At 69.9% G+C, this 57,144-nt stretch carries 49 protein-coding genes (2 of these 49 running past the window's edge); 32 read left to right on the top strand and 17 right to left on the bottom strand.

What is annotated here, in order from left to right; all coding sequences use genetic code 11:
• The 3 genes from atzF to sseA all read right to left on the bottom strand — a co-directional run.
• A protein-coding gene (gene atzF / locus ASF41_RS19935) for an allophanate hydrolase (RefSeq protein WP_056496338.1) crosses the window boundary here: on the bottom strand, positions 1–1,454 show its 5' portion. Its footprint begins 352 nt before the window's first position; the window shows 1,454 of its 1,806 coding nt (coding positions 1–1,454); its start codon is at positions 1,452–1,454; its stop codon lies off the left edge, out of view.
• 266 nt (positions 1,455–1,720) lie between these two features.
• Positions 1,721–2,575 carry an urease accessory protein UreD gene (locus ASF41_RS19930; protein ID WP_156647991.1) on the bottom strand — a complete coding sequence of 285 codons (855 nt, stop codon included), beginning with the start codon at positions 2,573–2,575 and terminating at the stop codon, positions 1,721–1,723.
• 9 nt (positions 2,576–2,584) lie between these two features.
• Positions 2,585–3,433 carry a 3-mercaptopyruvate sulfurtransferase gene (sseA, locus tag ASF41_RS19925; protein WP_056496335.1) on the bottom strand — a complete coding sequence of 283 codons (849 nt, stop codon included), beginning with the start codon at positions 3,431–3,433 and terminating at the stop codon, positions 2,585–2,587.
• 198 nt (positions 3,434–3,631) lie between these two features.
• Between sseA and ASF41_RS19920 the strand changes: the two genes are divergently transcribed.
• From ASF41_RS19920 to ASF41_RS19900, 5 genes are all read left to right on the top strand, one after another.
• Positions 3,632–3,913, top strand: a complete 282-nt coding sequence (locus ASF41_RS19920; RefSeq protein WP_056354089.1) for a hypothetical protein — start codon at positions 3,632–3,634, stop codon at positions 3,911–3,913.
• Between the two features lie 136 nt (positions 3,914–4,049).
• Positions 4,050–4,304 (top strand): hypothetical protein, encoded by a 255-nt coding sequence (locus tag ASF41_RS19915; protein WP_244476353.1) that lies wholly within the window; start codon positions 4,050–4,052, stop codon positions 4,302–4,304.
• 15 nt (positions 4,305–4,319) lie between these two features.
• Positions 4,320–4,673 carry a hypothetical protein gene (locus ASF41_RS19910; RefSeq protein ID WP_056211246.1) on the top strand — a complete coding sequence of 118 codons (354 nt, stop codon included), beginning with the start codon at positions 4,320–4,322 and terminating at the stop codon, positions 4,671–4,673.
• A gap of 39 nt (positions 4,674–4,712) precedes the next feature.
• Positions 4,713–5,102 carry a tautomerase family protein gene (locus ASF41_RS19905; protein ID WP_056496332.1) on the top strand — a complete coding sequence of 130 codons (390 nt, stop codon included), beginning with the start codon at positions 4,713–4,715 and terminating at the stop codon, positions 5,100–5,102.
• A 219-nt stretch (positions 5,103–5,321) separates the two neighbouring features.
• Positions 5,322–6,095 (top strand): prephenate dehydrogenase, encoded by a 774-nt coding sequence (locus ASF41_RS19900; RefSeq protein ID WP_056496449.1) that lies wholly within the window; start codon positions 5,322–5,324, stop codon positions 6,093–6,095.
• A gap of 16 nt (positions 6,096–6,111) precedes the next feature.
• On the opposite strand, the gene ASF41_RS19895 is transcribed toward ASF41_RS19900, so the two are convergent.
• Positions 6,112–7,335, bottom strand: coding sequence for a GNAT family N-acetyltransferase (locus tag ASF41_RS19895; RefSeq protein ID WP_082504695.1), 1,224 nt, complete (start codon positions 7,333–7,335; stop codon positions 6,112–6,114).
• Positions 7,332–8,750 carry a lipopolysaccharide biosynthesis protein gene (locus ASF41_RS19890; RefSeq protein WP_056496329.1) on the bottom strand — a complete coding sequence of 473 codons (1,419 nt, stop codon included), beginning with the start codon at positions 8,748–8,750 and terminating at the stop codon, positions 7,332–7,334. Before ASF41_RS19890 ends, ASF41_RS19895 begins: the two co-directional genes overlap by 4 nt.
• A 401-nt stretch (positions 8,751–9,151) precedes the next feature.
• Between ASF41_RS19890 and ASF41_RS19885 the strand changes: the two genes are divergently transcribed.
• From ASF41_RS19885 to ASF41_RS19865, 5 genes are all read left to right on the top strand, one after another.
• Complete coding sequence (locus ASF41_RS19885; protein ID WP_056211254.1) at positions 9,152–10,639, top strand: DEAD/DEAH box helicase; 1,488 nt, start codon at positions 9,152–9,154, stop codon at positions 10,637–10,639.
• Positions 10,640–10,784: 145 nt separating this feature from the next.
• Entirely contained in the window at positions 10,785–10,970 is a 186-nt protein-coding gene (locus tag ASF41_RS19880) for a DUF1508 domain-containing protein (RefSeq protein ID WP_056211256.1), read from the top strand.
• Positions 10,971–11,120: 150 nt separating this feature from the next.
• The gene (locus ASF41_RS19875) at positions 11,121–11,417 is read left to right on the top strand and encodes a hypothetical protein (RefSeq protein ID WP_056211258.1); all 297 of its coding nucleotides are present in this window, start codon (positions 11,121–11,123) and stop codon (positions 11,415–11,417) included.
• Positions 11,418–11,605: 188 nt separating this feature from the next.
• The gene (locus tag ASF41_RS26485; RefSeq protein ID WP_280136479.1) at positions 11,606–11,734 is read left to right on the top strand and encodes a hypothetical protein; all 129 of its coding nucleotides are present in this window, start codon (positions 11,606–11,608) and stop codon (positions 11,732–11,734) included.
• A 79-nt stretch (positions 11,735–11,813) separates the two neighbouring features.
• On the top strand, positions 11,814–12,209 hold the full coding sequence (locus ASF41_RS19865) for an acyl-CoA thioesterase (RefSeq protein ID WP_056211462.1): 396 nt from the start codon (positions 11,814–11,816) through the stop codon (positions 12,207–12,209).
• A gap of 31 nt (positions 12,210–12,240) precedes the next feature.
• Here ASF41_RS19865 and ASF41_RS19860 read toward each other — a convergent pair whose 3' ends face one another.
• Positions 12,241–13,389: a putative zinc-binding metallopeptidase gene (locus tag ASF41_RS19860; RefSeq protein WP_056272530.1), complete on the bottom strand. Its 1,149-nt coding sequence runs from the start codon at positions 13,387–13,389 to the stop codon at positions 12,241–12,243.
• A 407-nt stretch (positions 13,390–13,796) separates the two neighbouring features.
• Between ASF41_RS19860 and ASF41_RS19855 the strand changes: the two genes are divergently transcribed.
• From ASF41_RS19855 to ASF41_RS19845, 3 genes are read left to right on the top strand one after another with little or no spacing between them, the layout of a single operon-like run.
• Positions 13,797–17,081 carry a DUF2126 domain-containing protein gene (locus tag ASF41_RS19855; protein WP_056496323.1) on the top strand — a complete coding sequence of 1,095 codons (3,285 nt, stop codon included), beginning with the start codon at positions 13,797–13,799 and terminating at the stop codon, positions 17,079–17,081.
• Complete coding sequence (locus ASF41_RS19850; RefSeq protein WP_056496320.1) at positions 17,078–19,597, top strand: circularly permuted type 2 ATP-grasp protein; 2,520 nt, start codon at positions 17,078–17,080, stop codon at positions 19,595–19,597. The genes ASF41_RS19855 and ASF41_RS19850 overlap by 4 nt, the downstream gene beginning before the upstream one ends.
• Positions 19,594–20,511, top strand: coding sequence for a transglutaminase family protein (locus ASF41_RS19845; protein WP_056496317.1), 918 nt, complete (start codon positions 19,594–19,596; stop codon positions 20,509–20,511). Before ASF41_RS19850 ends, ASF41_RS19845 begins: the two co-directional genes overlap by 4 nt.
• A 27-nt stretch (positions 20,512–20,538) precedes the next feature.
• On the opposite strand, the gene mntR is transcribed toward ASF41_RS19845, so the two are convergent.
• Both mntR and ASF41_RS19835 read right to left on the bottom strand, forming a co-directional pair.
• The gene (mntR, locus tag ASF41_RS19840) at positions 20,539–20,991 is read right to left on the bottom strand and encodes a manganese-binding transcriptional regulator MntR (RefSeq protein ID WP_056211271.1); all 453 of its coding nucleotides are present in this window, start codon (positions 20,989–20,991) and stop codon (positions 20,539–20,541) included.
• A 106-nt stretch (positions 20,992–21,097) separates the two neighbouring features.
• On the bottom strand, positions 21,098–21,985 hold the full coding sequence (locus ASF41_RS19835; protein WP_200917646.1) for a LysR substrate-binding domain-containing protein: 888 nt from the start codon (positions 21,983–21,985) through the stop codon (positions 21,098–21,100).
• Between the two features lie 81 nt (positions 21,986–22,066).
• Between ASF41_RS19835 and ASF41_RS19830 the strand changes: the two genes are divergently transcribed.
• The 9 genes from ASF41_RS19830 to ASF41_RS19790 all read left to right on the top strand — a co-directional run bounded on the left by ASF41_RS19830 (position 22,067) and on the right by ASF41_RS19790 (position 30,478).
• Complete coding sequence (locus tag ASF41_RS19830) at positions 22,067–22,378, top strand: septum formation initiator family protein (protein ID WP_055953008.1); 312 nt, start codon at positions 22,067–22,069, stop codon at positions 22,376–22,378.
• A gap of 142 nt (positions 22,379–22,520) precedes the next feature.
• Positions 22,521–23,615: a pyruvate dehydrogenase (acetyl-transferring) E1 component subunit alpha gene (pdhA, locus tag ASF41_RS19825; protein ID WP_056496314.1), complete on the top strand. Its 1,095-nt coding sequence runs from the start codon at positions 22,521–22,523 to the stop codon at positions 23,613–23,615.
• Between the two features lie 100 nt (positions 23,616–23,715).
• Entirely contained in the window at positions 23,716–25,158 is a 1,443-nt protein-coding gene (locus ASF41_RS19820; RefSeq protein WP_056496447.1) for a pyruvate dehydrogenase complex E1 component subunit beta, read from the top strand.
• A gap of 58 nt (positions 25,159–25,216) precedes the next feature.
• A complete protein-coding gene (locus ASF41_RS19815) occupies positions 25,217–25,498 on the top strand; it encodes a DUF5076 domain-containing protein (protein ID WP_056211469.1) in 282 nt (93 codons plus the stop codon).
• A gap of 45 nt (positions 25,499–25,543) precedes the next feature.
• Positions 25,544–26,974, top strand: a complete 1,431-nt coding sequence (locus ASF41_RS19810; RefSeq protein ID WP_056496311.1) for a pyruvate dehydrogenase complex dihydrolipoamide acetyltransferase — start codon at positions 25,544–25,546, stop codon at positions 26,972–26,974.
• A gap of 86 nt (positions 26,975–27,060) precedes the next feature.
• On the top strand, positions 27,061–28,500 hold the full coding sequence (lpdA, locus tag ASF41_RS19805) for a dihydrolipoyl dehydrogenase (protein ID WP_056496308.1): 1,440 nt from the start codon (positions 27,061–27,063) through the stop codon (positions 28,498–28,500).
• A 113-nt stretch (positions 28,501–28,613) separates the two neighbouring features.
• A complete protein-coding gene (locus ASF41_RS19800) occupies positions 28,614–28,922 on the top strand; it encodes a GlsB/YeaQ/YmgE family stress response membrane protein (protein WP_244479725.1) in 309 nt (102 codons plus the stop codon).
• 130 nt (positions 28,923–29,052) lie between these two features.
• Entirely contained in the window at positions 29,053–30,015 is a 963-nt protein-coding gene (lipA, locus tag ASF41_RS19795; RefSeq protein ID WP_056496305.1) for a lipoyl synthase, read from the top strand.
• 7 nt (positions 30,016–30,022) lie between these two features.
• Positions 30,023–30,478, top strand: a complete 456-nt coding sequence (locus ASF41_RS19790) for a type II toxin-antitoxin system RatA family toxin (RefSeq protein ID WP_056496302.1) — start codon at positions 30,023–30,025, stop codon at positions 30,476–30,478.
• 13 nt (positions 30,479–30,491) lie between these two features.
• Here ASF41_RS19790 and ASF41_RS19785 read toward each other — a convergent pair whose 3' ends face one another.
• The 3 genes from ASF41_RS19785 to ASF41_RS19775 all read right to left on the bottom strand — a co-directional run bounded on the left by ASF41_RS19785 (position 30,492) and on the right by ASF41_RS19775 (position 34,349).
• Entirely contained in the window at positions 30,492–32,282 is a 1,791-nt protein-coding gene (locus tag ASF41_RS19785) for an ABC transporter ATP-binding protein (protein WP_056496297.1), read from the bottom strand.
• A 271-nt stretch (positions 32,283–32,553) separates the two neighbouring features.
• Positions 32,554–33,057 carry a CinA family protein gene (locus ASF41_RS19780; RefSeq protein WP_056211285.1) on the bottom strand — a complete coding sequence of 168 codons (504 nt, stop codon included), beginning with the start codon at positions 33,055–33,057 and terminating at the stop codon, positions 32,554–32,556.
• Positions 33,054–34,349: a bifunctional 2-C-methyl-D-erythritol 4-phosphate cytidylyltransferase/2-C-methyl-D-erythritol 2,4-cyclodiphosphate synthase gene (locus ASF41_RS19775; protein WP_056496295.1), complete on the bottom strand. Its 1,296-nt coding sequence runs from the start codon at positions 34,347–34,349 to the stop codon at positions 33,054–33,056. The genes ASF41_RS19780 and ASF41_RS19775 overlap by 4 nt, the downstream gene beginning before the upstream one ends.
• A gap of 182 nt (positions 34,350–34,531) precedes the next feature.
• On the opposite strand from ASF41_RS19775, the gene dusB reads away from it, so the two are divergent.
• From dusB to ASF41_RS19755, 4 genes are read left to right on the top strand one after another with little or no spacing between them, the layout of a single operon-like run.
• Positions 34,532–35,584, top strand: coding sequence for a tRNA dihydrouridine synthase DusB (gene dusB / locus ASF41_RS19770; RefSeq protein ID WP_056496293.1), 1,053 nt, complete (start codon positions 34,532–34,534; stop codon positions 35,582–35,584).
• 35 nt (positions 35,585–35,619) lie between these two features.
• Positions 35,620–36,735 (top strand): nitrogen regulation protein NR(II), encoded by a 1,116-nt coding sequence (locus tag ASF41_RS19765; RefSeq protein WP_056211472.1) that lies wholly within the window; start codon positions 35,620–35,622, stop codon positions 36,733–36,735.
• A 9-nt stretch (positions 36,736–36,744) separates the two neighbouring features.
• The gene (gene ntrC, locus ASF41_RS19760) at positions 36,745–38,208 is read left to right on the top strand and encodes a nitrogen regulation protein NR(I) (protein WP_056354145.1); all 1,464 of its coding nucleotides are present in this window, start codon (positions 36,745–36,747) and stop codon (positions 38,206–38,208) included.
• Positions 38,205–38,813 carry a DUF6886 family protein gene (locus ASF41_RS19755; RefSeq protein WP_244479724.1) on the top strand — a complete coding sequence of 203 codons (609 nt, stop codon included), beginning with the start codon at positions 38,205–38,207 and terminating at the stop codon, positions 38,811–38,813. Before ntrC ends, ASF41_RS19755 begins: the two co-directional genes overlap by 4 nt.
• Positions 38,814–38,885: 72 nt before the next feature.
• On the opposite strand, the gene oxlT is transcribed toward ASF41_RS19755, so the two are convergent.
• Positions 38,886–40,160: an oxalate/formate MFS antiporter gene (gene oxlT, locus ASF41_RS19750; protein ID WP_056496290.1), complete on the bottom strand. Its 1,275-nt coding sequence runs from the start codon at positions 40,158–40,160 to the stop codon at positions 38,886–38,888.
• 99 nt (positions 40,161–40,259) lie between these two features.
• Positions 40,260–41,858, bottom strand: a complete 1,599-nt coding sequence (locus ASF41_RS19745) for a gamma-glutamyltransferase family protein (RefSeq protein ID WP_056496281.1) — start codon at positions 41,856–41,858, stop codon at positions 40,260–40,262.
• Between the two features lie 299 nt (positions 41,859–42,157).
• Here ASF41_RS19745 and ASF41_RS19740 point away from each other — a divergent pair, with 299 nt between their 5' ends.
• From ASF41_RS19740 to hflX, 4 genes are all read left to right on the top strand, one after another.
• On the top strand, positions 42,158–44,431 hold the full coding sequence (locus tag ASF41_RS19740; RefSeq protein ID WP_156653402.1) for a PAS domain-containing sensor histidine kinase: 2,274 nt from the start codon (positions 42,158–42,160) through the stop codon (positions 44,429–44,431).
• On the top strand, positions 44,428–45,798 hold the full coding sequence (locus ASF41_RS19735) for a sigma-54 dependent transcriptional regulator (RefSeq protein ID WP_056211300.1): 1,371 nt from the start codon (positions 44,428–44,430) through the stop codon (positions 45,796–45,798). The genes ASF41_RS19740 and ASF41_RS19735 overlap by 4 nt, the downstream gene beginning before the upstream one ends.
• 154 nt (positions 45,799–45,952) lie before the next feature.
• Complete coding sequence (gene hfq / locus ASF41_RS19730; RefSeq protein ID WP_009866358.1) at positions 45,953–46,207, top strand: RNA chaperone Hfq; 255 nt, start codon at positions 45,953–45,955, stop codon at positions 46,205–46,207.
• Between the two features lie 113 nt (positions 46,208–46,320).
• Positions 46,321–47,736, top strand: coding sequence for a GTPase HflX (hflX, locus tag ASF41_RS19725; RefSeq protein ID WP_056496275.1), 1,416 nt, complete (start codon positions 46,321–46,323; stop codon positions 47,734–47,736).
• A gap of 94 nt (positions 47,737–47,830) precedes the next feature.
• Here the strand turns inward: hflX and ASF41_RS19720 are convergent, their stop codons facing one another.
• The 3 genes from ASF41_RS19720 to uvrA all read right to left on the bottom strand — a co-directional run bounded on the left by ASF41_RS19720 (position 47,831) and on the right by uvrA (position 53,100).
• Positions 47,831–48,409 carry a fasciclin domain-containing protein gene (locus tag ASF41_RS19720; RefSeq protein WP_056354159.1) on the bottom strand — a complete coding sequence of 193 codons (579 nt, stop codon included), beginning with the start codon at positions 48,407–48,409 and terminating at the stop codon, positions 47,831–47,833.
• 244 nt (positions 48,410–48,653) lie between these two features.
• Positions 48,654–49,613 carry a transporter gene (locus ASF41_RS19715; RefSeq protein ID WP_056211306.1) on the bottom strand — a complete coding sequence of 320 codons (960 nt, stop codon included), beginning with the start codon at positions 49,611–49,613 and terminating at the stop codon, positions 48,654–48,656.
• A gap of 511 nt (positions 49,614–50,124) precedes the next feature.
• The gene (uvrA, locus tag ASF41_RS19710; RefSeq protein ID WP_056272472.1) at positions 50,125–53,100 is read right to left on the bottom strand and encodes an excinuclease ABC subunit UvrA; all 2,976 of its coding nucleotides are present in this window, start codon (positions 53,098–53,100) and stop codon (positions 50,125–50,127) included.
• Positions 53,101–53,585: 485 nt separating this feature from the next.
• Here uvrA and ASF41_RS19705 point away from each other — a divergent pair, with 485 nt between their 5' ends.
• Positions 53,586–55,640, top strand: coding sequence for a methyl-accepting chemotaxis protein (locus tag ASF41_RS19705; protein WP_056496272.1), 2,055 nt, complete (start codon positions 53,586–53,588; stop codon positions 55,638–55,640).
• 6 nt (positions 55,641–55,646) lie between these two features.
• Here ASF41_RS19705 and ASF41_RS19700 read toward each other — a convergent pair whose 3' ends face one another.
• Positions 55,647–56,288 carry a hypothetical protein gene (locus ASF41_RS19700; RefSeq protein WP_244479723.1) on the bottom strand — a complete coding sequence of 214 codons (642 nt, stop codon included), beginning with the start codon at positions 56,286–56,288 and terminating at the stop codon, positions 55,647–55,649.
• Positions 56,289–56,470: 182 nt separating this feature from the next.
• On the opposite strand from ASF41_RS19700, the gene ASF41_RS19695 reads away from it, so the two are divergent.
• Positions 56,471–57,144, top strand: partial view of an SNF2-related protein gene (locus tag ASF41_RS19695; protein ID WP_056496270.1) — the beginning only. Its footprint extends 751 nt past the window's final position; 674 of the gene's 1,425 nt are visible here — the first part of the coding sequence; the start codon lies at positions 56,471–56,473; its stop codon lies beyond the right edge, outside the window.

Genomic DNA, 57,144 nt, shown 5'->3' with positions numbered 1-57,144 from the left:
AGCCCTGTGAGGTGCGCACCGACCACGACCAGGGGGATCTGCCCGGAGGGCGAGGCAGGAACGCGGCCTTCTTCGGGGAGGGAGCGGGCACGCTCGACGCCCATGCCGCCGGCGAGGTCGCGATGCAGGGCATCGGCCCAGGGCGCCAGGGCCTCGTCGCTGAAGCCGGGGCCCACCAGCGTCACGCCCGCCGGCAGGCCGTCCCGGCGGAACCCGGCCGGCACCGCGATGGCGGCCATCCCAAGCAGGTTGGCGAAATTGGTGTAGCGGCCGAGATGGCTGTTCCGGACGATGGGCTCCGCCGCCATCTCGGCCACCGTGTAGATCGTTGGCGCGGTCGGCAGCAACAGCACGTCGAGCCCGGCGAGGATCGCATCGGTCCGGCGCTTCAGGGCCTCGAACGCGTACCGACCCCGGAAGGCGTCGACGGCGCTGTAGGTGAGGGCCGAGTCGAGGATGGCGCGCACGCTCGGATCCATCGCGGCGGCATGGTCGGCATGGAAGGCTTCGACCGCCGCCAGCCGCTCGGCGACCCAGGGGCCGTCATACAGGAGGGAGGCGATCTCCCGGAATGGCGCGTAGTCGAACGGCACGGCGACGGCACCGAGGCGCTCCAGCCGGGCGATGGCGTCGTCGTAGAGGGCCGCCGTCTCGGCATCGCCGTAGAACTCGCGCTCGGCCGGGGCGAGCACGCCAAAGCGCAGGCCCGTCGCCGGGAGGGGATGCGGGACCACCGGGCGCGAATACGGGTCGGCCGGGTCGAACCCCTCGGCGATCCGGCGCACGGCGAGGCCGTCCCCGACGGTGCTCGCGAACACCGTGATGCAGTCGAGGCTGCGGCAGGCCGGAACGAGGCCGGTGGTGCTCAGCGCCCCCGGCGTCGGCTTGATGCCGACGAGATTGTTGAAGGCCGCCGGCACGCGGCCGGAGCCGGCGGTGTCGGTGCCGAGACTGAAGCAGGCGAGCCCGGCCGCCACGGCCACGGCCGAACCGGAACTCGATCCGCCTGAAACGAAGTCGGCGTTGAACACGCTGCGCGGGGCACCGTAGGGCGAGCGCGTGCCGTTGAGGCCGGTGGCGAACTGGTCGAGGTTGGTCTTGCCCGTTACCAGGGCGCCGGCGGCCTTCAACCGCGCCACCACCGCGGCATCGCGCTCGGGCGTGGTGGCGAAGGCCGGGCAGGCGGCGGTGGTGGGCAGGCCCGCCACGTCGATGTTGTCCTTGACGGCGAAGGGCAGACCCCAGAGCGGCAGGGAATTCGGCTCCGGGTGCGCCTGCATCAGGGCGCGGGCCGCCGCGACGAGGTCGGCGCGCGACACCGGGGTGATGAAGATGGCCGGGTCGGGCGAGGCCGCCATCCGCTCGGCGACGGTCTCGGCGAGGCCGACGGGGTCGAGGCTGCCTGAGGCGAAGGCCGCGCGCAGGCTCGCAATGTCCAGGATCGTAGGCAGCATGGATTCAGGTCTCCTGGGTCACCGCGACGAGATCACCGCGACAAGGCCGCCGCCGCGCCGGGTCGGGCCGGCGTGGATTCTCCGGCACGGGGTCCGCCGCCGGAGCGCCCCGACGCCCACGGACATTGCCCGGCCTCGTCGCGGACACTGCATCCTTCGTGCCGACCGGGCCGGCCTCGCCGACCGGATTCTCGGGACGGCAACCAGCGCCGGTGCCCGCACGCGTGCACCGGCCTGCCGAAATGGCGGTCGGCCCATCCGAATGCTCAGCTCTGCCAGACGCGGGGGAGGGGCCGTCCCCGATAGGCGGTGAGGAGGCGCTGGGCCACGGCCCGCAGGGCGTCCGGATCGCGGCCGAGAAGGCGGACGACGAGGTGTCCGTTCCAGGCGCTGGCCGCCGCGGCGACGCCGTCCACGCCGGTCGCGTCGAGCAGGGCGCGGGTCTCGTCCAGGCGGCCCTCCGCCACGGGCGAGACGTCGAGGAGCGTCGCCATCGCCCGGGCGCCGTTGCCGATCGCCGTTCGGGCGAGCTGGTCCGAGAGGGCGCCGTCGAGGCGGAGGGTGTCGGCGTAGACGAGGCGTCCGTCGCGGCAGATGCGCCAGGTGTCGGAGAGGTGGCCTCGCGTCATCGGCTCGTTGCGGGCGGTCCGCCCGAAGGTGATGGCCTCGAAGGCGAGGAGGTGGGCGCCCGGCGCCAGATCCGCCTCGAAGCGCCGCGCCAGGGCGGCTTGGTCGAACAGAATCGTTTCCTGCGGCAGATGCGCGAGGCGCCCTCCGGCTCCCACCGTCACCACGGTGGCGATCCGGCTCATCGGCCCGTCCGAACGGTAGACCTTCTCGGCCGCCGTGGTGGTCAGGGTGAGGTCGCCCCCCGCACCGACATCGGCGGTGACGCGAAACGTGTCGCCGCAGGCGATACCGCCGGCGGTGTTGAGGAGCACCGCCTCGCACGGGCCCTTCGGCCGGCGCGGCAGACGCAGGCGCAAGGGTCCGCCCTCGCCGATGTCGAGGATGCGGGTGTCGTGCCCGTCCGCGCAGGCCACGCGCAGGTGGATGCGGCCCTGCGAGCGCTGGCGCTCCGGCGCGGCGCCGCGAACCGCCGGAGGGTCGGGGTTCAGCAAGGCGGCGGGTCAGGCCGGGCCGGTGGCGACCGGACGCTCGGGATCCGAGCCCCATTCCGACCAGGAGCCGTCGTAGAGGGCGCGGGGCGGCCGGCCCAGGGTCTCCAGCGCCAGCCCGACGATGGCGGCGGTGACGCCCGACCCGCAGGTGGTGATCACGGGCTTGCCGACATCGACGCCGTTCTCTGCGAAGACCGCGCGCAGGGCTGCCTCCTCCTTCAGGCGACCTTCGCTCTGGAGTGCGGCATAGTGGACGTTGCGGGCGCCCGGCATGTGGCCGGGGCGGACGCCGGGGCGGGGTTCCGCCTCCTCGCCGCGGAAGCGCGAGCCCGAGCGGGCGTCGACCACCTGGGCGCTGCCCGATTCGAGGGCCCGGGCAATGTCCGAGGCATCCGCCACGGCGCCGTGGTCGAGGCGGGCGGTGAAGTGGCGCCGGGCGCGCGGCCGGCCCTCGCCGTCCTCGAGGAGGTAGCCCGCCGCCACCCAGGCCGGAAGGCCGCCCTCCAGGATCTCCACGTCGCGGACCCCGTAGGCCTTCAGCATCCAGCGCACCCGCGGCGCCGAGAACAGGCCCATCCCGTCATAGACGACGATGTGGGCGCCATCGCCGACGCCCAGCGCCCGCATGCGGGAGGCGAAGACCTCCGGGCGCGGCAGCATGTGGGGCAGCGGCGAGGTCTCGTCGCTCATGGTGTCGATGTCGAAGCGGATCGCACCGGGGATATGACCGGCGAGATACTCGGCCCGGGCATCGCGCCCCTGGGCCGGGAGGTACCAGGACCCGTCGAGGATTACGATGTCGGGCGCGCCGAGACGGGCGTGGAGCCAGTCGGCCGTGACGAAGGGCGTCGTCGGCATGGTGTTCTCTGTTCTGTGGGCCGGAACGCGTCCGGCCGGACTCGCCAGGAGGGTTGTCGGGAGTGGCCACCAAACCACATCCGGCCGGCAGTTGCACCCGTCACCGGCCGCTTTGCGATCTGAACCCGTTGTTGCCGCCCCGCGTTGAACCGGCAAGACGCTCCAGATCAATTCCTCATCTCCCGGAAAACAGCCACCATGCGCACGCCGACCTTCCTCCTCGCCGCCGCCCTCGGCCTCGCCCTCGCGGGCGCCGCACAGGCGCAATCCTCGGTGACCGGCCCCGGCCAGAACACGATCAACGGTTCCGGAACCGGCATGGGCGGCGGCACCTCCAATGCCCCCGCGACCACCGGGACGGCACCGGGCGCCGGCGCCGTGCGCAACCCGAGCGCCGCCCCGCTGCCGAGCGCCGGGCGTGCCGTCACGCCGGGCACTGCAGCGCCGAGCACCCCGCCCTCCGGGCCCGCGTCCCGCTGAGGCCTCCACCACCATCCGGACCGAGGGCCGGGCCGCGAGGCCCGGCCTTTTTCGTCGCAGCTGGCCCGGCCATGGTGCCAAGGCACGGCCGCTGCGGTTATGGATGGTCGGGCCGTGCCAGCGTGATGGAGCCGCCGTGAACCCGCGCGAGACCTACCACATCGAAGTCCTCGCCGCGGAGGACGAGGCCGGCGCGCGCGGCGATGATCCCGTGAGCCAGCGCATTTCCGTGCGCACCTACACGGTCGAGGCCGCGAAGGAGCGGGCCCTGACCCTGTTCGCCCGGGCCCGGGCGCCCCAGCGCAGCGGCGCGCCCGCCGAAGCCGTGCGGGTCATCGACGGCGCCGGCACGGAGGTGTTCCGCTGGAGCCGGTTCGACGAACCGGCCTGACGGAGTGGTCCCGCCATGCGCGCTCTCATCCTGCCCGGCCTCGTCCTGCTGTTCGCGGCCCTCTTCGTGCGCAGCTACACGGTGCCCCCGGCCCCCGACCGGCGCGGCGGGACGAGCGTGTCGCTCGCCTGGCCGAACCGGCCGCTCTTCGGCAGCCCGCGGGCCGATTGTCTCGGCCTCCCGGCGGGCGACTCCGTCATCGCCTGCCTGATCGGATCGGTGTCGCGGGCGCGGGCGGACGGCATTCCGCTGATGCAGGTCGGCTTCTGCGGGACGTGTTACACCTTGTCCCAGCGCGCCGCCGCCCTCGGGCGCGACGAGGCCGCCGTGCAGGCGCGCCTCGGCGAGATCGCCCGCTTCGGCTGGTGAGACCACGTTCATGAGGCGCAGGGCCGCCGGGAGACCGCCATGCCCCTCATCCGCATCGACCTGAACCGCACGGCACCGCTGGATCGTGCCCGCATCGTCGGCGACGTGGTCTATGCCGCCCTGCGCGCGGTGGCGAGCGTGTTCGAGAACGACAAGTTCCAGATCGTCACCCGCCACGGGGCCGGGGAGATCGTGGCGCCCGAGGCCGGCTATCTCGGCGTGACCTACACGGACGACCTCGTCATCATCCAGATCACCTGGAATGCCGGGCGCTCCGTCGCGGTCAAGCGCGCCCTGTACCGGCAGATCGCCGACGGTATCGCCGCGCGGACCGGGATCCGCCGCACGGACGTCTTCATCAACCTCGTCGAGGTGGCGAAGGAGAACTGGTCCTTCGGCAACGGCGAGATGCAGTACGCGTCGGCCTGAAGGCCCACCCGCAGGGAGGCGGCGGCGGCATTGACGCGACACCCGGCGCGCCCTTAGACAGGCGCCACGATGACGACCGTCCTTCGCCCCCTCGCGTATCCGGCGCCGCACCCTTAGCGGCGCGGGGCTCGTCATGTCTCAACCGCTGCGTCGTCGGCGGTTGATCTCCATCCAGGACCACACGTCGACGGCCCGGCTTCCACCGAGGTCACGTCCGTGCTGTCCCATTCCCCCGAGAATCCCCGTCCCCGCCTCGGCCTGATCGGCTTCGGTGCCTTCGGCCGCCTCGTGGCGCGCCACCTTGCACCGTTCTTCGTCATTCACGCGTACGACCCCGCGATGCCGGCCGAGCCAGGGTCCGATGTGTCCCCAGGCGCCCTGCGCGTTGCAGCGGATTGCCCGGTGGTGATCCTGGCGGCTCCGGTTCCGGCGATCACGGGCATCGTGGCCGCGATCGGTCCGCATCTCCGCCCGGGCGCCCTCGTCCTCGATGTCGGTTCGGTGAAGGCCGTGGCCGCGACGGCGATGCGGGACGGGCTGCCGGGGCACGTCGCCATCGTCGCCACCCATCCGCTGTTCGGGCCGCAGAGCGCCCGCGACGGCCTCCGGGGCCTGAAGATTGCGCTCTGCGAGGTGCGGGGCGGTCGGACCCGGCAGGTCGCCGCCTTCCTGCGCCGGCATCTCGGCCTCGACGTCATCCTGACGACGCCGGAGGCGCATGACCGGGACGCGGCGGTCGTCCAGGGCCTGACCCACCTCATCGCGAAGGTGATGGTGCGGATGGAGCCGCTGCCGACCCGCATGACCACCCGGAGCTTCGACCTCCTGATGCAGGCGGTGGCGATGGTGCGCCACGATGCGCCGGAGGTCTTCGACGCCATCGAGCGGGCCAACCCCTATGCCGGCGCGGTCCGCCGGAGCTTCGTCGCCGAGGCGGCCCGGCTCGCCCACGACCTGTCGGACGCGCCGGAGCCGGCGGTCTGGGCGGCCTGAGGCGGGCGGGGTACCGTCAAGCCTCGGGATCGGGGCCCCGGGCCGCGGCAGTGCTGGAGAGGCGGTCCCGCAGGCGGTCGCGCCAGGCCTTCAGGCGGAGATTGGCCCCGGCCCGCCAGCCCTCCAGGCGGACGGCGAGGGGAAACAACCGGTCGCCGCCCGGTGCCTCGACCAGGATGTGGGCAAGGGCCAGCCGCTCGCTCCAGAAGGTCTCGGGGAGGGGATAGTCCGGCGGGGCGCAGGAATCCGCCGTGCTCAGCGTCGGATCGACCAGGATGGCCTGGGTCAGGCGGTGGAAGGCCAGGGCACCGGGCGAGTGCCGGGCGACGGCGGGATCGTAGGAGATCTTCAGGCTCCAGAGCCGGCCGCGCGTCGTGAAGCTGACCACGGCGGCCAGGGTGCGGCCGTCCCGGCGCAGGCGGTCGATCCGGATCGCCCCGCGGGCGCCGAGGCGGGCGACGAAGGCGCGCATCATCCGGGTCTGGACCGCGTCGCCCGCGATGGCGGTACCGCGCGCGCCCTTCCAGCCGGCGCCTTCCAGGGCGATGTAGTCGTCAATGGCCGCCGGCAGCGCGGCCGGATCGCGGATCGTCTCGAAGGTGACCGGGCCGTCCGCGTTCAGGCGGTCCCAGGCTTGGCGCAGCTTGCGCTGCTTGCGGGACGAGAGGTGCCCGAGATAGGCGGCGCGCGCCCCGGCGTCCCGGCCGGTCAGGTCGAGGAAAGCGCGCTCGTGCGCCCAGAAGCGGGCGTGGCGAAGGCGGTTGCGTCCGAGCCGGTCCGAGAGCAGGTCCGCGAAAGGGCCGGAGGTCGGGACATGGGTCAACATCAGGCGCGGGCCGATGAGGCTGCGCAGGCCGAAGAGCAGTCCGTCGAGGGCGCGACCCGGGTCGGCGCCGTCGAGGAGCGGGGTGCCGAAGATGCCGAAATCATGCATCCAGCCCATCGCGAGGAGCAGCGGCAGCCCCCAGCGCCAGCGTTTCACCCGCAGGGGCCAGACCGCGACGAGCCGCAGGCCGGGCTCCTCCGGGGCGCGGTCGCCGACCAGGGCGACCTGCACCCCGCTGCCGAAGGCGCCGGCGGCGGGCAGGGCGTAGTCGGGATCGTAGAACAGGTTGTCGACGAGTGGCCGGCGGCCGAGGTCGTGCCAGGCCGCGATCCAGGGCGCGTCGGCCGCCAGGGGGCGCAGGGCGACCACGAGGCCGTCGGGGGTCGCGACCTGGCGCTGGGCGGAGCGGCTCATGAGGCGGCGCGACCGAAGCGGCGCGCCGCAAGGTCGGCGACTCCCAGGATGTTGAACGCCCACGCGGTCCCGGCCGAGACGGCGGCGAGGCAGGCGAGGCGCAGGCCGAGGGCGAGGCCCGGATCCAGGGGGAGGCGGCCGAGCCCGGCAATCGCCGCGGCGCAGGCCAGGGCCAGGCCGCAGATCGCCGCGAGGTCGCGCAGGGGCACCGGCATGCGGAAGCGCTCGCGGGAGCCGAGGATGAAGACAAGACAAGCCAGGGCCTGCCCCGTCGCCATGGCGATGGCCGCCCCCTCGACGCCGTAGCGCGGGATGAGCAGGGCCGAAAGGCCACCGATCGCCACGAGCAGCGTCAGCGATGCGACCGCATCGAGCTGGCTCTTCTGGGTGAAGTAGATGACCTGCCCGAAATAATACGACCGGAACATCTGCAAAATGCTGGCCGCCACCAGGAGGGGCGCCACCCGCAGGGCGGTATCGCGGTAATCGGGGCCGAGCAGGAGGGTGACGAGGAGGCCGTCGAAGGCCAGGAAGAACACCGCGCCGAAGGCGGCGATCAGGGTGAGGAGGCGGATGGCATCCTCCAGCACCGGACGGGCCGCGGCGATGCCGCCGTCGCGGGCATCTCGCTTGGCGATCGAGATCAGCGCGAGGGCCACGCTGTCGCCGAAGACGACGAAGCTCTGGCGCAGGAAGTCGGCGAAGGCGCCGTAGGCCCCGAGCTCCGAGACGCCGATGCTGGCCCCGATCACGAGGCGGTCGGCAGTCTGCGCCAGGGCGGCGGCCCCGAACGAGAGCACCAGGGGCCAGCCATAGGCGAGGAGGCGCCGCGCCTCCGCCCAGCTCCCGCCGCCCCGCAGCAGGCCGCGGATGACATAGAGGGTGGGCAGGGCCGCGACGATGTTGGCGCCGGCGGTGGCCAGCAGCAGCGGGATCGCGCCGCCACCGAGGAGGAGGGCGCTGCTGCCGAGGGCCAGGACCAGCACGGCGCGCAGCACCACAGACGCGGCGACCGCGCCGACCTCCAGCCGCGTCCGCGCGATCTCGGCGGCGCCCTCGAAGGCCATCATGCCGAAGACGGCGGCGAAGATCGCGAGCGCGGCGTGCGGCTCGAGCAGTCCGAGCCCGGCGGCGCACGCCGCGATCAGGGCGGCGAGCGCCGCCATCGCGCCGAGGAGTCGGACCACGGTGCCGACCTGCAAGATCGCACGCTCCTCGGCGTAGAGGGCGAAGAACGAGAATTTCGGCCACTGGCAGGTGGCGCTGTACAGCACCAGCGCCCAGGACAGGATAAGCAGGTAGAGTCCGAACACGTCCGTGGGCGCGAGCCGGGTGAATACCGCGAGGGCGCCCATGTTCAGGGCTGCGGCGACACCCCGCGAGCCGACATAGGTGAGGGTGTGGCGCGCGATCATCCGACCCCGTGAAGTGCCGGGCGGTCCGGCTGGTGGGACGAGGTAACACGCCAGTGTTGCCGCCGCGTCAATCCGTTCGTCCGCCATTCGCCCTCGACGTTGGCGATGGACGCGAACGGCCTGTGTCGTCGTCAACGTGGCCATTGACTTCGCACCCGCGAAGGATCATATCGCAAGTGCAGCGTCAGCGGCCGTCATGGTTCCGCTTGAGAGGGCTGCGTGACGGATTGCCGGATCGCATCTGCGGGCCCCGCGCGACCTGAGCCCCTCTCTTCAACGTGCATGCACCCGGACTGCCCCGGCACGCGGGCGGCTCCAGCTCAACGGACCGACCACATTTTTCGACGATTTCCCTCGCCACGAGGGCGTCCGGCACGGTCCCGCTGCCTGAAAGTGACTCCTTGACCCAATTCACCGATTTCGGCCTCGCCCAGCCCGTGCTGCGCGCCCTGGAAGAGGCCGGCTACAAGAGCCCGACTCCGATCCAGGCCCAGGCCATCGCCCCCGCCATGCAGGGCCGCGACCTCTGCGGCATCGCCCAGACGGGCACCGGCAAGACGGCGGCCTTCGCGCTGCCGATCCTGCACCGCCTCGCCGAGACCCCGCGCAAGGCGATCCGTCGCGGCTGCCGCGTGCTGGTGCTCTCGCCCACCCGCGAGCTCGCCAACCAGATCGCGGAGAACTTCTCCGATTACGGAAAATATCTCTCGTTCACCAACACCGTGGTGTTCGGCGGCGTCACCATCTCCCGTCAGGAGAAGGCGCTGGCCAACGGCGTCGACATCCTGGTCGCGACCCCCGGTCGCCTGATGGACCTCATCGAGCGTCGCTCGCTGACCCTCGAGGCCGTCGAAATCCTCGTCCTCGACGAGGCCGACCAGATGCTGGACCTCGGCTTCATCCACGCCCTCAAGCGCATCGTGAAGATGCTGCCGAAGGAGCGCCAGAGCCTCTTCTTCTCGGCGACCATGCCGAAGAACATCGCCAGCCTCGCCGACCAGTACCTACGCGATCCGGTCCAGGTGGCGGTGACTCCGGTCGCCACCACCGCCGAGCGCGTCACCCAGGAGGTCATCTTCGCCCATACCGGCGCGAAGCAGGCCCTGCTGAACCACATCCTGCGCGATCCGGCGATCGAGCGCGTCCTCGTCTTCACCCGGACCAAGCACGGCGCCGACCGCGTCGTCCGCGGCCTGGAGAAGGTCGGGATCAACGCCTCGGCGATCCACGGCAACAAGTCGCAGCCGCAGCGCGAGCGGGCGCTGGCCGCCTTCAAGGACGGTTCCTGCCGGGTGCTCGTCGCCACCGACATCGCCGCCCGCGGCATCGACGTCGAGGCGGTGAGCCACGTCATCAACTACGACCTCCCGAACGTGCCGGAGAGCTACGTCCACCGCATCGGCCGCACCGCGCGCGCCGGGGCGAACGGGCTCGCGATCTCGTTCTGCAACGACGAGGAGAAGGCCTACCTGCGGGACATCGAGCGCACCACGCGCCAGAAGATCCCCGTCGGCGCCTTCCCCGAGGGCTTCACCCCGCCGTCTCGCCAGGAGGCGGCGGACAACGCCCAGGCCGAGGAGCGCCGTCCGGCGCCGAACGGCCAGCGTCCCGGCCAGCGCCAGGGCCAGCGTCCGAGCAGCCGCCCGGGCGGCCGTCCCGGCCAGGGCCGTGGCTTCGAGGGGCGCGGCGGTGAGAACCGCGGTGGCTCCGGACGCCCGAGCCGTTCCGACGGCGCGGCCCGTCCGCAGGACGGCCGCGGCGATCGCCGGCCGGCCGCCCAGGGCGAGCCCCGCGCCGAGCCGCGCGGCGAACGCCCCCGGGCCCCGCGCCCGCAGGGCGGCGGCGAGGGTCGCGCCATCGGCTGGCTGGATCGCGGCCCGCGTTCCTGATCCGTCACATCCGACGCATTCGAGCGCCGTCCCGGTTTCCGGGGCGGCGTTTTCGCGTCCGATGCCCCGGGCATTGCCGTGCCGTTTCGCGGGGCCACATCACACAGGTCGGGTACCGAGCCCGGCGTCTTCGGAGGCATGGGCGATGCGGTTTGAACTCTACCGGGATTCCGCCGGCGGATGGCGCTGGCGCCTGCGGTCGCAGAACGGAAACGTCGTCGCAGATTCGGCGGAGGCCTATCTGCGTCGTGAGGATTGCGAGCACGGTATCGGCCTCGTGAAGGGCAGTGCCGATGCACCGACGGTGGACATGACCCTGAAGATCGCGTGACGAACCGCACGCAGGGCTTCGTTGACCATCACGGCAACGCTTGCCGAGCCGTGGGAAACGCTTTCGCACCTCGTGCGTTTGCTGCATCCGGGCCTCGCGACGAGGGATGCCGGTGTGTCGAGACTCGACAGAATTCAGGGAGTTGAGAACGTGCTGAGGAAACTCGTGCTGGCCGCGCTGCTGGCCCTAGGCTTCGCCGCCACCGCGCCACAGGGCGCTTCGGCCGCCCCCGTCGGTCCTGCCCTCGCCCTCCAGAGCGAGGCTGCGCCGGCCGCTGTGCAGACGGTTCAGTATTACGGCTATCGCCGCCGCTTCTATGGCCCGCGTCGCTTCTACGGCCCGCGCCCCTTTTACGGCCGTCGCTACTACGGCCCGCGCCGCTTCTACGGCCCGCGTCGTTTCTATGGTCCGCGTCGCTTCTACGGCCCGCGCCGCTTCTACTACTAAGGAACCGGCTGCGTCCCGACACAGACGCAAAGCCTTCGCGGCCCGGCCTTCGTTACGACGAGGGCCGGGCCGTCCTCGTTTTCAGCAGTAAACTTCAGGCTGATGGCTGTGACCCACCGGCGGGATGCGATAAGTTGCTGCCTTGGAAGACGGCCGTCATCGAAACGGCTCGCTTCGGAGGTTACGCCATGAACGTCCTTGCGGCCCGCCGCGCCGAGGCGCGCGCACTCTGGGAATTGGTTCCTCTCGAACTCGTTCTCTCCGCCTTCGCGATCATCCTGGCCGGTGCCCTGAAATATGCCGACGTGATGCCCTGAAGGCGGTCGCGATGCCTCGGCAAAGGGCCCGGCATCGGCCTACACTGCGGGCGGTCGAGGGTGAGACGTGAGCGGGATCATGACGGAGACGGACGAGGCGCGGCGCCCCAGCGGGGACCTGACGGTGCGCACCATCGCGATGCCGGCCGACACGAACGCCAACGGCGACATCTTTGGCGGCTGGGTCATGTCGCAGATGGACCAGGCCGGCGGGATCGCGGCCGTGGAACGCTCGCAGGGACGGGCGGTCACGGTCGCGGTGAATGCGATGACGTTCATCCGGCCCGTGAGGGTCGGTGACGTCCTCTGCGTCTACACCCGGATCGATCGGGTGGGGCGCAGCTCCATGAAAATCGAGGTCGAGGCCTGGGCGCGGCGCTTCCGCACCCAGTTTCGGGAGCAGGTCACCGAGGCGACCTTCACCTTCGTGGCCATCGACGACGAGGGCCGGCCGCGCGCCATCGAACCGACCTGACCGCCCGGGGGGTCCGATCGGGGCCGGGCACTCAGGCGTTGGGGGCCGCCACCTTCTGGCGCAGGCCCGTGATGACCGCCTTGAGGACATCCGCGTCGGCATCGGAGCTGCCCATGCAGCGGACCGATTCGATCCGTTCGTGCACGAAGGACAGCTTGGCGATCACCGCCGGGGTCAGCTTGAACGGGAACAGGGCCGGCTGGCCCATGCTGCGGCTGAGCGAATTCACCGCGTAGGTGAGGGGCAGCCACGCCTCCACGATCCGGCTGAAATCCGTCATCCGGTAGGGGTCGAAGTCGATCACCACCGGCTCGGACGAGCCGTGGCGCAGGCGCGGACGCACATGCATCTCGAAGGTGCTGGCGGTCTCCAGCGTGTCGACGATGTGGAGGTATTGAGCCCAGGTCTCGGCAAAGTCCTCCCACGGATGCGCCGTGGCGTAAGCGCTGACGTAGCTCTCCTCCCAGTCCGGCGGTGCTCCGTGGGCGTAGTGGCGCTGCAGGGCGCCGGAATAGTTCAGCCGCTCGTCCCCGAACAGGGACCGGAAGGTCCACAGGCTCTGGTCGAAGCGCACCAGCACGTTCCAGAAGTAATGTCCGATCTCGTGGCGGAAATGCCCGAGCAGCGTGCGGTAATACTCGCCGAACAGCATCCGCCGCCGCTCGCGCTCGACGTCGTCGGCCTCGGCGATGTTAAGGGTGATGAGACCGCTGCGATGCCCGGTGAGGACGGGTGGCCCGATCTGATAGCTTTCCGACGGATCGACCAGGAAATCGAAGGCGAGACCCGTGGCGGGGTTCTCGTCGCGGGTCATCAGCGGCAGGTCGAGGCGCAGCAGCGAATAGAACAGCCGATGCTTGGCCGCCTCGATTTGGCGCCAGCGGGTCAGGTTCCAGGCGATGGAGAGATCGGGCACCACGTGGTTGTGGCGGCAGGTGACGCAGTAGCGGTTGGGGGAATCGTCCGGGACCAGCCAGTTGCAGGCGTCGTGATCCGCGTTGGCGCAGAACCGGTACTTGCGGCCCGGATTCGCGTAGGCGTGCCAGAGGCCGTTCACCGGCTCCACCGCCGACATCTCGTGGACGTCGCAGACATAGCCCAGCCGACGCTCGCAGCTCTCGCAATGGGTGCTCTCGAAGCTGATCGGCTGGTGGCAAGCCTGGCACTGGAAGATCTTCATGGAGCCGTCGGGGGACGCCTTTCCTGTCTGTCCGCGGAGCGTCGCATGCCGCCCGCGAGGGAACCCTCTTAGCCTATCCGCACGCGATACGGTGGCAAAGCATGGGAGGGGACCGAAGTTCCGGCCCTGGGGCTCGGCCGGCATGGCCGAACCCCGGGAGCACGAAACTTGCAGGCCGTCACGGGCCGTACCCGTCCTGGCCATCCCCCGGCGCGAGGATGGGGCGGTCGTCGTGCGGGCGGCCTTCCGGGTCCCCGCGCGCAAGGGCATCGCTTGCGGGTCTCCGTTGGCGTATGTCTCTGGTGAAGCTTTCTTCGGAGCACCGCAGGGTGGTGCCCCGTCCCTCCGCCGCCGGCGCGTGCCGATCCGCCCGCCCGGCGCCCTGTCCAGTCACAGCGGGAGCCCCCGTGTCGATCAAAGCCGCCCTGCACCACGTCACCCACTACACCTACGATCGGCCGATCACGCTGGGCCCCCAGGTGATCCGCCTGCGCCCGGCGCCGCATACGCGGACCGCCGTTCCGGCCTACTCGCTCAAGGTTCTGCCGGAGAACCACTTCATCAACTGGCAGCAGGACCCGAACGGCAACTGGCTCGCCCGGCTGGTCTTTCCGGAGAAGACCACCGAGCTGAAGATCGAGGTCGACCTCACCGCCGACATGTCGGTGATCAACCCATTCGACTTCTTCGTCGAAGACTATGCCCAGACCCGAGGCTTCACCTACGCGGACGACCTCACGGCCGAGCTGAAGCCCTACCTCGTCCTCGACGACGCCATGGCGCCGGAGGTGGATGCCTTCCTGGAGCGCCTCCCGGCCGAGCAGAACACGGTCCTGTTCCTCGTGGCCCTGAACGCCCAGGTGGCGCAGGAGATCACCTATGGCGTCCGCATGGAGCCCGGCGTCCAGACCGCCGCCGAGACCCTGACGCTGAAGAGCGGCTCCTGCCGCGACTCGGCTTGGCTGATGGTGCAGATCCTGCGCCGCCTCGGCATGGCGGCCCGCTTCGTGTCGGGCTACCTGATCCAGCTCATCCCAGACACCACCGCCGTCGACGGGCCGGCCGGCACCACCACCGACTTCACGGATCTGCACGCCTGGGCCGAGGTCTACCTGCCGGGCGCCGGCTGGATCGGGCTCGACGCCACCTCCGGCCTCCTCTGCGGCGAGGGCCACATCCCGCTGGCGGCGACCCCGCACCACGCCTCCGCGGCGCCGATCTCCGGCCTCGCCGAGCCGGCGGGCGTCGAGTTCGGCTTCGAGATGACGGTGACCCGCGTGGCCGAGGCGCCGCGCATCACCAAGCCGTTCTCCGAGGAGGTCTGGGCCGCGATGGACGCCCTCGGCGACCGCATCGACGCCGACCTCGCCGAGCAGGACGTCCGCCTGACCATGGGCGGGGAGCCGACCTTCGTCTCCATCGACGACTTCGAGTCGCCCGAGTGGAACGCCGCCGCCGTCGGTCCGACCAAGCGCGGCCTCGCCGACAAGCTGATCCGTCGCCTGCGCGATCGCTTCGCCCCCGGCGGCATGCTGCATTACGGCCAGGGCAAGTGGTATCCGGGCGAGAGCCTACCGCGCTGGGCCTTCGCCCTGTACTGGCGCCGGGACGGTGTGCCGGTCTGGAAGGATGCCGGCCTGATCGCCCCCGAGGACGGCCCCCGCGACGCCGACATCCACAAGGCCAAGGCCCTGATCGACGGAGTCGCCAAGCGCCTCGGCCTCGGGGCCTACGTGTTCCCGGCCTTCGAGGATCCGGTCTACTGGTCCGACAAGCGCGACGAGTTGCCCCCCAACGTCACGACGGCGGAGCCGCACTACCCGAACCCGGAGACCAATGCCCGCATGGCGCGGGTCTTCGCGCGCGGTCTCGGCGAGGCCGCGGGCTATGCCCTCCCGCTGGCGAGCCTGCCCACCGGCAAGGCGAGCGATTCCGACCGGCTCTGGATCTCGGAGCCGTGGGACTTTCGCCGGGGCCACGCCTTCCTGACGCCGGGCGACTCGCCCGTGGGCTACCGCCTGCCCCTGTCCTCGCTGCCCTTCGTGCCGCCGGAGCACTATCCCTATTACCAGCCGCAGGACACGCTGGAAGCCCGCGCCCCGCTCCCCGAGGGCCATCCCGGCCCCGAGACCGTCAACGGCTCCGGCGTCACCGGCGTCGCGGTCCGCACCGCCTTCGCGGTGGAGCCGCGCGACGGCATCCTGCACGTCTTCATGCCGCCCCTGCAGCGGGTCGACGAGTACCTGGAGCTCCTGGGCCATCTTGAGGCGACGGCCGCTGCGCTGAAGCAGCCGCTCCACATCGAAGGCTACGAGCCCCCCTTCGACCCGCGCCTCAACGTCATCAAAGTCACGCCCGATCCCGGCGTGATCGAGGTCAACGTGCATCCCGCCGCGGCCTGGCGCGACGCCGTGCGGATCACCACCGACCTCTACGAGGATGCCCGGCAGATCCGCCTCGGCGCGCAGAAGTACATGACCGACGGCCGACACACCGGCACCGGCGGCGGAAACCACGTGGTGCTCGGCGGCGCGACACCGGACGACTCGCCGTTCCTGCGCCGGCCCGACCTCCTGAAGAGCCTGGTGCTGTACTGGCAGCGCCACCCGGCGATGTCCTACCTGTTCTCGGGCCTCTACATCGGTCCGACGAGCCAGGCGCCGCGCATGGACGAGGCGCGCCACGATGGGCTCTACGAGCTCGAGATCGCCATGGCGCAGGTGCCGAAGCCCGACGAGCCCAACATCCCGCGCTGGCTCGTGGATCGCATCTTCCGCAACATCCTCGTGGACGTGACCGGCAACACCCACCGGTCCGAGATCTGCATCGACAAGCTCTACTCGCCGGACGGCCCCACGGGGCGCCTCGGGCTCCTCGAATTCCGCTCGTTCGAGATGCCGCCGGACCCGCGCATGAGCCTGGCGCAGCAGCTCCTGCTGCGGGCGATCGTCGCCTGGCTCTGGCGCGAGCCGCAGGAAGGCGGCTGTGTCCGCTGGGGCACGGGCCTGCACGATCGCTTCATGCTGCCCCACTTCCTGTGGGCCGATTTCCTGGGCGTGCTGGAAGACCTCCGGGCGGCCGGCTACGACTTCGACCCGGCGGCCTTCGTGGCGCAGCGCGAGTTCCGCTTCCCAGTCTTCGGAACGGTGGAGCAGGGCGGCGTGAAGATGGAGCTCCGCCAGGCCCTCGAACCCTGGCACGTGCTGGGCGAGGAGGGCGCGATCGGGGGAACCGTGCGCTACGTGGACTCGTCGGTGGAGCGTCTGCAGGTGAAGGTCGAGGGCTACGTGCCCGGCCGGCACGTCATCGCCTGCAACGGCCGGCGCCTGCCGATGACCGGCACCGGGACCGCCGGCGAGGCGGTGGCCGGCCTGCGCTTCAAGGCGTGGCAGCCCGCCTCCTCGATGCACCCCACGATTCCCGCGCACTCGCCGCTCACCCTCGACATCCTCGATGCCTGGAGCGGCCGGTCGCTGGGCGGCTGTCGGTACCATGTCAGCCATCCGGGCGGACGCAACTACGAGACCTTCCCGGTGAACACCTACGAGGCGGAGGGGCGTCGCCTCGCGCGCTTCCAGGCCCACGGCCACACCCCCGGCAAGATCGCGATGCCGCCCGAAGAGACCAATCGCGAGTTTCCGATGACGCTCGACCTGCGCACCCCCGCACCCCCGGGCTTCGCCCTCCCATGAGCGCAGCGGCCGCGGCGGAGATACAGGGACGGGCCGAGCGCCTCGCGCGCTGGACCTCCGCATACCGGCCAGATCGGGACGTCCCCGACGAGCTGATGGATCACGAGGGCCGTCCCAAGGGGGCCTGGCCGCGGTTCCTCGACCAGCTCGGCGGCATGGACGAGGTCGAGATCGGCGCCCGCTTCATCTCGGCGGTCCGGCGCATCCGCGACACCGGGATCTCCTATCGGATCTACGGCGATAAGCGCGAGCATGCTTGGCCGCTGGGCTCGCTGCCGCTCGTCCTCGAACAGGCGGACTGGGAGACGCTGAGCGCCGGCATCGTCGAGCGCGCCGCGCTGATGGAGACGATCCTCGCCGACCTCTACGGCCCGGAGCGCCTCGTGGCCGAGGGCCTGCTGCCGGCCGCAGTGGTGGCGGGCAGCCCGGAATTCATGCGTCCCCTGGTCGGCGTCACGCCGCCGGGCGGTCGCTTCCTCAAGCTCTACGCCGCCGACGTGACGCGCGGGCCCGACGGGCACTGGCGGGTGCTCGCCGACCGGACGCAATCGCCCTCCGGGCCCGGCTACGCCCTGGAGAACCGGCTCGTCCTCACCCGCGCCTTCCCGGACCTCCATGCCGACCTGCAGGTCGAGCGCCTGGCCACCTTCTTCCAGGCCTTTCGCGATGGCCTCGCGGTGGGTGCGCAGCGCAGCGACCCGCGGATCTGCCTCCTGACCTCAGGGGTGTTCAGCTCGACCTATGTCGAGCAGGCCGCGCTCGCCCGCTATCTCGGCCTGCTCCTGGTGGAGGGCGACGACCTCGTAATGCAGGACGGGGCCCTGCACATCCGCACCGTCGCCGGCCTGAAACGGGCGGACGTGCTCTGGCGGCGCATCGACTCCGACTACCTCGACCCCCTTGAGCTCAACCCGGCCTCGCGCCTCGGCGTCCCGGGCCTCGTGGAAGCCCTGCGCAACGGCAACCTCGTCGTCGGCAACATGCCGGGTTCGGGCATCCTCGAATCCGGCGCGCTCGCCGCCTATCTGCCCGGCATCGCACGACATCTCCTCGGGCGGGACCTGACACTCGCCGGGCCGAAGACCTGGTGGTGCGGCGATCCGCGGGCGCTGGCCGAGATCCGCGACCGGCTCGACAGCTTGAGCCTGCGTCCGGTGGCGACGCCTCCGAAGGGAGCCGTGCGCGACGCGATCCTGGCCCCGCACGCCCTCGATGCCGAACGCGACCGCCTGCGCGCGGCCCTGCGCGACCGGCCCTTCGACTACGTCGCCCAGGAGACGATGCCGCTCGCCACCATGCCGGCCTGGGATCCGAGCGGCGGCTCCCTGCGCCTGGTGCCGCGGCCCTTCGTGCTGCGGGTCTTCGCGGCGGCGACGCCCGAGGGCTGGCGCGTGATGCCGGGCGGCTTCTGCCGCATCTCGGAGCGGCCCGATGTCGAGCCTCTTGAGATGCGCGCCGGCATCAAGTCGGCCGATGTCTGGATCCTGTCGCGCGATCCCGTGGAGCCGGTCACGCTGATTCAGACCGGGCCGGCGCGGGTGCGCCGGATCGCTGGGCACCTGCCGTCGCGGGCGGCCGACAACCTGTTCTGGTTCGGGCGCTACGTCGAGCGGGCCGAGGCGGTGATCCGCCTCGTCCTCGCGCATCTCGGCAGCGTCGGTTCCGCCGTGATCGCCGACATGGCGGGCGACGCGAAGGCGCCCACCGCGCTACGCATTCGTGCACTCCTCGACGAGTGGGGGGCCATCGACGCCCCCGACCTGCCCACCGCGGCCCTGGCCCAGCAGGCCCTCGGCGGCCACGACGCCCACGGCTCCGCCCTGCGCCACAGCCTGTCCGCGCGGATCAACGCCGCGACCCTGCGCGAGCGTCTCTCCGGCGAAGCCTGGCGGGCGCTGGCGGATCTGAAGGAGGTCCTGGAGATCGAGGCCGGGCAGGCGTTGCCGGAAGCGCAGCTCCTGGGCCTCGCCGAACGCGCCCTCAGCCACATCGCGGCCCTGTCGGGTCTCGCCCAGGAGAACATGAACCGCACCACCGGTTGGCACTTCGTCGATCTCGGCCGCCGGATCGAGCGCGCCATCAACACCTTGAGCTTCGCCACCCGCTTCGCCGGCGACGGCGCCAGCGCCGAGGACCTCGGCGTGATGCTGTCCCTGTGCGATTCGCACGTCTCGTTCGGTGCCCGCTACCTGCAGGGGGTGGCCCTCGATCCGGTGCGCGACATGGTGCTCCTCGATCCGTTCAATCCGCGCTCGGTCGCCTTCCAGCTCGAGGCGATCACCCGGCATCTCGGCCAGCTTCCGGTTCTGCGGGCCGACGGGTTGCCCGAGCCGCACCAGCGCATCGCCGCCAAGCTCTTGGCCGAGTTCGCCACCGGCGAGGCGGCGGAGTTCGACGGCGCCGCCCTGATGCGCCTGGAGAACGAGGTCGAGGGCCTCGCCGACGCCGTGGCCACCCGCTACTTCCCCAACGGGCCGCATGCCCTGCGCCCGGAAAAGCTCGTGGGGCTCGCGTGATCTATACGCTGCGTCACCTCACCACCTACCGGTACGCCCGCCCCGTGCGCTTCGCCCGCTGCACCATGCGCCTGCGCCCGCGCGACGGGGAGGGGCAGACCGTGCTGGAGAGCGGCCTCACGATCACGCCCGATCCGCGGACCCGCATCGTCCGGCGCGACTATTTCGGTCTCGATGCCACCGCGGTCACGATCGACACGCCCCACACCGAACTGCGGGTGGAGGCCCTGTCACGGGTTCGGGTCGAGCGCGAGCCGCTGCCACCGGCGGAATCCGGCCGCCCCTGGGAGCAGGTCCGCGACGAGGCGGCGAATGGGCGCGGCCTCGGTCCGGACCGGCCGGTGCACTTCCAATTCCCGAGCCTGCGCGTGCCGCTGGTGCCGGAGGTGACGGATTATGCCCGGGCGAGCTTTCCCCCGGGCCGGAGCGCCTATGGCGGCGCCTTCGACCTGATGCAGCGGATCCGGGCGGACTTCACCTTCGACGCGAAGGCCACCACCGTGCACACGCCCCTCGCCGAGGCCTTCGCCCTCCGGGCCGGCGTCTGCCAGGACTTCACCCACATCATGATCGCGGCCCTGCGCGGCCTCGGCCTGCCGGCCGCCTATGTCAGCGGCTACCTCCGGACGGTCCCGCCCGCCGGTCGCCCGCGCCTGCGCGGCGCCGATGCGAGCCATGCCTGGGTCTCGGTCTGGTGCGGGGACGGCTGGATCGGCCTCGACCCCACCAACGGCATCGGCATGTGCGACGATCACATCGTCGTGGCCCGTGGACGCGACTACACCGACGTGTCCCCCATCGACGGCATCGTTTCCGCCTCGGGCCCGCAGAAGCTCAAGGTCGAGGTGGACGTGGTGCCGGACGGTGAGCCGATGCCCGAGCATGCGGCTCCGCTCCAGGCCACCCCGGCCTGACCGGCCCCGCCGGGATCCGACCGGACCCTAGGCGGATTTGGCCGTGAACAGACGGAAGGCTTCCAGGGTCTCGGCGCTGACGTGATGCTCGATGCCCTCGGCGTCGCGGCGGGCGATCTCGGGGCTGACCCCGAGCGCGCAGAGGAACTGCTCGACGATGCGGTGGCGCTCGCGGCTCTGCACGGCCAGGGCCTGCCCGGCCTCCGTGAGGAAGACGCCCCGATAGGGGCGCTGCTGAACGAGGCCGTCCTCGGCGAGGCGCTTCAGCATCTTGGCGACGGTCGGCTGGGCCACGCCGAGGCGCGCGGCGATATCCACCTGCCGCGCCTCGCCGCCATCGCCGATCAGGTCGGCGATGAGCTCGACGTAATCCTCGACGAGTTCCAGCCGGCGCGCCTCGCGGGCTTGCCGAAAGCTCTCCACGTGGACGTCGGGATCGACCAGGGAGGTGTCGGGCGCGGAGGACGTCGAATCCTGCATGTGGCCGGCGAACTCCCCCGAACAATGGCGCCCTCGAACGGGAGCCCGAGCCGGTTTGTACCGAAGCCGCGCCCCGGATGGGAGCCCCCGGGGTCCGAAAGCCGCCTCAACCGCGCAGGTGAGCCACAAAATCCCGCGTGAACCGGGGCAGATCGTCCAGCGAGCGCAGGCAGATCGTGAGATCGCGCAGGGCCCAGGCATCCTCCAGGGGCACGATGGCGAGGGCCATGGTGCGCGCGGCACGGGCCGCAGTGGTCTCGGGGACGATGCCGAGGCCGACGTCACAGGCCACGAGCCGGCAGATCGCGTCGAAACTGCGCAGCTGCACCCGGAGGCGCATCGGAGGCCGGCCCGTGCGCGCGGCCTTGTCGGCCAGGAAGCGGGTGAGGGCGCTGGTCCGGTCGAGGCCGACCAGGGGATGCTCGATCACCTCCGCGAAGGCGACCGAGGCACGCGCCGCCAGGGGGTGCCCGGTGGCCGCCACCATGACGAAGCGGTCCTGCCGGAACGGATAGGTCTCCAGGGCGCCGGTATCGACGGTGCCGGCGACGATACCGAGATCGGCCGAGCCCTCGGCCACCAGCCCGACGATCTCGTCCGAGGTCCGCTCCTCGATGTCCACGCTGACACCGGCCTGACGGGCCAGGAAGGCGCTCAGGACCTCGGGCAGGAATTCCGTGAGGGCGTTGGTGTTCGAGACGAGGCGGATCTGCCCCACCGTGCCGCCCGAGAAGGCGGCCAGGTCCTCCTGCATCCGGTCGATCCCGTCGAGGAGCCCGCGCGCATGGGCGAGGAGCGACCGCCCAGCCGGCGTCGGCACCACCCCCTGGCGCCCCCGCGTCAGCAGCGCGGCCCCGAGGGTCTCCTCCATGGCGCGGATGCGCACCGAGGCGGCGGCGAGGGCGAGATTGGCCCGGGCCGCGCCGTGGGTGATCGAGCCCGCCTCCACCACGTGCCGGAACAGCGAGAGATCGACCAGATCGAAGCGCATCATCGGCTCGTTGCCCCCCCGCGCGGGGCGACCCTTCGCGGTTCCGTCAGCACTTCCTTAACCCTGTGGGTGCATCGTGCCGGCATGGTGGTCCGTCGTCGCGTCCGTGCTGTTCTGATGCCCCTCGGCCTCTACGCCGTGTCGGGCCTCGTCGTGGGCTTCTTCGTGCATCAGGCCGAAAGCGGCAACCGCGGCCTCGAGGCCAAGCGCGCCCTCAAGGTCCAGGCCCGCGCCCTGAATCAGGAGCTCAACGCCGCCAAGGCGGACCGGGCAATCTGGGAGCACCGGGTGGCCCTGCTGCGCAGCGATCAGATCGATCGCGACCTCCTGGAGGAGCGCGCCCGCGTCATGCTCGGCCGTGTCCATGCCAACGACGTGGTCATCATCGATCCCTGATCGGCCCCGGACGGCGAAACCCGTCGCCCGCGCAGGCGCTTCGCAACTGACAACTTCCCCGTTCTGTCGGGTGGGCGGCCTCGCTTTCACTTCGGGCGTGCCCTAGAACCCCGGGTGAACAGATGGTCCCGGGGAGTTGCCGATGGATGCCGCGAAGGATGCAGGCCAAGCCGCCTCCGACACAAGCCGGGCGGGGGCTGAGCGATCCGGGGGGGCGAAGCCCACGGGCGCGGCCGAAACCCACGCGCCGGCCCCGAACGCGCCGCAGTTCACCCGCGAGGAAGATCTCCACGCCTATCACGAGATGCTGCTGATCCGGCGCTTCGAGGAGAAGGCCGGACAGCTCTACGGCATGGGCCTGATCGGCGGCTTCTGCCACCTCTACATCGGCCAGGAAGCGGTGGTCATCGGCATGCAGATGGCCTCGGTCGACGGCGACCAGGTCATCACCGGGTACCGCGACCATGGCCACATGCTCGCCTGCGGCATGGATCCGAAGGGCGTCATGGCCGAGCTGACCGGCCGGCGCGGCGGCTACAGCCGCGGCAAGGGCGGCTCGATGCACATGTTCTCCCGCGAAAAGCAGTTCTTCGGCGGCCACGGCATCGTCGGCGCCCAGGTCTCGCTTGGGACGGGGCTGGCCTTCGCCGACGCCTACAAGAAGAACGGCAATGTCAGCCTGACCTACATGGGTGACGGTGCGGCCAACCAGGGCCAAGTCTACGAGAGCTTCAACATGGCGCAGCTCTGGAAGCTGCCGGTGGTCTACGTGATCGAGAACAACCGCTACGCCATGGGCACTTCGGTGGCCCGCGCCTCGGCCCAGACCGACTTCTCCCGGCGCGGCATCTCCTTCGGCATCCCCGGCGAGCAGGTGGACGGCATGGACGTGCGCACCGTGCGGGAGGCCGCGACCCGGGCGATCCAGCACGCCCGCTCGGGCGAGGGTCCCTACATCCTCGAGATGCAGACCTACCGCTATCGCGGCCACTCGATGTCCGACCCGGCCAAGTACCGGACCAAGGACGAGGTCTCGAAGATGCGCGAGGAGCACGACCCGATCGAGATGGTGCGCAAGCGCCTGATCGAGATGCACGGGGTGCCCGAGGCCGAGCTGAAGGCCGCCGACGCCAAGGTGCGCGAAACCGTGAACGAATCCGCCGAGTTCGCCACGCACGATCCCGAGCCGGATCCGTCCGAGCTGTGGACCGACATCCTGCTGGAAGCCCGCGCCTGAGACCCATCATGTGTCGGAGATGGGGCGGCATCCCGCGCATGCGGCCGCACCCCCCGTCTCCGAAGGGCTGACCGCCTCATCCTCGATCGACGAGTATTTCATGGCGACCGACATCCTGATGCCCGCCCTCTCCCCGACCATGGAGGAGGGCAAGCTCTCGAAGTGGCTGAAGAAGGCGGGTGACCCGGTCAAATCCGGCGACGTGCTGGCCGAGATCGAGACCGACAAGGCGACCATGGAGGTCGAGGCCATCGACGAGGGCGTGCTCGCCAAGATCCTCGTCGAGGAGGGCACCGAGGGCGTGAAGGTCAACACGCCGATCGCGATCATCGCCGCCGAGGGCGAGGACGTTTCGGCAGCGTCCGCTGGCGGCGGTGTCCCGAAACCCGAGACGTCCGCGCAGCCCGCTCCGGCGCCCGACATGGAGGCCGAGGGCCAAGCCGAGAAGCCGGCCCCGAGCGCCAAGACCGGCGACGACGCGCCCAGGGCCCCGGCGGCCCCCGCCACCATCACCAACAAAGCGCCGGCGCCGGTCATGGAGGAGTTTCCGGAGGGCACCGAGATGGTCTCGACGACCGTCCGCGAGGCCCTGCGCGACGCCATGGCCGAGGAGATGCGCAAGGACGACGCCGTCTTCGTGATGGGCGAGGAGGTCGCCGAGTACCAGGGTGCCTACAAGATCACGCAGGGGCTGCTGCAGGAGTTCGGCGCCCGCCGCGTCGTCGACACCCCGATCACCGAGCACGGCTTCGCCGGCATCGGCGTCGGCGCGGCCTTCACGGGCCTGCGTCCCATCGTGGAGTTCATGACCTTTAACTTCGCCATGCAGGCGATCGACCATATCATCAACTCGGCGGCCAAGACCCTCTACATGTCCGGCGGCCAGCTCGGCTGTCCCATCGTGTTCCGCGGCCCCAACGGTGCGGCCGCCCGCGTCGGCGCCCAGCACAGCCACGACTACTCGGCCTGGTACTCCAACGTGCCCGGCCTGAAGGTCATCGCGCCCTACACCGCGTCGGACGCCAAGGGCCTGCTCAAGGCGGCCATCCGCGATCCCAACCCGATCATCTTCCTCGAGAACGAGATTCTCTACGGCCAGAGCTTCCCGGTGCCGAAGCTCGACGACTTCGTGCTGCCGATCGGCAAGGCACGGATTCACCGTCCCGGCACCGACGTGACCATCGTGTCGTTCTCCATCGGCATGACCTACGCCCTCAAGGCGGCGCAGGCCCTCGCCGAGGAGGGTATCGAGGCGGAGGTGATCGATCTGCGAACCCTGCGCCCGATGGACACCGACACGGTGGTGGAATCGGTGAAGAAGACCGGCCGCTGCGTCACCGTGGAGGAGGGCTTCCCGCAATCGGGCATCGGCGCCGAGATCTCGGCCCGCCTGATGGTCGATGCCTTCGACTACCTCGACGCCCCGGTCCTGCGAGTCACCGGCAAGGACGTGCCGATGCCCTACGCCGCCAACCTCGAGAAGCTGGCGCTCCCCAACGTCGCCGAGGTGATCGAGGCGGCAAAGGCGGTCTGCTACCGCTGAGGGCCGCGCGCGTTCCCCTCCCACTCTCCCCGTCCGGGGAGAGACCGGAGACGAGATGATGACCGACAAATTCGAAGAACTGTCCGCCCCGCCGGATGCCCTCGAGAACGGTGGCGTCGAGGTCCTTCGCGCCAGCGTCGTCGACGGGGCCGTGAGCATCGCCCTGCGGCGCTCCTTCGACGACGCAGCCACCTGGGGGCGCCTCCTCGCCGATCTCGCCCGTCAGGCGGCGCGGGTCTACGCGCTGGAGACCGAGATGTCGGAGGATGACGCCTTCGCGCGCATCCGCGCCGGCTTCGAAGCCGAGAGCCTCGACCCCGACGCGCCGATACTGAACTGACCGCCGCTCCCCCGATATCGCCCGCTGACGATCAGGATTCCCCCCATGCCGATCAACGTCCTGATGCCCGCCCTGTCGCCCACGATGGAGAAGGGCAACCTCGCCAAGTGGCTGAAGAAGGAGGGGGACGCGGTGAAGTCCGGCGACGTGCTCGCCGAGATCGAGACCGACAAGGCGACCATGGAGGTGGAGGCCATCGACGAGGGCGTGCTGGCCAAGATCCTGGTGGCCGAGGGCACGGCCGACGTGCCGGTGAACGACCTGATCGCCATCATCGCGGCGGACGGCGAGGACCCGGCCAGCGTGCAGGCCCCCGGCGGCGGGGCCGCCGAAGCCCCGAAGGCCGAATCCCCCAAGGTGGAGGCGACCGCCGAGAACGCCACGCCCGGCGGCGGAACGATGTCCTATGCCCGGGTGAACGAGGCCCCGGACGGCGCGAAGCCCACGGGTGGCAAGAGCGAGGGCGCGAGCCCCGGCGCCGCGCCCTCGAACGAGGTCGGACGCGTCTTCGCATCGCCGTTGGCCCGCCGCATCGCCAAGCAGGAAGGGGTCGATCTCGGTGCGGTGACGGGCTCCGGCCCGCGCGGGCGGGTGATCGAGCGCGACGTCCGCGCGGCGCTCGCGGCCGGAACCGGCAAGGCGGCCCCCGCCGCCGCGCCGAAGCCCGTCGAGACCCCGCAAGCGGCGTCCGCACAGGCCGCACCGCCCCCCGCCAAGGCGGTGCCCCCCGCCGGCCTTTCCACGGACCAGGTACGCGGCTTCTACCCGAAGGGCACTTACGAGGAAGTCCCCCTCGACGGCATGCGCAAGACCATCGCCAAACGCCTCACTGAGGCGATGCAGCTGGCGCCGCACTTCTACCTGACGGTGGATTGCGAGCTCGATGCGTTGATGGCCCTGCGCGAACAGCTCAACACGAGCGCCGGCAAGACCAAGGACGGCAAGCCTCTGTTCAAACTCTCGGTCAACGACTTCGTCATCAAGGCGATGGGCCTCGCCCTGATGCGGGTTCCGGCGGCCAACGCCGTCTGGGCCGAGGACCGGATCCTGCGCTTCGACAATGCCGAGGTCGGCGTGGCGGTCGCCATCGATGGCGGCCTGTACACGCCGGTGATCCGCCGGGCCGACCAGAAGACGCTCTCCACCATCTCCAACGAGATGAAGGACTTCGCCGCCCGGGCGCGGGCCAAGAAGCTGAAGCCCGAGGAATACCAGGGTGGCGTCACCTCCGTGTCCAACCTCGGCATGTTCGGCATCAAGCACTTCACGGCGGTGATCAACCCGCCGCAATCTTCGATCCTGGCGGTGGGTGCGGGCGAGAAGCGCATCGTGGTCCGCGACGGCGCCCCGGCCGTGGCCCAGGTGATGACCACCACCCTGTCCTGCGACCACCGCGTCCTCGACGGAGCGTTGGGCGCCGAACTGATCTCGGCGTTCAAGGCGCTGATCGAGAACCCCATGGGGATGCTGGTTTAGGCGGGACGGAGCGTCCGCCTGGCGAATACGGCTGAACCACCCCCACCCCGGTCCCTCCCAGTGCGTGGAGGACGTAGGAGCGCCCAATGGCCGACACCTATGACATCCTCATCATCGGCGCCGGCCCCGGCGGCTACGTGGCGGCGATTCGGGCGGCGCAGCTCGGGTTCAAGACGGCGGTGGTGGACCGCGAGCATCTCGGCGGCATCTGCCTGAACTGGGGCTGCATCCCCACCAAGGCGCTGCTGCGCACGGCCGAGATCTACCACTACATGCAGCACGCCTCCGATTACGGCCTGTCGGCCGAGAAGGTCGGATTCGACACCGCGGCAATCGTCAAGCGCTCGCGCGGGGTCTCGACCCGACTGAACGGCGGCGTCGGCATGCTGCTGAAGAAGAACAAGGTTGACGTGATTTGGGGCGAGGCCACCATCACGGCGGCCGCCAAGGGTAATCAGCCGGGCCAAGTCACCGTCAAGGAGACCACCCGCGCCCCGGCCCCCAAGGGCGCTCTGGCGGCGGGCGCCTATTCCGCCAAGCACATCATCGTCGCCACCGGAGCGCGGCCCCGCGCCATACCGGGCATCGAGCCGGACAAGAAGCAGATCTGGACCTACTACGAGGCCATGGTGCCAGAGACGATGCCGAAGAGCCTGCTGGTCATGGGCTCCGGCGCCATCGGCATCGAGTTCGCCTCGTTCTACCGCACCATGGGCGCCGAGGTGACGGTGATCGAGCTGCTGCCGCAGATCCTGCCGGTGGAGGACGCCGAAATCGCGGGCCTCGCCCGTAAGCGCTTCGAGAAGCAGGGCATCAAGATCCTCACCGGCGCCAAGGTGACGAAGGTAGAGAAGTCCGCCGACGCCGTTACGGCGACGATCGAGACGGGGGACGGCAAGTCCCAGCAACTGACGGCGGAGAAGCTGATCTCGGCGGTGGGCGTCGTCGGCAACATCGAGGGCATCGGCCTCGAGACTCTCGGGGTTACCATCGAGCGCGGGATCGTGGTCACCGACGGCCTCGGGCGCACCAATGTGCCCGGCGTCTACGCCATCGGCGACGTCGCCGGGCCGCCGATGCTCGCCCACAAGGCCGAGCACGAGGGCGTGCTCTGCGTCGAGACGATCAAGGGCCTGCACACCCACGCCATGGACAAGGCCAAGATCCCCGGCTGTACCTACTGCCAGCCGCAGATCGCCTCGGTGGGCCTCACCGAGGCCAAGGCCAAGGAGCAGGGCTTCGCCGTGAAGGTCGGCCGGTTTCCCTTCGCGGGCAACGGCAAGGCCATCGCGCTGGGCGAGCCGGACGGCCTGGTGAAGACGATCTTCGACGCCAAGACCGGCCAGTTGCTGGGCGCCCACATGATCGGCGCCGAAGTCACCGAGCTGATCCAGGGCTACGTCGTCGCCATGAACCTGGAGACCACCGAAGAAGACCTGATGCACACGGTCTTCCCGCACCCGACGCTCAGCGAGATGATGCACGAGAGCGTGCTGGATGCATACGGGAAGGTAATCCACACCTGATCCCGCGCTACGACCCAAGCGGCACAGCCGCCCCTCCGAGGCCGCGCCGAACGCCCGCCTCGCAAGCCGCCGGCCAAGGCGACACCCGAGCGCCCGCCGACCGGAACGATCGCGTGCCGCGCACAGGAGAGCCCGCGCTGGATGGACACGTCTACGGCGCCCTGGGTCAGCCCGGCGTCGCCTTGCTTATGGCGATCGTCGTCGGGGCGCTGGCGGGATGGCTCGCCGAGCGGTTGACCGCGGCGAACATGGGTCGCCTTGCCGATTTCGTGACGGGGATCCTCTGCGGCTGGCTCGGCAACGGCCTCGCCCACAAGCGGCCCATCCCGATCTTCGGATTCTCGCACAACCCGATCTCGGCGACGGTCGGCGCGATCCTAATGGCCACGATCGACCCGACGGTGGCCGGACGCCGGTATTGAGCCGGCGGCGGAGCTGACGAACGACGGCCCCTGTCGCGCCGTTCCGCCGCGGCGGGTTTGCGGTCGGGGGCGTCACGCCTTAAGTCCTGGGCACGCGCCGGCGTCTCGCGGGCGAATCCCGTGGATTGTCATGGCCGTCGTCCTCGACCTCCTTCGTAACGACCAGCGTCCGCGCCACCCCGAGAAGGCGCACCGGCCCGATAAGCCGATTCAGCGCAAGCCCGACTGGATTCGCGTGAAGGCCCCCGGCTCCAAGGGCTGGGAGGACACGCGCAGGATCGTCCACGAGCACGGCCTCGTCACGGTCTGCGAGGAGGCCGGCTGCCCCAACATCGGCGAGTGCTGGGAGAAGAAGCACGCCACCTTCATGATCATGGGCGACACCTGCACGCGGGCCTGCGCCTTCTGCAACGTGCGCACCGGCCTTCCGGAGGGCCTCGATGTGGGCGAACCCGACAAGGTCGCGGATTCCGTGGCCAAGCTCGGCCTGCACCACGTGGTGATCACCTCGGTGGATCGCGACGATCTCGCCGATGGCGGCGCCGAGCACTTCGCCCGCACCATCCGGGCGATCCGCGTGCGCAGCCCCGCCACAACCATCGAGGTGCTCACCCCGGATTTCCTGCGCAAAGCCGGCGCCCTTGAGATCGTGGTCGCGGCCCGGCCCGACGTGTTCAACCACAATATGGAGACCGTGCCGGGTAACTACCTCACGGTCCGCCCCGGCGCGCGCTACTTCCACTCGGTGCGCCTGCTTCAGCGCGTGAAGGAACTCGACCCGACCATCTTCACCAAGTCCGGCATCATGGTCGGCCTCGGCGAGGAACGGAACGAGGTGGTTCAGCTCATGGACGACCTGCGCTCGGCGGATGTCGACTTCCTCACCATCGGCCAGTACCTCCAGCCGACCAAGAAGCACCACGAGGTGGTGCGCTTCGTGCCCCCGGACGAGTTCAGGGGCCTGGAAACCACCGCCTACACCAAGGGCTTCCTCCTCGTCTCGGCGACGCCCCTGACCCGCTCCTCCCATCACGCCGGAGAGGATTTCGCAAAGCTGAAGGCGGCCCGTCTCGCCCGCATCGCCAACGCCTAGAGTCTCGATGCCCTCATTCCGGATCAACCGCGCGGTGCGCCACTCGCCGCGCCAGATGTACGACCTCGTGGCCGACGTGGAGCGCTACCCGGACTTCCTGCCCCTCTGCGAATCTCTGCGTGTGCTCCGGCGCCAGCCGGGGGCGGACGGCACGGAGGTGCTCGTGGCCGAGATGGGCGTCGGCTACAAGGCGATCCGCGAGCGCTTCACCACGCGCGTCACCCTCGACCCCCAGAACCTGCGCATCGTCGCCGAGTACATCGACGGCCCGTTCCGCCACCTCGAGAACCGCTGGGCCTTCAAGGAAGCCGTGGACGGGGCGTGCACGATCGATTTCTTCATCACCTACGAGTTCAAGAGCCGGACGCTCGGGATGCTCATGGGCACGATGTTCGATCGCGCCTTCCGCAAATTCACAGACGCCTTCGAGGCGCGGGCGAACCGGGTCTACGGCGCGGCCTGAGCCGCGCCGCCCTTCACGCCGCCACCACGCCGCCGCTGGCCTGGCGCTCGAACAGGGCGCGGTAGCGTCCCCCCGGCCGAACCCGCAGGTCGTCGTGGGTCCCGTCCTCGACGATGCGGCCGCCGTCGAAGACGAGGATCCGGTCGAGCGCGCGCACGGTGGAGAGCCGGTGCGCAATCACGATGGCCGTGCGCCCGCGCATCAGCCGCTCCATCGCCTCCTGGATCAGCGCCTCCGATTCCGAGTCGAGGCTCGAGGTGGCCTCGTCGAGAATGAGGATCGGCGCGTCGGCCAGGAAGGCGCGGGCCAGCGCCACCCGCTGGCGCTCGCCGCCCGAGAGCTTGACGCCGCGTTCGCCCACCAAGGTGGCGTAGCCCTGAGGCAGGCGGGCGATGAAGTCGTGCGCGTTGGCGAGGCGGGCCGCGCGCGCGATCTCGTCCGCCGAGGCCCCGGGGCGGGCATAGGCGATGTTCTCGGCCAGCGACCGGTGGAACAGGACGGGCTCCTGCGGCACGATGGCGATGTGGGCGCGCAGGGACGCCTGCGTCACGCCGGCGACGTCCCGCCCCTCGATGCAGACGCGGCCGCCCGTGACGTCGTAGAGGCGCTGCACCAGCTTGACGAAGGTCGTCTTGCCGGAGCCCGAGCGGCCGACGAGCCCGACCCGCTGCCCGGCGGGGATGTGCACCGAGAGGTCGCGATAGAGCGGCGTCGCGTGCCCGGCATAGTGGAAGGTGACGCGGTCGAACCGGAGGTCGCCGCCCTTTGCGACGAGCGCCGTGGCGCCCGGCCGATCCGCGACGCCGTAGGGCTCGGCCTCGAGGGCCACGAGTTCCTCCATCTCGTTCACCCCCCGCTGCACCCGGTTGATCTGACTGCCGATGTCCCGCAGGTAGCCATGCACCACGAAGTAGGTGGTGAGCACGTACGCCACGTCGCCGGGAGTCGCCGCCCCCGTCCACCACAGCCACAGGGCCGTGCCGACGATCGCCGTGCGCAGCAGGAGGAGCAGCGCGAACTGCGCCGTGATGCTCCAGGTGATCCGCATCCAGGTGCGGTGCGTACGCCGGTTCCACTTGCCGAGGAGCCGCGCGAGGCGCGCATCCTCGCGCGCCTCGGCGCCGAAGGCCTTGACCACCGCATTGGCCCCGACTGCGTCGCTCAGGGCTCCGCCGAGCCGGGAATCCCAGACGTTGGAGAGCTGGGCCGCCGGTGCGATAACCCGCGTGGCGAGGGCCACGACGATGCCGAGATAGATCAGCGAGCCGAGGCCGATCACCAGCCCCATCACGGGCCATTGCAAGCCGAGGAGCAACATGGTGCCGACGAGCACCACGAAGGCCGGCAGCAGTTCCAGCAACAGCGTGTCGTTCAGGCCTTCGAGGGCCCACATCCCGCGCGAGACCTTGCGCACGGTGGAGCCCGAGAAGCTGTTGGCGTGCCACTCGGTGGAAAGGCGCTGAACCCGGTGGAAGCCTGCCTGCGCCACCGTCTGCATGGTCGAGAGGGTGAGCGGCACCACAAGGGACCAAGCCACGTGACGTAGACCCAGGGTGACGAGCCCGAGGCCGCCCATGGCGGCGAAGGCGACGAGGGCATCCAAGCGGGCCGACGCGCGGTCGACGGCCGAGAGCGCGTCGACCAGCCGACCGGCGAACAGGGGCAGGAACACGTCGGCCAGGGTCGATCCGACGATCGCCGCGACGACACCGCCGAGGAGGCGGAACCGACTGCGCCACTGGCGGACGAGGAACGCGAGAACGGCCCGATAGGCCTCCGCGCCTTTCAGGCGGTCGAGAATCATGGACGCGATCACGGCGCGGAACGCGCGCCGACTCCGTGGACGGCCCGGGCGCCGCAGCGAGTGGCCGAAGAAGGGGGGACGGAACGGGGACGCGCTGGCGCGCTGGCGCGCTCAGGCGCGCGGCGACGTCAGACCGGCAGGCGCACGCGGCGCGGGCGGGCGGGCCGGGGCGGCGAACGATATCGATGTCATGCAGCCTCCCCATGGGTTCGCGGACGAACACGGCGTGAGTGCGCCGTGAGTGGCATCCTGGCAGTCGGGCGTGTCGGTTTCAAGACGTCGGTGCGAGGACCGATTCGAGGAGGCCGAGCGCATCGGCCACCGCCTGCCGGCGGATTTCGGTGCGGCCGAGGTCGCCGTAGCGACGCTCCAGGTGGCGCACGGTGTTGCCCCTGGCGGCGAGACCGAAATGCACGAGGCCGACCGGCTTGTCGGCGCTGCCGCCGCCGGGCCCGGCGATACCGGTGATCGCGACAGCGACACTGGCGCGGGCATGGGCCAGGGCCCCATCGGCCATGGCGCGGGCCACCGGCGCACTCACTGCGCCGTGGGCGGCGATGAGGTCGGCGGGTACGCCGATGCACTCGGATTTCGCGGCGTTCGAGTAGGTGACGAAGCCACGCTCCACCACCGCCGAGGAGCCCGGGATCGCGGTGAGCAGCCCGGCGACGAGGCCGCCGGTGCAGGATTCGGCCGTGGCGACCGTCAGGCCCGCCGCCGCGTAGGCGGCGACAAGCGCCTCCGCCCGGGCCAGCAGGGCGGGATCGTCGATCACGCGCGGCGCTCGGCCGTCTCGTCGGCGGCGTTGAGCAAGGCCGTCATCTCGGGCAGCCGCACCGTGGCGGCGGCCTGAGCGGCGAGGCCCTCGGCACGGCCGACGAAGCCGAGCTTCTCGGTGGTGGTCGCCTTGATCGAGACGGAACTCAGCGGCACGCAGGCGATCTCGGCGATACGGGCGCGGATGGCTTCGCGATGCGCGCCGATGCGCGGGGCCTCGGCCAGGACGGTGATGTCCAGGTGGTCGATCTTGCCGCCGCGCGCTCGCACCAGGTCCACCGCATGGGCGAGGAAGCGGTCGGACGAGGCGCCGCGCCACTGCTCGTCACTCGGCGGGAAATGGGTGCCGATATCGCCGTCCGCGATTGCACCGAGCAGGGCATCGGTGAGGGCGTGGAGGGCGACGTCGCCGTCCGAGTGGGCGAGGACGCCCCGGTCCGCCGGGATCTTCACGCCACCGAGCCAGACATGGTCGCCCTCCGTGAAGGCGTGGACATCGAAGCCGGTACCGAGGCGGGTGACGTAGGTGGTCATGGGATGGGCCTCGCTCAGGGCGTTGGGGTGTTGGCCGGAGAAGCCGCGATCGGCCTCGATCAGGTCGGCCGGCTGGGTGATCTTGCGGTTGCGCGGGTCGCCCTCGAAGACGACGACGGCTATGCCGGCCCACTCGGCGAGGGCCCCGTCGTCGGTGAAGGCGTGCAGGTCTGCCTCGGCCGCGCGGCGATGGGCGTCGCGCAGCGGGCCGTAGGCGAAGGACTGGGGCGTCTGCACCGCGCGCAGGCCCTCGCGCTGCGGCGTCTCGCGGACGCGGCCGGTGCCGTCGCCGAGGTCCTCCACCACCTTGATGGTGTCGGTGACGGCGATGCCCGGCACGGCGGCGCGATGGTCGCGGCCGGCCACGAGGGCGCGCTCGATCAGGGCCACATCCACGTGCGGACGCGCGGCGTCGTGAACGAGGACGAGATCCGGTGCGCCGGCGCCGTCCAGCGCCTCGAGTCCGGCGCGGACCGATTGCTGGCGGGTGGCGCCGCCGGGCACGGGATCAGCGAGCTTGTCCCGGATGGCGGCGTCGAGATCGTCGAGGCAGGCGCGATAGAAGTCCGCGGCGTCCGGGGCGATCACCGGCTGGATTCGACCGATGCCCGGATGGGCCGCCAGGGCCGCCAGCGTCCGGGTCAGCACCGCCTGGCCGCCGACGCGGCGGTACTGTTTCGGGGTGTCGCCCCCGATGCGGATGCCGCGGCCGGCGGCGACGACCACCGCTGCCGCATTCCACGCGGTACCGGACATGGGTATGCTCCCGCGCTTCGGGTGTGTGAAGATTCGCGCACCGACCAGTCCCCACGCGCGCGCGAAGCGAATGGCTCGGTGGCCCACCGATGGACGGTCTGTCGTTTAAGCGCGGGAGAAGCTGAAATCAAATCCCGGGAATCGCTTGCGCGGCCTGCCGTTTTGTCTATTTGTTGAGCACAATGTGCGCTGATGATTATTTGAGCTTTCTCCGCGGGTCGGAGACCGAGGGTGGCCTCGCGCGCCCCGGTGGCGAGCGACCCGTTCCGGTCCTCTTGGCACCGCTGTCCGGCGTCACCGACCTGCATGTCCGACGCATCGCGCGACGCCTCGGTGCGAGCGCGGTCGTCTCCGAGATGGTGGCCGCCGCGGAACTCGCCCGCGGCGACCAGGAAGCTCGGCTGCGGGCGGAGGGCAGCGGCGTCGATCCGCATATCGTGCAGCTCGCGGGTTGCGCCCCGGAGCCGATGGCGGAGGCCGCGCGCATCGCAGAAGCCAACGGGGCGGACGTGATCGACATCAACATGGGCTGTCCGGCCAAGGTGGTGACCGGCGTCGCCTCGGGCTCGGCGCTGATGCGCGACATCGAGGGGGCGACCCGCATCCTCGCCGCCGTGCGGGGGGCCGTGCGGGTCCCCGTCACGGTGAAGATGCGGCTCGGCTGGGACCACGCCAACCTCAATGCCCCCGACCTCGCGCGCCGGGCCGAGAGGCTCGGGCTGAACGCCGTGACGGTGCACGGCCGGACGCGGCAGCAATTCTACAAGGACCAGGCCGATTGGGTCGCGATTCGCGCCGTGGTCGAGGCGGTAGCCATTCCGGTCATCGCCAACGGCGACATCGCCACCCTCGCCGAGGCGCGAACCTGCCTCGCGCGCTCCGGCGCCGCCGGCCTGATGGTCGGGCGGGCGGCGGTGGGACGGCCCTGGCTCGTCGGCGCCCTCGCCGCCGGCCTCGCGGGCCAGCCCGCGCCCGTCCTGTCGGGTGCCGAGAAGGCCGCCCTGGCAGTGGAGCATTATCAAGGCCTCCTCGCCCTCTACGGCCTGCGCATGGGCGTGCGCCACGCCCGCAAGCACCTGGCAGCCTATGCGGAGGCCGGCGGCGGCCTCTCGGCCGAGGACCGGATGCGCCTTCTCACCACCACGGACCCGGCGGTCGCCACCACCCTCCTGGCCCGGGCCTTCGGCGCGGATTGCGGCGGGATACTGCCGCACGCCATCGGGGAGGCCGCATGAGCTCGGACAAGCCGATCTCGGGGCGCGGCGGTGCCATGCGACCCGACGCCATCCCCACCAACGAGGCGGTGATCAACGCCCTGCCGCTGCCGGTCCTGACGGTCGGGGCGGACGACCACATCCTCCACGTCAATCATGCCGGCGAGACCTTCTTCGATCATTCCGCCCGGCTGATGCAGCGGCGGCGCCTCTCGGACATCATCCCCTTCGCCTCGCCGATCATCGCCCTGGTGGCGGAGGTGCGGCGGCGCCGGGCCAGCGTCAGCGAGTACGGGGTGGAGTTGGTGCAGCCGCGCTCGGGCCTCGAGCGCAGCGTCGACGTCTTCGCGACGCCCCTGGGCGACGACGAAGAAGCCGTGGTCCTCATGCTCCAGGAACGCACCATCGCCGACAAGATGAACCGCCAGCTCACCCATCGGGGCGCCGCACGCTCCATGGTGGCGCTCGGCGCCATGCTGGCCCACGAGATCAAGAACCCGCTCGCGGGCATCCGCGGGGCGGCCCAGCTCCTCGAGCAGTCGGGCAACGAGGACGATCGTCTCCTGACCCGCCTGATCTGCGACGAATCCGACCGGATCGTACGCATCGTCGAGCGCATGGAGCTGTTCGGGGACGAGCGCCCGGTGGAGCGCGGCTCGGTCAACGTGCACGGCGTGCTCGACCAGGTGAAGCGCTCGGCACAGTCGGGCTTCGCCCGCCATATCCGCTTCGTCGAAACCTACGATCCCTCCCTGCCGCCGGTGCTGGGCAACCGAGACCAGCTCGTGCAGGTGATCCTGAACCTCGTGAAGAACGCCGCCGAGGCCATCGGCGCCGACGCGGTCGACGGCGAGATCACCCTGTCGACGGCCTTCCGCACCGGCCTGCGCCTGCAGGTGCCGGGGTCGCGCGAGCGCGTCAGCCTGCCGATCGAGGTCGCTGTGCGGGACAACGGTCCCGGCGTCTCGGCGGACCTGCTGCCCGACCTGTTCGATCCCTTCGTCACGACGAAGGCGCAAGGCTCCGGCCTCGGACTTGCATTGGTCGCCAAGATCATCGGCGACCATGGCGGGATCGTCGAGTGCGATCCGGTCCCCCGCCGAACCACGTTCCGCCTTCTTCTCCCCATGTCGAGCGCCCGCGACGGGCGCGAATCGTCCGCGGAGCTGTAGAGTCGCGTCATGCCCAACGGACACATCATCGTCGCGGATGACGACGCCGCCATCCGCACCGTCCTCAACCAAGCCCTGTCGCGGGCCGGGTACGAGGTCCGCTCGACCGGCAATTGCGCCACCCTCTGGCGGTGGGTCGCCGAAGGCGCGGGCGACCTCGTCATCACCGACGTGGTGATGCCGGACGAGAACGTCTTCGACTTGCTGCCGCGCATCAAGCGGGTGCGGCCGGAGCTGCCGATCATCGTCATGAGTGCTCAGAACACCTTCATGACGGCGATCCGCGCGTCCGAGCGGGGCGCCTACGAATACCTGCCCAAGCCCTTCGACCTGAAGGAGCTGATCGCCATCGTCGGGCGCGCCCTGTCCCGTCCGCGCGGCACCGCACCCGCCGGGGCCGACCCGGGCAACGAGGACATCCCCCTGGTCGGGCGCTCGCCGGCCATGCAGGAGATCTACCGGGCGCTGGCCCGGCTGATGCCGACCGACCTCACCGTGATGATCACCGGCGAGTCCGGCACCGGCAAGGAGCTCGTCGCCCGGGCGCTGCACGATTACGGACGGCGCCGGACCGGCCCGTTCGTGCCCGTGAACATGGCCGCCATCCCGCGCGACCTCATCGAATCCGAGCTGTTCGGTCATGAGAAGGGAGCCTTCACAGGCGCGTTGTCGCGCTCGGCCGGCCGCTTCGAGCAGGCCGAGGGCGGCACGCTGTTCCTCGACGAGATCGGCGACATGCCCATGGAGGCGCAGACCCGCCTCCTGCGCGTGCTGCAGCAGGGCGAGTACACCACCGTCGGCGGCCGGGTGCCGATCAAGACCAACGTCCGCATCATCGCAGCGACGAACAAGGACCTGCGGGTCTCGATCCAGCAGGGAATCTTCCGCGAGGACCTGTTCTTCCGGCTGAACGTGGTGCCCCTGCGCCTGCCGGCCCTGCGCGAGCGCTCCGAGGACGTGCCCGACCTCATCCGCCACTTCTTCATCCTGGTGGAGCGCGAGGGCCTGAGCCGCAAGCAGCTCGACGGCGAGGCGATGGAGCGGCTGAAGCGCTATCGCTGGCCCGGCAATGTCCGCGAGCTGGAGAACCTCGTCCGGCGCCTCGCGGCCCTCTACCCGCAGGAGACGATCACCGGGCCCGTCATCGAGGCCGAGCTCGACACCCTGCCGTTGGCCCAGAGCCAGCCGAACGGCGCGGCCGGCGCCCGCAAGCCACCCGGCGAGGCCGAGACGCTGTCGGGGGCGGTGGAGCGCCACCTCGCCGAGTATTTCAGCGGATACCGGGACACGCTGCCTCCGCCGGGCCTGTACCACCGCATCCTGCGCGAGATCGAAGGGCCGCTGATCGGTGCGGCGCTGGCCGCCACCCGCGGCAACCAGATCCGGGCGGCGGAGCTGCTGGGCGTGAACCGCAACACCCTGCGCAAGAAGGTCCGAGACCTCGACCTGCAGGTCTTCCGCAACGCGCGGTGACCCGCCCGGGCGACGCCGCGGGGCGCGCACCCGGCCTGTTCCACTTCAGCGAGGATCCGGCGATCCGGCTCTTCGTGCCGCGTCCCGTTCGGGTCCCCATCGATCGCGGTCCGGACCGGGCCTGGCTGAACGGCCCCCTGGTCTGGGCGATCGACGCCGCCCACAGCCTGCTCTACCTCTTCCCCCGCGACTGTCCCCGGATCGTGATCTGGCCGACCGCCGAGACCTCGCCGCAGGACCGGCGGACCTGGTTCGGGGACGTCGCGGGCCGCGCCGTCGCCTATGTGGAAGAAGCCTGGATGGACCGGATCCGATCCGGGACGCTCCACCGCTATGGGATGCCATCCGAAGCGTTCGAGCCTGCCGGAGATCCCGGCACCTGGGTCTCGCGGCGCGCTGTCATTCCGGACAGCCGTGACAGCCTCCCCGATCTGCCGGCTGCAATGGCGATGGCGGGTTTGGAGCTTCGCATGCTGCCCCGTCTCACCCCGCTCGCGCAGATCTGGCGATCGAGCCTGCACGCCAGCGGCATTCGCCTCCGGAACGCACAGGATTGGGTAACCCCCGAGGGCGGACCGCCTCGGCCGATCGCCCATCGGCCCTGACGATCCCCGCACAGCGAAACGCGGACGGGTTGCCCCGTCCGCGTCGCCGCCGCGCTCTCGCTGTGTCGCCTATCAGGCCATGGCGGGCTTGCACACGAGCACCGGTTCGACGCTTCCGTCGAGCCAGCGCCGACGCATCGGCTTCAGCACGAAGTAGGCGAGGATCGCGGTCAGCACGTCGAGGGTGATGATGATCGCGAAGACCGGCAGCCACGATCCCTGCACGGCGTAGATCCAAGCCGCGATCGGGCCGCCGAAGAGCGAGCCGATGCCCTGGGCCATGTAGAGGAAGCCGTAATTCGTCGTGGCATGCTTGGTGCCGAACGTGTCGGTAAGGATCGAGGGGAACAGCGAGAAGATCTCGCCCCAGGCGAAGAACACCACGCCGGAGAGCAGCGCGAAGGCGTAGGCGTTCTCGCGGAACACCAGGAGCAGGGCGATCGCCACCGCTTCGGCCGCGAAGGCGATGCCCATGGTGTTCTCGCGACCGATCTTGTCGGAGACCCAGCCGAAGAACGGGCGGGTCAGGCCGTTGGTGATGCGGTCGAAGGTCAGCGCGAAGGGCAGGGCAACGAAGCCGAAGATGATCGCATCGGCGACACCGAAGTCGCGGGCGAAGGAGGCGAAGTTGGCCACCACCATCAGGCCGCCGGTCGACATCATCGTCATCATCACGAACATCAGCCAGAACAGCGGCGTCCGCAGCATCACCCGCGGGGGGGTGTCGTGGACGCAGGTCGACAGGTTGACGGCCGGGGGCGGCAGAACCTCACCGGCGCGCGGTGCGCGCAGACCGAGGGCCGCGAGCGCTCCGATCGCTCCGAGCACGATGCCGAACACCGTGAGCGTGTGACGGTAGCCCGATGCGGTGAGCATGTCGCTGATCGGGAAGGTGCTCAGCATGGCGCCCATGCCGTAACCGGCCGCGACCACGCCGACGGCGAAGCCGCGCCGGTCGGGAAACCACTTCACCATCAGGCCGACGATGCCGACATAGACGATGCCGGTGCCGAGGCCGCAGAACAGCCCATAGGTGGCGTAGACACCCAGAAGGGTGTCGACCCGGGCAGCCAGGACCCAGCCAAGGCCGGACAGGGCGGCCCCCAGCGCGATCATCAGCTTGGGGCTGAACCGATCGATCAGGTAGCCCTGTACCGGCGAGAAGAAGGTCTGCAGCACGATCAGGATCGTGAAGGTCCACTGGATCTGCGGCAGCGTCGAGCCGGTCGTCGCGATCAGCGGTTTGGTGAAGAGCGTCCAGACGTACTGCGGACTGGAGATCGCCATCATGGCGATCAGCCCGAGGCCGAGTTGCAGCCAGCGTTGGCGGGAAAGGGTCGTATCCATTATTCGCTCCTTGCGATGGACCGGCCTTCGCAAGGATGGTGCCAAGTCGTTGTTCTATCTCGTCTTATGACGCAACCCAGCCGCGAAGATCAGGGGAAGTTACAGCCCCTCCGAACCACCGTCGGATCTCGGATCGTGGACCGCGGCGATCGCGCCGTTGCTTGCGTGACGCACGAGCATGCCGGCATGGCCGAGGGAATCGATGTAGGCGCCGCCGAGTTCCTCGATCTCGTGACCGAGCTTGCGCAGCGCGGCGATGCAGGCGGGGTCGAAGCGGTCCTCGACCTTCACGGTGAGGGATTCGGCCCCCCAGGTCCGGCCGTAGAGAAGGCGCGGCGCGTCGACGGCGGCCGCCGGGTCCATGCCGTAATCGGCGTAGCGCGCGAAGATCTGCGACTGGAACTGCGGCTGCCCGTCGCCGCCCATGCTGCCGTAGGACATCACGCGGCCGTCGTCGAAGCAGGCGAGGGCCGGAATCAGGGTGTGGAACGGGCGGCGGCCGGGCTCCAGTGGGTTCACCGCCGTGGCGTCGAGGGAGAACGAGGTCCCCCGGTTCTGCCAGTGGATGCCGGTCTTCGGCAACACGATGCCGGAGCCGTATTCCCAGTAGATCGACTGGATGTAGGACACCGCCAGGCCGTCACGGTCGATGGCGCCCATCCAGACGGTGTCGCCCTCGCCGGGGTTGCGCAGGGGCACGCTCGCGGCCCGGCGCATGTCGATCTGTGCCGCCTCGCGGTCCAGGCGCTCCGGCGTCAGGAAGCTGGCGGGGTCGACGGCCAGCCGATCGTAGTCGGTCACGATCCGGTCGCGGATCGCGAAGGCGCGCTTCGTGGCTTCGATCAGCCCATGGTAATGCGCGGTGGTCTCGGGCCGGTCGATCCGAAGGCGGTCGAAGATGCCGAGGATCAACAGCGCGGCGATGCCCTGGGTGGGCGGCGGGAAGTTGTAGAGCATGGCATCCCGGCGGCGGATCGCGAGCGGCGCGCGTTCGCGGGGCGCATAGGCTTCGAGGTCGGCCCGGGTCACGGGCGTTTCGAGGCGTTCGAGGTCGGCGGCGATCTCGCGCCCGAGGTCGCCTCTGTAGAAGTCGTCGAGACCCGCATGGGCCAGTTGCTCCAGAGTGCCGGCGAGCGCCGGCAGCTTGCGGAGGGCGCCGGCCGCGAACGGCTTGCCGCCGTCGAGGAAGGTCTCCGCGAAGTGCGGCTGGTCGTGGAGCGTGTCGAGCTCCTTCGGGACGTAGCGCGCCTCCGAGGGCGAGACCGCGACGCCGCCCCGGGCATGGCGGATCGCGTCGGCGAGCAGGGTGGAGAGGGGTAGGCGGCCACCCAGCGCCTTCGACAGGTCGAGGGCGAGGCGCCAGCCGCCGATGGCGCCCGCCACGGTGAGCGCCGCATCCGGGCCCCGGGACGGGAGGACCTCGTAGCCCTTCTCCCGGTAGCGCCGGATCGTGGCGTTCTGGCCGGCCGGGCCGCAAGCCTCGATGCCGCGCACCCGCCCGCCGCGTTCGCGTACCAGCCAGAAGCCGTCGCCGCCGATCCCGTTCATGTGCGGGTAGACCACCGCGATGGCGGCGGCCATGGCCGTCATCGCCTCGATCGCGTTGCCCCCCTGCGCCAGGACGTGCTGCCCGGCCTGGGCGGCGAGGCGGTGGGGCGCCGCGACCGCGGCCGAAGCGAAGACGGGGGTGTTGGACATGGTGATCTCTGCGTGAGGATGCGCCGAAGGATAATGTATTTTCACGGGGCGTCGATCGTTGTCGGGCTGGTCGGGGCGCCGGGCCCATCGGCGCAGACGGCGGCTTCGGGCCCGAGAGGCGCCCCGCGTTCTAGAAGATTCCAACCCTCCTTCGTGCCCAATTCGTATTAATTTCGCCACACTGTTGTGGCGACGCATCAGCGATGCCGTGGCCCCGCTCGTCCCACAATTTCAAGGCCTCCCGGGAGGGTTCGGGCTCCGCCGATCCGGCGGAGACCGACGGGGCCGACCGATCACCCATGACGGTGCGTCCCCCGCCGCGCGGCCCAGGCCTGATCGGTGCGCTGGTGGTCATCACGGCGCTGGTCTCCGCCATCACCACCTTTCTGATCCTGGCCGGCGTGATCCGGGTCACGCCGACGCCGACGGTGGGACTGACCCTCCTCGGCATCAATGTCTTCCTCGTCCTCGGCCTCGTGGTGATCATCGCCTGGGAGGCGCGGGTCTTCCTCTACGCGCGGCGGACGAATGCCGCGGTGGCCCGCCTGCACACCCGCATCGTCGGCCTGTTCAGCCTGATCGCCATCCTGCCGACCGTGCTCCTCGCAGTGGTGGCGGCGGTGACCATCGATCGCGGCCTGTCGCTCGGCTTCACCGACCGGGTCCGCGACGTGGTTCTCAAATCCGTCGAGGTGGCGGATGCCTATCAGGAAAACCAGTGCCAGAGCCTGGCGCGCGAGATCCGCATCCTGGCCGACGACCTCACCCGGGCACGGCCGAACTTCGACGTGAATCGCGCTTGGTTCGAGAGCTTCCTCACCACCCGCGCCACGGCCCTCGGCCTGCCGGTGGCCGAGATCATGCGCGGCCCGAACGAGGTGGTGGCGCGCGCCAAGATCGATACGCTGAAGGAACGCCGCCTGCCTTCGGCGGCGGCCTTCGAGGACGCGGCGAAATCGACCGATCCGATCTGCCTCGTACCGAGCGAGGGGCGCATCTTCGCCGCCCTCATGCGGATGCCGGCCTATGACGGCGCCGTGCTGCTGGTGCAGCGCGAGGTGAGCCAGCTCGCCATCGAATTCCCAGGCGTGTCGCGGGCGGCCGCCGCCGAGTACCTGACCTACGACTCGCTGAAGCGCTCGATCCAGATCAGCTTCGCCTCGGTCTTCGTGCTGATCGCCCTGATCGCCCTGCTCTCGGCGGTGTGGTTCGGCCTCAACTTCGCCAACCGCTTCGTCGCGCCGATCCGGCGCCTGATCAACGCCGCCGACCAGGTCGCCTCGGGCAACTTCTACGCCCAGGTGCCGGCCCGCAAGAGCGACGGCGACCTCGCGCACCTGTCCGAGAGCTTCAACAAGATGACGCAGGAGTTGCGCCGCCAGCATGACGGTCTGACGGCGGCCAGCGATCTCATCGACCGGCGCCGTCGATTCACGGAGGCCGTGCTGGCTGGCGTCTCCCCCGGCGTCCTCGGCGTCGACGCGGCGGGGCACGTCACCATCGCCAATCCGTCGGTGGAGCGCACCCTCGGGCTCTCGGCCGACGCGATCGTCGGCAAACCCCTGACCCAGGCGGTACCCGAGCTGCAGGCGCTGTTCCCAGAGGGCGGCGAGGCGCGCCTGCGCACCCTGCAGCAGCAGATTCAGCTCACGCGGGAAGGCCGCGAGCGCACCGTGACCGTTCGGGTGACCAGCGAGCAGGCTCAGGGCGGCGCCCGCGGCTTCGTCGTCACCCTCGACGACATCACCGATCTCGTCTCGGCCCAGCGCACCTCGGCCTGGGCGGACGTCGCCCGGCGCATCGCCCACGAAATCAAGAATCCGCTGACCCCGATCCAGCTCTCGGCCGAGCGCATCCGGCGCAAGTACGGCAAAGTCATCACCACCGACAAGGAGGTGTTCGACCAGTGCACGGCGACGATCGTGCGCCAGGTCGACGAGATCAAGCGCATGGTCGACGAGTTCTCGTCCTTCGCACGGATGCCGAAGCCGGCCATCGCGCAGAACGACCTCAGCGAGATCACGCGCCAGAACCTGTTCATGATGCGGGTGGCGCATCCCGACATGGAATTCTCGTTCGGCGAGGACGGCGATCAGCCGATCCTGGCCGCGTTCGACATCCGCCTGCTGTCCCAGGCGATCACGAACATCCTGAAGAACGCCGTCGAGGCGGTGCAGGCCATGCCGGAGGCCGAACTCGGCCACGGCAAGGTCGACGTGCGCCTCGTCCTCGAAGAGGGGTTCGTGATCATCGAGGTCACGGATAACGGCAAGGGATTTCCCATCGAGGGGCGCCAGCGCCTGCTGGAGCCCTATATGACCACCCGCGAGGGTGGTACCGGCCTGGGGCTGGCCATCGTTAGCAAAGTCCTCGAAGAGCATGGCGGCGGGATCGAATTGAACGACAATCCGGAAGGTCGGGGAGGGCGCGTGCGCCTGCGCGTCCCGCGCGACACCAGCGCCGCCCCCGTCCGAGACTCAGCCAACCACACGCCGCCGGAGGGCAACCCCTCTGCGCAGGATGAGAAGGGCGCCGCGCGGACGGCCCCCCCAATCGCGGAGATCCAGTCATGAGCGCCGATATCCTCATCGTCGACGACGAAGCCGACATCCGCGACCTCGTGGCCGGTATCCTCGACGACGAGGGCCATCGCACCCGCACCGCCGGCGGTTCGGACGAGGCCCTGGCGGCGATCGAGTCCCGTCGGCCCCACCTCGTCTTCCTCGACATCTGGCTGCAGGGCTCGCGCCTCGACGGCCTGCAGGTTCTCGACCAGATCAAGGCCGGCCACCCGGACCTGCCGGTGGTGATGATCTCGGGCCACGGCAACATCGAGACCGCCGTGGCGGCGATCAAGGCCGGCGCCTACGACTTCATCGAGAAGCCGTTCAAGGCCGACCGGCTGATCCTGGTGGCCGAGCGCGCCCTCGAAGCCTCGCGCCTCAAGCGCGAGGTTCGCGACCTCAAGGCCCGGTCGGGTCAGGCCAGCCGGCTCGTCGGCGCCTCGGTGGTGGTCAACCAGCTGCGCCAGACCGTGGAGCGGGTGGCGCCGACCAACGCCCGCGTGATGATCCTCGGGGCACCGGGCTCGGGCAAGGAGCTCTCGGCACGCACCCTCCACGCCCTGTCGGCCCGGGCGAACGGGCCCTTCGTGGTCATCAACGCCGCCACCATCACACCGGACACGATGGAGGCCGAGCTGTTCGGCGTCGAGGCGGGGGAGGGCCGGGCGCGCCGGGTCGGTGCCCTGGAGGAGGCCCATGGCGGGTCGCTCTACATCGACGAAGTCGCAGACATGCCGCGCGAGACCCAGAACCGCATCCTGCGCGTCCTGGTCGATCAGAACTTCCAGCGCGTCGGCGGCACGACGCGGGTGCACGTGGATGTCCGCATCATCTCGTCCTCGTCGCGCGATCTCGCCGAGGAGATCGCCGGGGGCCGCTTCCGGGAGGACCTGTTCCACCGCCTCTCGGTGGTGCCGATCCGGGTGCCATCCCTGTCGGAGCGGCGCGAGGACGTGCCCGAACTGATCACCTTCTTCATGGAGCAGATCTCGGGCGCCACCGGCCTGCCGCGCCGGCGCATCGCCGAGGACGCCATGGCGGTCCTCCAGTCGCACGACTGGCCCGGCAACGTCCGCCAGCTGCGCAACAACGTCGAACGCCTGATGATCCTGACCCACACGGATCCGGATCAGGAAGTGACCTCCGAGATGCTGCCCACCGAGATCGGCGCCCTGGTGCCGACGACGCCGAACGGGTCGGGCGGCGAGAAGCTGATGAGCCTGGCGCTCCGCGAGGCCCGCGAGATCTTCGAGCGCGAGTACCTGATCGCGCAGATCGCCCGATTCTCCGGCAACATCTCCCGCACGGCGGAGTTCATCGGCATGGAGCGCTCCGCACTCCACCGAAAACTCAAGTCGCTCGGGATCGGCCCCTGAGAACACCGCGGCGATGCACTTGCATCGCGACCGCGATACACGTGTAATGTTCCCGCACCGTCGCCCTGCTGCGCAGCGCGTCGGGGCATGCGAGACCAACGGATGAGAACCCGTCATTACGGCGGGCGGCGATGCGAACCAAGGATAAGAAAAAATGGCGGGCGAGCGCGCTCAGAACCTCCAGGATACGTTCCTGAACCATGTTCGCAAGAACAAGATTCCGCTCACGATCTTCCTCGTGAACGGCGTCAAGCTTCAGGGCGTGGTGACGTGGTTCGACAATTTCTGCGTGCTCCTGCGGCGGGACGGCCATTCGCAGCTCGTCTACAAGCATGCCATCTCGACGATCATGCCGGGGCACCCGGTGCAGCTGTTCGAGCCCGACGAAACGGCGCCGGACAAGGCCTGAGCGCGCGGGAAACTGCATCCGTCCGGCCGGAAAGGTTTGCCGCGCCCTTGTCTGGGGCCGGCAAGCGCCCATTGTCCTGAAGACACGCAGGACAGGGTTGAACAAAGAACTTCATGACTGAACCGATGACGCCCGGCGAAGCCCGGCTCCAGGCGATGGCCGCCCCCGAGGGTGACATCGCGGCGGCAACCCACACCCTCGTCGTCGGACCCTATCTCGGGCGCGCCGCCGCCGCAGCCCGGGGCAATTCCGGCGGCAGCCCGGAAGCGTTGCGCTCCACCGAAGCGCGCCTCGACGAGGCCGCCGGGCTCGCGGCCGCCATCGAGCTCGACGTCGTCGAAGCCATCGTGGCGCCGGTGCAGCGGATCCGCCCGTCAACCTATCTCGGCAAGGGACGCGTCGAGGAGCTGGCCGGCGTGATTCGCGCCCGCGAGATCGGTCTCGTGGTGATGGACTGCGCCCTGTCGCCGGTGCAGCAGCGCAACCTCGAGAAGGCCTTCGGCTGCAAGGTCATCGACCGCACCGGCCTGATCCTGGAGATCTTCGGCCGGCGCGCCTCGACTCGCGAAGGCACGCTGCAGGTCGAGCATGCCCATCTCGCCTACCAGAAGAGCCGCCTCGTCCGGTCCTGGACCCACCTGGAGCGACAGCGGGGCGGCTTCGGCTTCCTTGGCGGTCCCGGTGAGACGCAGATCGAGGCCGACCGGCGCATGATCCAGGAACGGATGACGAAGATCGAGCGCGAACTCGACAGCGTGACCCGCACCCGCGGCCTGCACCGACAGAGCCGGGCACGGGTGCCCTACCCGATCGTGGCCCTCGTGGGCTACACCAATGCCGGCAAGTCGACGTTGTTCAACACCCTCACCAAGGCCCAGGTCATGGCGCAGGACATGCTGTTCGCGACCCTGGACCCGACGGCGCGGGCGACGAAGCTGCCGCACGGCGAGACCGTGATCCTCTCCGACACCGTGGGTTTCATCTCGGAGCTGCCGACCTCCCTGATCGCAGCCTTCCGGGCGACCCTAGAAGACGTGATCCACGCCGACATCCTGCTCCATGTCCGCGACGTGTCTCACGTGGACAGCGCCGCCCAGGCGGAGGATGTGGGCTCCGTTCTGCGCGAGCTCGGGATCGAGACTTCGGCCTCGCGCATCATCGAGGTCTGGAACAAGGCCGATCTCCTCGATGCGGATGAGCGAACCCGCCTCCTGAATCTCAGCGGACAGGGACGCAGCGATCGGGACAGCGATGCCCCGGTGCTGGTCTCGGCCCTAACGGGGGAGGGGCTCGGTGTCCTGACGGCGCGCATCGAGGCGCGGATCGCGCGCCAGCGTTCGACCTTCGCGGTGGTCCTGCCGCCGGAGGACGGCGCCGCCCTGCACTGGCTCTACGAGAATGCCGAGGTGCTCGACCGGCGCGAGGAGGAGGGCGGCACGATGCACCTCGCCATCCGCATCGCGCCCGAGAAGGAGCCACGCTTCCTGAACCGCTTCGAGGGCGCGCGCCGCCTCAATCGGGTGAGTTGACGACCTTTCCGACGGCTCGTCCCTGAACGCGTGACGCCCGCGATCCTTCCGGATCGCGGGCGTTTCCGTCAGTGGCGCCGAGGGCCCGAAACGATCAGGGCTGGAGCACGCCGTTGATGACGTGGATGACGCCGTTCGACTGCATCACGTTGGCGGTGGTGACGGTGGCGGTGCTGCCCTTGGCGTCGGTCACGTAGACCTTCTTGCCCTTGGTCTGGACGGTCAGCGGCTCGCCCTCGACCGTCTTCAACTGCGCTTCGCCGCCGCCATCCTTGGCGAGCTTCATCAGATCCTTGGCCGTGTAGGTGCCGGGGACCACGTGGTAGGTCAGGATCTTGGTCAGGGTCGCCTTGTTCTCGGGCTTCACCAGGGTCTCGACCGTGCCGGCCGGCAGCTTGGCGAAGGCGGCGTTGGTGGGCGCGAACACCGTGAACGGGCCGGGGCTGGCCAGGGTGTCGACGAGGCCGGCGGCCTTCACGGCGGCGACCAGGGTGGTGTGGTCCTTCGAGTTCACCGCGTTCTCGACGATGTTCTTCGAGGCATACATCGGCGCACCGCCGACCATCGGGTTCTTGGCGAAGGCCGCGACCGGGAAGGTGGCGCCGACGGAGAAGGCGAGCACGACGGCGGCGATTTTGGAAGCCACCGGGCGACGGGCGTGACGCGTGATCATGGAGCGTATCCTCTGGAACGATTGCCCCTTCGTGGGCATCATCGTCCGGTACGGAGGACGGTCGGATAAAGTTTCAGACGTCGGCGGATTGCTTGAAGGGCGGACGGGGTTTCTCTCACCCGCGAGGCACCGGCTCGAATGCGCTCTCTGTCGCCGAACACGCGAAAGCCCGTCCGACAGGTGTCGGACGGGCTTTGCGCGATCCCCTCTGCGGCGGGGCCAGGCCCCGCCGCCGGACGTCGGATCAGTACTTGCGGATGATCGGCGCGGGAGCGGCGGCAACCGGGGTCGGCGAGTACAGCGGAACGATCAGGCGGCCCGAGATCTCGGTGCTGTCGAAGCTGGTGGTCGCGACGGTGCGGGCGACGTAGACCTGCGCGGTGACGGGCCCGAAGTCGTAGCCGACGAGGCCGCCCATCAGGAACCGGCCGCGATCGTTGAAGGCGGCGTTGACGGTGCCGACCCGACCGAGGCTGGTGTCGAAGTTGACGGTGCCGTAGGCGATGGCGCCGATCTCGAACTTGCCGAACTTCTTGGTCGCGGTCAGGTCGAGGTTGAGCGAGTCGGACAGGGTGTAGACGGTACCGAAGTTCCGGCCACCACCGAACGACGACGGCGAGTCGTAGAAGTTGGCGGTCAGGTTGGCGGTGATGTTCCAGCCATCAGCCGTGTAGCTGCCTGCGATGCCGGCGCGGTAGGTGTTCGAGGAGAGCTGCGGCAGCACGGCGCCGGCGCCGAGGACACCGTTGTTCTGCACCAGAACGCCGCGGTCGCCGTTCAGCTCGTTCAGGTAGACACCGCCGAGCAAGCTGACGCCGAAGCCGCCGCCGAGATCGAAGGCCCAGATGCCGCCCACGAAGGTACCGACGTTGATCGACAGATCACGCACGCCGGTGGGGCCGCCGCGCTTGCCGAAGGCGAACACGGTGGGGGGAGCAACGAGGAGCTCGACGCGGCCGCCGAAGGGAACAAACGGGGTCGACCAGACCAGCACCGGGACGTTCACACCGACGTCGACGGCCGACGGATTGTCCCGCGACTGGAAGACGAACGTGTTCAGCGCATAGATGCCCTCGGGCAGCGGGGCGCCGGTGGCCAGGCCGACCTGCTCGCCCGGAACCGTCGTGGTCTGCGCGTAGGATGCGGTGGCGGTCATGCCGACCGTGAGCGCGAGCGCTCCGGCAACGAGCCAGTTCTTCGACATTTTTACTCTTCCTTCCCAAGGATTTCAGGCGTCCGCCACGCAGCCGTCCGAACCATTCTGCCGATGCGCCGCTTGTTCGCAGCTTGTTTGCAGTGGATCCGGCGGCCCCCCTTGCGGCCCGTTCTCAAGTCTCAACGTCGAGAACTATTCTACAGGACGCCGCGGAAGGACAGAGGAATGCTTGGAAACGGGGCAGTTCGGATCCGACCGTTGCGCAAAAGTCGCATTTTCGGTGCAGTGCAGCGGAAGGATTTGTTAACCTTTTGAGCAGGTTGGCCGACGTCTTCGCGCCTCCGCGAAGACCTGGAACGGCAAAATACCGCTGAACACTCAAGCTGTTATGGTTACGGTTCCGTCCCAGGACGATCCGGCAACCGCCCGCGGACCATTGCGCAGTCCGGCGCGCTCGGTCGGGTCGGACCGGGCTCCCGACCGGCGGGTTGATGCGTTGCGCCACCGGTTCGGATCGGTCGACTCGGCGAATCGTCGGATCTCGCGTCGTCCCGATGCGCTATTCGGCGGCGGCCCGACCCTTCGCGGGCGCCGCGACCGGCCGACGCGCGAGGACGTCGCGCAGGAATCGACCCGTGTGGCTCGCCCGCGACTTGGCGATCTGCTCGGGCGTTCCTTGGGCCACGACGACGCCACCGCCGTCGCCGCCTTCGGGTCCCATATCGATGACCCAGTCGGCGGTCTTGATGACTTCGAGGTTGTGCTCGATCACCACCACGGTGTTGCCCTGGTCGACGAGCTCGTGGAGCACCTCCATGAGCTTGGCGACGTCGTGGAAGTGCAGTCCCGTTGTCGGCTCGTCGAGAATGTAGAGCGTGCGGCCTGTGGCGCGCTTGGACAGCTCTTTCGAAAGCTTCACCCGCTGCGCCTCACCGCCCGACAGAGTGGTCGCCTGCTGCCCGACCTTGACGTAGCCGAGGCCGACCCGGGCCAAGGTCTCCATCTTCTCGCGAATGGTGGGCACCGCCTTGAACAGGTCGGCGGCTTCCTCGACGGTCATGTCGAGGACGTCGGCGATCGAGTGGTCGCGGTACTTCACCTCCAGGGTCTCGCGATCGTAACGGCGGCCCTTGCAGACGTCGCAGGTGACGTAGACGTCCGGCAGGAAGTGCATCTCGATCTTGATGACGCCGTCGCCGGAACAGGCCTCGCAGCGTCCGCCCTTCACGTTGAAGGAGAAGCGCCCGGCCTGATAGCCGCGGGCCTTGGCCTCGGGCAGGCCCGCGAACCAGTCGCGGATCGGCGTGAAGGCGCCGGTGTAGGTGGCGGGGTTGGAGCGCGGGGTCCGGCCGATCGGCGACTGGTCGATATCGATGACCTTGTCGAGATGCTCCAGCCCGTCGAGCCGCTCGAAGGGCGCCGGGTGCTCCAGGGCACCGTTCAGGGATTTCGCCACCGCCTTGTAGAGCGTGTCGATGATCAGGGTCGACTTGCCGCCGCCGGAGACACCCGAGATGCAGGTGAAGGTGCCGAGCGGGATGTCGACCGAGACGTTCTTGAGGTTGTTGCCCCGGGCCCCGACGAGGCTGAGCGTGCCCTTCCGTCCCTTGCGACGCGCCGTCGGTACCCGCACGCTCATCTCGCCGGTGAGATACTTGGCGGTCAGCGAATCCGGGTTCTTCAGCACCTCTTCGGGCGTGCCCTGGGCGATGATCCGTCCGCCATGGATGCCGGCGCCCGGGCCGACATCCACGACGTAGTCGGCCTGCAGGATCGCGTCCTCGTCGTGCTCGACCACGATCACCGAGTTGCCGAGGTCGCGCAGGCGCTTCAGCGTGCCGAGCAGGCGCTCGTTGTCGCGCTGGTGCAGGCCGATGGACGGCTCGTCCAGCACGTAGAGCACGCCGGTCAGCCCGGAGCCGATCTGGGAGGCCAGACGGATGCGCTGGCTCTCGCCGCCGGACAGCGAGCCGGAGCCGCGCGCGAGCGTCAGGTACTCGAGCCCGACATCGATCAGGAAGGTCAGCCGGTCGCGGATCTCCTTGAGGATCCGGTAGGCGATCTCGTTCTGCTTTTCGGTGAGCTTGCCCGGCAGCTCCGAGAACCATGCATGGGCATTTCGGACCGAGAGGGCGGTGATCTCGCCCACATCCTGCATCGCGATCTTGACCGAGAGCGCTTCGAGCTTCAGGCGCTTGCCGCCGCAGGTGGCGCAGGGCGTCTCGCTCATGAAGCGCGCGATCTCCTCGCGCGAGCTGTCGCTCTCGGTCTCCTTGTAGCGCCGCTCCAGGTTCGGGATGACGCCTTCGAAGGGCTTGTTCACCTCGTAGGCGCGCATGCCGTCGTCGTAGGCGAAGCGGACCGATTCAGAACCGGTGCCGGACAGGATCACGTCCCGGGCCTTCGTCGGCAGATCGGCCCAGGCGACCGTGGTCTTGAAGCCGAAGTGGCGGGCCAGCGCGTCGAGGGTCTGGCCGTAATAGGGAGAGGTCGACTTCGCCCAAGGACCGACGGCACCGCGCTTCAGGCTGAGCTTGGCATCCGAGATCACGAGCTCCGGGTCGATCCGCATCTCGTGGCCGATGCCCCCGCAGGTCGGGCAGGCGCCGAAGGGATTGTTGAACGAGAAGAGCCGCGGTTCGATCTCCGCGATGGTGAAGCCGGAGACGGGGCAGGCGAAGCGCGACGAGAAGGTGATGGCCTCCCGCGGCGCCGCGCCCTCCGGCGTCTCGGCGAACTCGATCAGGGCGATGCCGTCGGCGAGTTCCAGGGCGGTCTCGAAGGAATCGGCCAGCCGCGCCGCGATGTCCGCCCGCACCACGATCCGGTCCACCACCACGTCGATGTCGTGCTTCAGCTTCTTGTCGAGCTTCGGCACGTCGTCGATGGCGTAGTACTCGCCGTCGATCCGCAGGCGCTGGAAGCCCTTCTTCTGGAACTCGGCGATCTCCTTGCGGTACTCGCCCTTTCGGCCACGGATCACCGGTGCCAGGAGGTAGAGTCGGCTCTTCTCCGGCAGGGCCAGGACGCGGTCCACCATCTGGCTGACGGTCTGGCTCTCGATCGGCAGCCCGGTCGCGGGCGAGTAGGGAATGCCCACCCGCGCCCAGAGCAGGCGCATGTAGTCGTAGATCTCGGTGACGGTGCCGACCGTCGAGCGCGGGTTCTTCGAGGTGGTCTTCTGCTCGATGGAGATCGCCGGCGAGAGCCCGTCGATCTGGTCGACATCGGGCTTCGACATCATCTCCAGGAACTGGCGCGCGTAGGCCGAGAGGGATTCGACGTAGCGGCGCTGGCCCTCGGCGTAGATGGTGTCGAAGGCGAGCGACGATTTGCCGGAGCCGGACAGACCCGTGAAGACAACGAGGCGATCGCGGGGAATCGTCAGGTCGATGTTCTTCAGATTGTGCTCGCGCGCGCCGCGCACCGAGATGACCCGCGCGTCGCGAGCCCCGTCGAACAGCGCCTCGATCTTGGCTTCGACCCGCTCGGCCTCGGCTTGCGATGTCTTGGCAGCGGCTTTGGCTTTGGCCATGGAGTCTCTTCGGAACGTCTTCGGCGCGGAACTCGTCGGGACTCGACCGGAGCCCCTGCGGCATGTCGGGCGCACCACCGCGTCGGGCAAGGCGCGCGCCACGCATAGCCGCTCTTCAGCTAGAACAAAAAGCGTACGCGGACAATATCGCGGCCTTCCGGCAGAGGTTTCGGCCGCCGCGACCGCACCGAATGGCAGTGAGGGAGTTCGCTGCCGACGGTTTGGAAGACGCGGGCCCCGCGGCTTCGGCTGAGGATTGGGCCGACCCCTGCCGCCTCCGCAGACGGATCAGTTGCTTCGCGGTCCAGCGGTCGCGTGAGCGAGCCGGAGTCACAAAGCAACTGGATGGTTCGCTGAAGCTCCCGACCCGCCCTGCCTAAAAATTGAAGTGACCGACCAAAAAATTGATCATAAGATAAATTTGAAACACAACTTTTACCGGCTGCTCCGACAGTGCCGCAGCGTTTCGAAGCAGGTTTCATGTGATGTCCGCCGGTCTCTTTTCATCGCTGCGCATTCGGATTCTTCTGGTTGCCCTCGCTCCATGTCTTGCGTTTGCGATGGTCGTGGGCCTTGCCATCACCGAGCGGATGAATGCTCGGACCCGGATGGTCCATGTGCAGGACCTCGTCGGCATTGCGGGCCAGATCAGCGCCCTGGTGCACGAAGCCCAGCGGGAGCGCGGGGCATCGAGCCTCTATCTCGCCGCCAAGGGGACCAAGTTTCGATCCGAACTCGATGCGCAGCGCCTGCGGACCGATGCCGCCCGGGCAGCCCTGGACGCGGGCCGGGCCGGCCTCGACCTCGCCGCCTTCGGAGCCGGCGTCGCCCGTCGCAATGCGGCGCTGACCGAGCAGCTGGCGGCGATCGTCCCCCACCGCGCGGCGGTCGACGGGCTCGGGCGCACGCCGGCTCAGAACATGGGGCTCTATTCGGGGGTGATCGCCAACGCGCTCGACCTAGTGCGCGAGGTTTCCCAGGTCGCCGCCAGCGCCGATCTCGCCGCCCGCATCAGTTCCTACTCGTCGTTCCTCGCCCTCAAGGAGCTGGCGGGCCAGGAGCGGGCCGCGGCCTCGGCGATCTTCGGCGCCGGCCAGATTGATCTTGCAGGCCACGAGCGCTTGGCGGGTCTGAGCGCGGGCCAGGGCACCTACGAATCCCTGTTCCGCCTCGGGGCCGAGCAGGAACAGGTGGCCCTCCTCGATGCCGGCAAGACTGCGCCCGCGGCCCGGGAGGTCGATCGTCTCCGCCGCCTCGTTCTCGACACGCCCCCCGGCACGCCGCTCGCCTTCACCGATGCGCCCGCCTGGTTCCGCCTCGCGACCGAGCGCATCGATACGCTCAAGACGATCGAGGACCGGCTCACCGCGGATCTCGGAGCCGCCGCCGGAGCCGCCCGCGCCGATGCCGAGCGGAGCGTCCTGGTCTGGATGGCCGTGGGACTCGCGATCCTGGTCCTCTCGTGCGGCCTCGCCTTCGCCTTCGGGACCGCCATCGCCCGTCCGCTCACCCGTATCGCCGCTTCCCTGACCGCCATCGGCCGAGGCGAGGAAGCCGGCCCGATCCCGCAGAACGGCGCCCGCGAGGTTCGCGCCATCGCGGCAGCGGCCGTCGACTTCCAGGCCAGCGTGGTCGAGCGCCGGCGCATCGCCACGGAAGCCGACCACCTCACCGCCCACGCCGCGGCGGCCCGCCGCGCCGAGATGGTGGCACTGGCCGATCGCTTCGAGGCCCAGGCCAGCGGGATCGTCGAGGCGGTGTCGGCCTCCGCGAGCCAGCTCGAAACGGCGGCCTATGCCCTCACCCAGGCCGCGACCGATACGTCATCCCTGAGTGGGTCCGTGGCCGCAGCCTCGGCGGAAACCGCGGCCACGGCCGACACCGTGGCGGCAGCCACGGAGGAGCTCAGCGCCTCGGTGCGGGAGATCGGCAACCGCGTCGAGGCCTCGAGCGCGGTCGCCGGTGAGGCGGAGCGCGATGCAGCGCGGATGGCGGAGGATGTCCATCGCCTGGCCCAAGCGGCGAGCAGCATCGGCGAGATCGTCGGCCTGATCACCAGTATCGCGGCCCAGACCAACCTCCTGGCGCTGAACGCCACCATCGAGGCGGCCCGAGCCGGCGAGGCCGGGCGCGGATTCGCGGTCGTCGCCGCAGAGGTGAAGAGCCTCGCGACCCAAACAGCCAGGGCCACCGAAGAGATCGCCGCGAAGGTCGGCGAGATCGCCCAATCGACCGACGCGTCCGTGACGGCCATCGGTGGAATCACCGATGTCATCCAGCGCCTGAGTCGGATCTCGGAGGACATCTCGGTGGCCGTCGACCAACAGGAAGCGGCCACGCAGGAGATCGCCCGCAATACGGTCCTGACGTCCGAGGGCACCCGGGCCGTATCCGGCCACATCGTCGGTGTCCGCGAAGCGGCGGATTCCGCCCGCAGTGGGTCGGCGCAGGTGCTCACCGCGGCGAGCGATCTCGCCCGTCAGGCCTCGGCCCTGCGCCGGGAAGTCGATGGGTTCCTGGTCACGGTCCGGGCCGCCTGATCCGCCCTACGGGTTGGTCTTCCAGGGGTTGATGACGCGCATCGCCGTCAGCTCCGGCTTCACGGATTGGTCGACGCTCGCGGGCATCACCTTGCGCGCCTGCGCCATCATCTTGCGGGCCTGATCCGCTGGGAGAGCGCCGATCGGCAGCATCATCGCGGCGAGCTGGTTGCGGGTGCGCCGATCGACGAAGTCGGAGCGCCCGACGCTCTCGAAGTCGCGCACGGTGTGCCGGTCATCGGGCCGCCCGGTGAAGACCTTCGCGCCGTCCTTCATCACCACGATATCGCCGGGGCGGAGGGTCTCGTCCTTCATGAAGGCGGCCGCGGGGCCGGCCTTCATGTCGAGCGGGGTCTGGCGGTCCGTGACCTTGATCTGCAGGGGCTTGGATTTGGGAAGCGCGGCGTAGCGGATCTTCGGACGCTGGCGCGTGGCCTTTCGGATCGAGCGACGGGCCTGCTGATAGTCGAAGCCGGGATCGGCCACGGGCGCGGGCGCGGCTTGCTGGGCCGGCCGTGCGGGCGCAAAGAGCAGGTCGAACAGGCCGCCATCGGCGCTCTGAGCGCACGCCGGAAGCGTGAGCATCATCAGTCCGAAAACGGGAGCGGCGACAATGCGCGTGGCTGCGGAGAACGGGATCGTCGGCATCGATGTCTCCGGGTGAGGCGCCCGACGGCGCGCCGAGATGACCCCTTAACAAAAGCACAACCTGAACAGTTCCGAGTTTTTCAAAAGATGGTGAGGGCTGTGCCAAGACTTCGCGAGCCTGCTTTCGCAGCCGAGAAGAGAAAAAAATCCGGCTCGGATCGCATCCGCGGACCGGTCGCCTGATGGTTGCCAGTGAACACCTGGTTCCGCACCCGCATCAGCGTTCGGCGCGCGACGCGATCCTGGCTGCACGTGCTGCCGGCCGGACAGGATTTCTGCTCGGCGACACGACCGGCCTCGGCAAGACCCTGTCGGTCTGGAGCGCGGTCGCGGCCATGCCCGAGCGCGATGTCCTCATCGTCTGTCCCAAGGGCGCGATGCCCCAGTGGCGGCGCACGATCGCGTTGGCGCATCTCGGCGAGAAGGCGGTGACGCTCACCAATTACGAGCGCACCAAGGCGCTGATGGCGCCGCCTCCCGCCAGCAACCGGCGCTCGACCCGGGCAAAGAACAATGCGCTCGCCCGGCATGGCACACCGAAGCGGACCTGGTCCCTGGTGATCTTCGACGAGAGCCACCGGATCCGGAACCCGTACGCCCAGCAGAGCCTCGTCTGCCGGCAGATCGCGGATGCGGCCGCCTTCACGATCTATCTCAGCGCCACCGCCGGCCAGGCCCCGCACGAGCTCTCCTATCTTGGGCGCCTGCTGGGTGAGGCCGCGGGCCAGCCCACAGCGACCTTGGCGGACTTCCGAGGTCTGATGCAGCACCTCGGGATCGGCCGGGCCAAGGGCCGCTGGACCAACTGGTCCTGGGACGCGAACCCGCGCGACTGCACGGTGATGGCCGACCTGCT

The sequence above is a fragment of the Methylobacterium sp. Leaf111 genome, assembly GCF_001423285.1.
In the GTDB taxonomy this organism is placed as follows: domain Bacteria; phylum Pseudomonadota; class Alphaproteobacteria; order Rhizobiales; family Beijerinckiaceae; genus Methylobacterium.
The sequence above is the reverse complement of the archived record's forward strand: the minus strand, read 5'-3'. Positions and strand labels throughout refer to the sequence as shown.

Coding starts and splice junctions, on each gene's coding strand:
- sseA (WP_056496335.1), bottom strand. CDS start 3,433: ATGCCGACGACGCCCTTCGTCACGGCCGACTGGCTCCACGCCCGTCTC.
- ASF41_RS19920 (WP_056354089.1), top strand. CDS start 3,632: ATGCGCACGCCGACCTTCCTCCTCGCCGCCGCCCTCGGCCTCGCCCTC.
- ASF41_RS19910 (WP_056211246.1), top strand. CDS start 4,320: ATGCGCGCTCTCATCCTGCCCGGCCTCGTCCTGCTGTTCGCGGCCCTC.
- ASF41_RS19905 (WP_056496332.1), top strand. CDS start 4,713: ATGCCCCTCATCCGCATCGACCTGAACCGCACGGCACCGCTGGATCGT.
- ASF41_RS19895 (WP_082504695.1), bottom strand. CDS start 7,335: ATGAGCCGCTCCGCCCAGCGCCAGGTCGCGACCCCCGACGGCCTCGTG.
- ASF41_RS19890 (WP_056496329.1), bottom strand. CDS start 8,750: ATGATCGCGCGCCACACCCTCACCTATGTCGGCTCGCGGGGTGTCGCC.
- ASF41_RS19880 (WP_056211256.1), top strand. CDS start 10,785: ATGCGGTTTGAACTCTACCGGGATTCCGCCGGCGGATGGCGCTGGCGC.
- ASF41_RS26485 (WP_280136479.1), top strand. CDS start 11,606: ATGAACGTCCTTGCGGCCCGCCGCGCCGAGGCGCGCGCACTCTGGGAA.
- ASF41_RS19865 (WP_056211462.1), top strand. CDS start 11,814: ATGACGGAGACGGACGAGGCGCGGCGCCCCAGCGGGGACCTGACGGTG.
- ASF41_RS19860 (WP_056272530.1), bottom strand. CDS start 13,389: ATGAAGATCTTCCAGTGCCAGGCTTGCCACCAGCCGATCAGCTTCGAG.
- ASF41_RS19850 (WP_056496320.1), top strand. CDS start 17,078: ATGAGCGCAGCGGCCGCGGCGGAGATACAGGGACGGGCCGAGCGCCTC.
- mntR (WP_056211271.1), bottom strand. CDS start 20,991: ATGCAGGATTCGACGTCCTCCGCGCCCGACACCTCCCTGGTCGATCCC.
- ASF41_RS19835 (WP_200917646.1), bottom strand. CDS start 21,985: ATGATGCGCTTCGATCTGGTCGATCTCTCGCTGTTCCGGCACGTGGTG.
- ASF41_RS19830 (WP_055953008.1), top strand. CDS start 22,067: ATGGTGGTCCGTCGTCGCGTCCGTGCTGTTCTGATGCCCCTCGGCCTC.
- pdhA (WP_056496314.1), top strand. CDS start 22,521: ATGGATGCCGCGAAGGATGCAGGCCAAGCCGCCTCCGACACAAGCCGG.
- ASF41_RS19820 (WP_056496447.1), top strand. CDS start 23,716: ATGGCGACCGACATCCTGATGCCCGCCCTCTCCCCGACCATGGAGGAG.
- ASF41_RS19815 (WP_056211469.1), top strand. CDS start 25,217: ATGACCGACAAATTCGAAGAACTGTCCGCCCCGCCGGATGCCCTCGAG.
- ASF41_RS19810 (WP_056496311.1), top strand. CDS start 25,544: ATGCCGATCAACGTCCTGATGCCCGCCCTGTCGCCCACGATGGAGAAG.
- lpdA (WP_056496308.1), top strand. CDS start 27,061: ATGGCCGACACCTATGACATCCTCATCATCGGCGCCGGCCCCGGCGGC.
- lipA (WP_056496305.1), top strand. CDS start 29,053: ATGGCCGTCGTCCTCGACCTCCTTCGTAACGACCAGCGTCCGCGCCAC.
- ASF41_RS19790 (WP_056496302.1), top strand. CDS start 30,023: ATGCCCTCATTCCGGATCAACCGCGCGGTGCGCCACTCGCCGCGCCAG.
- ASF41_RS19785 (WP_056496297.1), bottom strand. CDS start 32,282: ATGATTCTCGACCGCCTGAAAGGCGCGGAGGCCTATCGGGCCGTTCTC.
- ASF41_RS19775 (WP_056496295.1), bottom strand. CDS start 34,349: ATGTCCGGTACCGCGTGGAATGCGGCAGCGGTGGTCGTCGCCGCCGGC.
- dusB (WP_056496293.1), top strand. CDS start 34,532: ATGTGCGCTGATGATTATTTGAGCTTTCTCCGCGGGTCGGAGACCGAG.
- ASF41_RS19765 (WP_056211472.1), top strand. CDS start 35,620: ATGCGACCCGACGCCATCCCCACCAACGAGGCGGTGATCAACGCCCTG.
- ntrC (WP_056354145.1), top strand. CDS start 36,745: ATGCCCAACGGACACATCATCGTCGCGGATGACGACGCCGCCATCCGC.
- oxlT (WP_056496290.1), bottom strand. CDS start 40,160: ATGGATACGACCCTTTCCCGCCAACGCTGGCTGCAACTCGGCCTCGGG.
- ASF41_RS19745 (WP_056496281.1), bottom strand. CDS start 41,858: ATGTCCAACACCCCCGTCTTCGCTTCGGCCGCGGTCGCGGCGCCCCAC.
- ASF41_RS19740 (WP_156653402.1), top strand. CDS start 42,158: ATGACGGTGCGTCCCCCGCCGCGCGGCCCAGGCCTGATCGGTGCGCTG.
- ASF41_RS19735 (WP_056211300.1), top strand. CDS start 44,428: ATGAGCGCCGATATCCTCATCGTCGACGACGAAGCCGACATCCGCGAC.
- hfq (WP_009866358.1), top strand. CDS start 45,953: ATGGCGGGCGAGCGCGCTCAGAACCTCCAGGATACGTTCCTGAACCAT.
- hflX (WP_056496275.1), top strand. CDS start 46,321: ATGACTGAACCGATGACGCCCGGCGAAGCCCGGCTCCAGGCGATGGCC.
- ASF41_RS19720 (WP_056354159.1), bottom strand. CDS start 48,409: ATGATCACGCGTCACGCCCGTCGCCCGGTGGCTTCCAAAATCGCCGCC.
- ASF41_RS19715 (WP_056211306.1), bottom strand. CDS start 49,613: ATGTCGAAGAACTGGCTCGTTGCCGGAGCGCTCGCGCTCACGGTCGGC.
- uvrA (WP_056272472.1), bottom strand. CDS start 53,100: ATGGCCAAAGCCAAAGCCGCTGCCAAGACATCGCAAGCCGAGGCCGAG.
- ASF41_RS19705 (WP_056496272.1), top strand. CDS start 53,586: ATGTCCGCCGGTCTCTTTTCATCGCTGCGCATTCGGATTCTTCTGGTT.
- ASF41_RS19700 (WP_244479723.1), bottom strand. CDS start 56,288: ATGCCGACGATCCCGTTCTCCGCAGCCACGCGCATTGTCGCCGCTCCC.